Source organism: Flavivirga rizhaonensis (assembly GCF_004791695.1).
Taxonomy (GTDB): Bacteria; Bacteroidota; Bacteroidia; order Flavobacteriales; family Flavobacteriaceae; genus Flavivirga; species Flavivirga rizhaonensis.
In genome coordinates, this window is record NZ_SRSO01000021.1 from 57,672 (window position 1) to 99,719 (window position 42,048).

Genomic DNA, 42,048 nt, shown 5'->3' on the forward strand with positions numbered 1-42,048 from the left:
TACTTTTACGTTAGCACCTGCTTTAATAAATAACCTTACTAGTGAAGCAGTTTTATAAGCGGCAATACCAGCACTAATGCCTAAAAGTATATTTTTGCCGCTTAATATTGACATTTTAAAAATTATTCCTGAGAATCTTCCTCAGTATTTCTAAAATAAACTTTATCTGTTAACCATTCTTGAACAGCTAATGCATGAGGTTTTGGCAATTTTTCGTAAAATTTAGAAACCTCAATTTGCTCTTTATTTTCAAAGATTTCTTCAAGACTATCGTTATAAGTTGCAAATTCTTCCAACTTATCAATAAGTTCTTTTTTAATCTCTGTGTTAATTTGCTCTGCACGCCTTGCTATTATGGAAATTGACTCGTAGATATTCTCTGTTGGTTCGTCAATCTGATTTCTATCGTACGTTACTGTATTAACTGGAGCATTGGTTTTTTTTAAATCCATTGTCATTGTTATTTAACTTTTAGTGCTATAATTTTTTAATTCTTCATCTAAAGCCGTTGCCATAACATTAGCTTCTTCTATATGCTTAGAATCAACATATAGTTTTTTAAATGAAATATAATATTCTTTTGCTTTATTAAGACGATTCTTTTTTAAAGGGACTATTATTCCCTCAATGGTCTTTTTATACTCTCTACTGTTAATCGCCAATTTGAAAGCAGAATCTAGTCTATAAAACAAAGCTTCCTCACGAAACGTAGACCCAGGAAAATCAAAAATAAAATTATCAAAGGATCTTATTGATGCTGGATAATCGGATATGCGATTATATTGTTTTGCTATACTATATGCTTTCTTTTCAAGTTTATAATCTAATTCTTTAACTAATTTATTTGCTTCTGGAAGGAATTCAGACTCAGGGAACAAATTTATAAATTCTTGAAGTTTCTCAATGGCTTCTTTTGTTTCCTTTTGATCTTTACTATAAGCAGGAGACAACATATAATAACTTTTTGCTCCTAAAAAAGAGGCTTCTTCTAACTTCTCACTTTTTGGATAACTAGATGCAAAACGCTCAAACTGATATCCTGCAACATAATAATCTTTCATTTTATAGAATGAATTAGAATACAAATACATTAGTTTTTCAGCTTGTGGTTTCCCTCTATATTTAGGTACAATTTGGGCAAAAAGCCTGTTAGCTTTTGAAAATTTATCCTCGTTATAAAGCGCTTCGCCAATTTTAAACTTATCAGCAATACTCTCAGATTTTAATGCCTTTTGGTATTCACTACAACTGTTAAAAACAGCAAATATTATTAATATGTAAAAAAGCTTTTTCATTTGTTATCTTCTCTGTTTTAAAAGATCAATCTTAATTTTCATCATTAACATCTCAATAATATCGAAATATCAATCATGACTATTTGATAGATTTTTAACAGAACGCAAAATTAAGTTATTAATATGGATTTAAAAAATATTATTTCAAAGCTAAAATAACTGCTAAAAGTCAGCAATCATAAGGTTTAAGTATTATTTAACAGTCCTAAAACTTATTTATAAAAGTTCTTATCTTTTCTTTTAATTGATTAGATGCTGGAACCACTGGTAATCTTACGGTATCCTGACACAGGTTTAAGGCTTCAAAAACAGCTTTAATCCCTGCTGGATTATTCTCCTCAAAAATATACCCGATAACATCCATTAGTTTATAATGAAGTTTATACGCTTCTTTTCCTTCATCTTTTAAGCCTAGACGTATCATCTCTGAAAATTCTTTAGGAAATGCCTGCCCTATTACTGAAATTACACCTGCTCCACCTGCCAAAACAATTCCCAAAGCTAAATCATCATCTCCCGAAATAATTAAGAAATCTTCTGGTTTATTCTTTAATAACTCTAAATATTGAGAAACATTGTTTCCTGCCTCTTTAACACCTATAATGTTTTTAAAATCATTAGCTAAACGTATGGTCGTTTCTGTTTCCATGTTCTTTGATGTCCTACCTGGAACATTATACAGAATAACATCTATTGGTGAAGCCTCAGAGATAGCTTTAAAGTGCTGATAAACACCTTCTTGAGTTGGTTTACTATAGTATGGCGATACAGATAAAATAGCATCTATATTACTTAAATCTGTTGTTTTTATTTCTTCAATAATCGCTGCTGTATTACTTCCTCCGATTCCTAAAACCAAGGGTAAACGACCATTATTAGTCTCAGAAATAGTCTTAATTACCTCTTTTTTTTCTTGCTTACTAAGTGTTACACTTTCTCCTGTTGTACCACAAATCACAAGATAATCGGTGCCATTATCGATATTGAAATTAACAATATTTGCTAAGGCACTATGGTCTACACTCAAATCTGAGTTAAAAGGTGTAACCAAGGCAACTCCAGTTCCTAAAAACTTACTATTCATTCTTAAATTTTATTTAATATGGTTAGGTATTTAATAGTCTCTTCTTTAAATACGTTAAATTCTTTCAGCTTTGTTTTAATAATTAAATCATTTAAACGCTCATCACTTTGTGCAATGCCTATTTTAAATTGTGCTTTAGATTTTGCTGTCATCATCTTTAGTTCTAAAACATCTTTTGTATAGTAACTAACTAAAGCATCATATTTAGTATCTAAAAATGTTTGCAATTCTACATTATTAATGGCGCCCTTCCAGCCAAAATCTTTAGGATTAAAACAAACATCCCATGACGTCAAAGTATCTTTATCATTTTCAGAAAAAGCTATGATCTTTAATTTATTATCACGAATTTTTAAAAAATCGGCAAATACTCTAAATAGTTTAAAGTCATCAATTTCATCAATGTTTAAAATAACACCCAAGCTCTCAATTTTCTTATCAGTAACAGTTACGTGTCGTTCTGATAACAATTTGTTTAAGTGCTTTACATTAGATTTTTCTTTAAAACCCTTTAAAATCATTTATCTTTATGCTTTTGCACAAAGGTAGCAAAAGTACACTCAAAATATTCTTTTATATATGAGGTTAACACATTTAATTTTTTTGTTATATTTTTTTAACCTTTTTAATTGTAAGCAGGTAAAATTTGAATTAGCGAAAATTGAAGGAGAACAAATTCAAATTACAGATACACTAATTGCTAGTTCTGAAATTGAAGCCTTTATAAAACCTTATAGGAATCATATTCAAAAGGATTTAGATAGTGTTTTAGCTTATTCTGCTAACACCTACTCTAAAAACGATGGGGCACTTAATACGGCTCTTGGAAATTTTATGGCTGATGCTATTTATAGCGAAGCTAATCCTATTTTTAAAAAAAGAACCGGTAAAAACATTGATATGGTATTGCTCAATCATGGAGGAATTCGGTCTATTTTATCAAAAGGAAACGTAACCAAAAGAACCGCTTATCAATTAATGCCTTTTGAAAATAGCATAGTCGTAGTTGCTTTAAAAAAGAATCAAATAGACAGCCTGATTAATTACTTGATTAGAAAAAAGAGACCCCATCCCATATCTAAACTCAAATTAACAATAAACGGAAATGATAAAATAATTGACGTTAAAATAAAAGATAAAAACATTAAATCTGATAAAATATATTATGTAGTAACTAATGATTATTTATACAACGGTGGAGACAATATGACATTTTTTAAAACGAACGACAGCCTGTACGTCTTAAATTACAAAATTAGAAATGCTTTAATTGATAATTTTAAAAAGATAGATACCATTAAGCCAGTAATAGACAACAGATTCATTCAAATAAAATAAAAAGTATATGAAGCGTAGAGATTTTATACAACAAGCCTCTGCTGGAACTGCATTAGTAACCCTTGGCGGTTTAGGCTTACAGTCTTTTACAACCGCATCAAAATCTAAAAAAATAACGATTCTACATACTAACGATGTACACAGTCATATTGATCCTTTTGGACCTGAAGATGGTAGAAATGCCAATAAAGGAGGGGTTGCCAGAAGAGCTAGTTTAATTGAATCTATTAGACAAAAAAATCCGAATACATTATTATTGGATGCGGGCGATATTTTTCAAGGCACACCTTATTTTAATTATTATGGTGGTGAATTAGAATTTAAATTAATGAGTAAACTAAAATACGATGCTGCTACTATAGGCAATCATGATTTCGATAATGGTATTGATGGTTTATATGCACAGCTAGAGCATGCAAAATTTCAATTTGTTTCAGCCAATTATGACTTTTCTAATACTATAATGGACACGCATACAAAACCATATAAAGTATTCCAAAAGGATAACATAAAAATAGGCGTTTTTGGACTTGGAATAGAACTAAACGGACTGGTTGATCCATCCATGTTCAAAGAAACAAAATACTTAGACCCTGTTGAGACTGCTCAAGACATGTCTAGAATTTTAAAAACAGAAGAACACTGCGATTTAGTAATCTGTTTATCCCATTTAGGATATAACTACAAAAAAGACCCAAATAAAATAAGTGATTTAAAATTAGCTGCCGCCACTAAAGACATCCATTTAATTATTGGCGGACATACTCATACCTTTTTATCAAAACCAACTATTGTTAAAAATATTGAAGAAAAAAATATGCTTGTAAACCAAGTTGGATGTTACGGTATTAATCTTGGTAAAATTGATTTTCATTTTGATTCGAGCAAGAATATTTCAGCAAACGGAACTTCAATAATAGTTTAAGCTAAAATATTGTCTGAAGAATATCTTTCCCTTAACTTATAAATAGTCGCTTTATACCTATTATCAACAATCATATATTTAAAAATAAAATAGAGTCCTACTGCATAAAGCGCTCTATAAAGCAATTCAAAACTCCAATGGTACAAGTAATAAAGGTTAACATAATTTAAAATAGTAGAAAACCCTATAAAAATTGCAGCCACTAAAAATAAAATAGATTGTTTTGTTTGTGTATTTAAATACACTCCAAAAGAGATAAAGGCTAGTATAATTAAAGCCAAACTTTTTAAACCAAATAAAAGTACTTCTGTTTGATCTGGAATAATAACTTTTAGTACACTATATAAGGTGTATAAGAAGAATACATTTATTACAAAAACACCTAATAGGTAAAGCCCTATCAATTTGTCTATTTTCAACAGCTTAAACTTTGGCATAACTATGGCAATTAAATACAAATAGCTTAAAAAGTAAAGAATACTGGAAACTTTAATATAAATTTCATTTGAAAAAAAAGTTAATGAAAGATCTCCCAAGAATGCAAACAATAAAAAAGAAATAAAAATAACTCCTAGAATTTTATACTTTAAAAGATAAAATATTAAAAATGCTGGTATAAATAGAGCCATTGTTGATTTTAACAATAATGAATCTTGAGTAAAAGCTACAAAAAAATTTATTGCAATTAATCCTAATAAAGCACAAAAAAACGTTTTATCGAAAGTAAGGTTAAGGCTATTTTTCATGGTTTCTGAGGTTAGTAGGTTATTCCAAATATAAAAATATAATTCTTTTTTAACGATAAAATCATGCTTTTTATCGGTATTAATTAAAAAATATACCGTTTATCTATTAAAATTGAATTCAGAAATGATAAGTATCTGTAAATAAAACGTCTAAATTTTAAGATTATAAATTTTACTCAAAATGAAAAAACATTTACCTCTAGTCTTAAGAATAATTGTTGCCGTTATTTTAATACAAACATTGCGTTTTAAATTTACTGCACATCCAGATAGTGTCTATATTTTTAATCGTGTAGGCCTAGAACCTTATGGTAGAATTGGCATTGGAATTTTAGAACTTATTGCAGGTATACTTTTACTTATCCCCAAGACCATATGGGCAGGTGCTGTACTTACTTTAGGTGTGATAAGTGGCGCTATATTAATACATTTAACACAGCTTGGAATTGAAGTGAATAATGATGGAGGTGTTTTATTTATTACTGCTATTGTTACGTTTATACTTTCGGCAGTAATTCTTTATATATATAAAAAAGATATTCCGTTTATAAAAAAGGCTGGATAGTATTTATTCCATTGCCATATACCTCTCTTCTTCATTCAAAACATTTAATAGTTTTGCTTGTTGATAGAAAAAGTAAAAAGCAACTAGCGTAAGCGTAGTAGAGATAAAGTTAAGCAAGCTCCTTTGTGCTATATAAAAATACGCCACTTGCATGACTTCTGAAAAGACAATACACAATGCTCCTATAAATAAATACAAAGACTTCTTATTATCTCTGTAAAAATAATTCAATAATGCTACAGATAACAATAGAAGCATAACAATGTTGTATACCATCTCTAGATAATATTCATTTTCCATATTAAAATTAGGCTCCAATATTACTTGTAAAACATATACTAAATATACATTCAAAATTGCTAAAACAATTAAATGAATTTTAAAATTTTTAAGCACATAAAATAGACTTAGCGATTTACTAATTTTTACAACCAAAAATACATATGCAAGTATGAATAATGAATTCCCTACAAAATAATCTATGTCATTCAAATTACCTGCTTTATCATCCGGCATAAAAGATATTACTATTCCCATTAAATCTGATATGGAATAACATAAAATAAATAATAAAAAGAATATATTTTTTGTTCTTACAAAAATCACATACATTAGTGCTATCAATGGAGTTATTAAACAATCTAGGCTAAAAGAAAGAGCATCATTTCCATTAAATTCATTGATGGTAAATAATACATACATTAACAAAACACATCCTACCAAGACTTTCGACTTGTACATAATAGCGATTTTTGGTTCATCGACAAATATAGAGAAATTTTACAATTAAATAGTAAAAATATGCTTTTTATCGATTAAAAAATGTGTTTTGTCGATTTTTTAGATGAATTACTGTATTTTTTGTAAGAATTCATTTTCACTTATTAATTGTACCCCAAGTTTGTCAGCTTTTTCCTTTTTACTAGGCCCCATATTGCTCCCTGCAACGATATAACTTGTTTTAGAAGAAATGGAACTACTTAACTTACCTCCGTTATCTTCTATGAGTTTTTTAAGATCATTTCGTGAGACATTCTCAAAAACACCAGAAATAACAATTACATCCCCTGCCAATATATTTGTTTGTCCAATTAATTGCTCTTCAGACAATTCTAATTGAACCCCAAATTGCTTTAACCTATCAATTATATGCAAGTTTACTTCCGATTTAAAAAATACACTTACACTTCTTGCAATCTTAACGCCTATTTCATCAACATTAACCAAATCTTCTTCTGTAGCATTAGCTATTGCTTCAATACTTTTATAATGTTTAGCTAATTTTTTAGCAACAGTTTCTCCTACGTATCGAATTCCTAAAGCAAACAGAACACGTTCAAAAGGAATATTTTTAGAAAGTGCTATCCCTTGAATCAAATTATCTGCACTTTTTTCTGCCATACGTTCTAAAGGAATAACTTCTTCTTTGGTTAATTCATACAAATCTGAATAATCAGAAATCAAACCTTCATTTACCAAAAGAGCAACTGTTTCTCCTCCCAGCCCTTCAATGTCCATAGCTTTCCTCGATATAAAGTGCTGAATTCTTCCAATGATCTGTGGTTTACAGCCATTATAATTAGGACAATAGTGCTGAGCCTCGCCTTCCTGTCTCACAAGTTCAGTTTCACATTCCGGACAATGTGTAATGTATACTGTTGGTTGAGAAACATGAATTCTCTTAGTAAAATCTACCCCAAGGATTTTTGGGATAATCTCTCCTCCTTTTTCAACATAAACCTCATCCCCTACTCGTATATCTAATTTTTCAATTTGATCCGCATTATGCAGCGATGCACGTTTTACAGTAGTTCCTGCTAATTCTACAGGCTCTAAATTAGCAACTGGCGTAATTGCTCCTGTACGCCCTACTTGATAGGTAATACTATTTAATTTTGTTGAAACTTGCTCTGCTTTGAATTTATAGGCCATAGCCCATCTTGGAGCTTTTGCTGTATAACCCAATTCTTCTTGCTGCTGCAAACCGTTTACTTTTATAACTACACCGTCTGTCTCATAGGGTAAATGATGGCGATTTACATTCCAATAATCGACAAACTCCAGAACTTCGTCAATAGAATTAACAAGTTTTGCTGCATTTGGTACTTTAAAACCCCAAGCTCTTGCCTTTTCTAAACTTTCAAATTGTGTTTTAATATTCAAATTGGAACCCGTTATATTATAAAGGAAACATTCCAAAGGACGTTTAGCAACCTCTGCACTATCCTGAAGTTTTAAACTACCGGAAGCCGTATTTCTAGGATTTCTATAAGGCTCTTCTCCTATTTCAATACGCTCCTCGTTCATTTTATTGAAACCATCAAAGGGCAATACAATTTCACCTCTTATGTCAAATTTTACAGGATAGTCAGCTCCTTTAAGCTGCAATGGTATTGATTTAATGGTTTTTATATTAGCAGTTACATTATCACCTTGAACGCCGTCTCCTCTTGTTACCGCTTTAATAAGGTTACCATTTTCATAAGTTAAACTAATAGATGCTCCGTCGTATTTTAATTCACATATATATTGAATCTCACCATCCACTAATTTTTTAATACGGGTTTCCCAATCTTGCAAATCTTCTTTAGAATAAGAATTATCTAAAGAATACATACGATGCTCATGTACAACAGTTTCAAAATTCTTAGTTATCTCTCCACCAACCCTTAAGGTAGGAGAATTAGCATCAAAAAACTCAGGGTGTTTAGCCTCTAATTCCTGAAGTTCTTTAAGCTTTTTATCGAATTCATAATCAGAAATCGTTGCGCTATCAAGCACATAGTAATTGTAGTTATGTTCTCTAAGTTCCGTTCTTAAAGTTTCAATTAATTCCTTAGTTCCCATTAAAAAGTAATAGATTATTTTTTAAAGCTCCTAATATACTAAAATGAGTTCCAAGAAATTATTACTAAAGTTACTTTTTATCAGTTTTTTATTCAACACTCTGGATACAAGTAACCCGAATATTACCAATAAAAAATAGCCTTTCTTTAGTTTTTAAAATTTTTACTAATAATGCAGCCAATGTTTTAGGTTTTGTTTAATTATTTTCATGTGGCACCTTTCTAAACACATCGTTTTACTTTAAATTTAAATGATTACAAAAACAGCTCTTGTTTCTACTTTTAACGAATTGTTTTCAATATTTTATTAGCCCACAAATACAGCTTTAATCATTCTATCTTTTTTAAAGATATCTTGTTTTAGCTTTATATTATTAAAGTTGTTGTTTTTAAGTAATCGTATCATATCATTACCTAAATACTCGTTAATTTCAAAAAACAATAACCCTTCATTTTTTAAATTACTCAAAGCAAATTGAGTGATGGCTTCGTAAAATTGTAAAGGATTTTCATCTTTTACGAATAATGCTAAATGCGGTTCATTATTTACGACATTAGGTTTCATAAATGCCTTTTCTCGCTCTCGAACATATGGTGGGTTAGACACAATAACATCAAATTTTAAATTTTTAAATTCAGCATTAAAAGTCTCAGTGTCTAAAATATTTGCTTCTATAAATTCAACTGTAACATGATTCAATTCAGCATTTTGTTTTGCTATTTTAAGCGCCTCATTACTAACATCTAAAGCATAAACCTTCACATTTGGTAAACTTTTAGCCAAAGAAACAGCAATACAGCCACTGCCAGTTCCAATATCTAATATTGTATAGTTAGTTACCGTTTCTTGTGTGTTTTCTGCTTGTTTTAAAACCCAATCTACAAGTTCTTCTGTTTCCGGTCTTGGAATTAATACACTATTGTTAACCTTAAAAGGAAGCCCATAAAACTCTGTATCTCCTACTATATATTGTATAGGCTCTTCTTTTTTTAACAACTGTAAAGCGTTTAGAATAATCTCATTATTATCAACTTTATAATCAGGCTCTAAAGCTAATTGCATTCTGGTAACTGAATAATAGGTTTCTATTAATATAAAAAAGAAACTATCTATCTCTTCTTTACCATAAATAGCACCTAATTCTTTATGAAATATGTCCTGAATTTTTTTTAAGCTCATAAGTCCTTTATCATCCAAACACCACAAGAATAGTGTCCCGTATTACCTAAACCGCTTTTCAAATGTTTAAAACCATAGCTTTCATAAATATGAATAGCCGCTTTAAGTTGTGGTGCGGATTCTATGTAACATTGTTTATATCCTAATTCCTTGGCTGATTGCAAACATTTTTCAAACATTAATTTACCATAACCTTTACCTCTTACTTTTGGAGAAAAATACATCTTTTGAATTTCGCAAACATCAGCTTCAAAATCTTTTAGAGGCTTAATTCCTCCTCCTCCTAAAACCTCGCCATTATTATCAATCACATAATATACATCATTACTATTTTGATAAGACTCAAACATTCTCGGAGTTTCTTCATCTGTATATGCCGTACCTTCTAATGGAATTTTAAACTCGTGAAAACAACCTCTTATAACTTGTTCTATTTGTTGATTGTCTTCAAGCTTAATTTCTCGAATAACTATAGTATCTTTACTCACTTTTAAAAGTATAATTTTATCTAAGTGAAGATACTTAAATCTAAAAAAATAGGATGAGGAATATCATTATTTTATCAACAATATTATTTGCTTTTATAAGTTGTTCGGTTAACAAAAAACCAGAGTTTTTATATGTTGAAAACATTAAAGTCCAAGAATCGACTTCAAAGCATATAACTCTTACAGCAGATGCTTTTTTTATAAACCCAAATGATATTGGTGGTGAATTAAAAACTGACGAAATAGCGGTTTTTATTAATGATAATGAAATGGCTACAGTATCAACTAAAAGCTTTAAAGTACCTGCCAAAAAAGAATTTTCAATTCCCTTGAAAGCAAACATTCCTACCGATAGCATTTTTAGCAACAAAAATCTTGGAGGATTTCTTGGCAGCTTATTCAATCAAAAAATTAAAGTACAATATAAAGGCGATATTATATACAAAGCCTTAGGAGTTTCGTTTACTTACAATATAGACAAAACTGAAAACGTGAAGATTAAACTATAAATGATTGACTAATAACGAAACATATATAAAACGCTGTATAGAAATTGCTAAAAACGGCTTAGGCTATACCAGACCAAACCCTATGGTTGGCTCTGTTATTGTTTATAATAATCAAATTATAGGAGAAGGTTATACAAGCCCCTATGGCGGTAATCATGCCGAAGTTAACGCTATAAATTCTGTTGCAGACAAAGCTTTATTAAAAAATGCTACTATATACGTAACGCTAGAACCCTGTTCCCATTATGGAAGAACACCTCCTTGTAGCGATCTTATTATCAAACATAAAATTCCAAATGTGGTTATTGGATGTATAGATGACAACACAAAAGTTGCTGGTAAAGGAATTAAGAAACTCATAGAAGCTCATTGTAATGTTACTGTTGGAGTTTTAGAAATAGTATGCAAAGAACACCATAAACGTTTTTTTACATATCATAATAAAAAGCGTCCATATATCATTTTAAAATGGGCAGAAACCAAGGATGGTTTTATAGCACCCAAAAACAGAGAAGAACAGAAACCTGTTTGGATCACTAATAAGTATTCAAGACAATTAGTTCATAAATGGCGAGCCGAAGAACAAGCTATCTTAGTTGGCACTAATACTGTTTTGCAAGACAATCCAAGTTTAACTACCAGGGACTGGAAAGGTAACCATCCAATTAGGATTGTTTTAGATAAAGACTTAAAACTCTCCAAAGAATTTTCAGTTTTCAACAATGACGCTAAAACGATTACAATAAACAATTTCGATTTTAGTAAAAATATAGCTCAACAAATTTGTGACGTTTTACATCAAAATGATATCACTTCTGTAATTATTGAAGGTGGACAAAAAACACTACAAACCTTCATAGATGAAAGTATATGGGACGAAACTAGAGTTTTCATAGGAAACACAGAATTCAAAAAAGGGGTAAAAGCACCAACATTTTCAGGCAAGTTAATTTCGGAAGAAAAAATTATGTCTGACATTCTTAAAGTTTACAGAAATGATTAAAACTATTATTTTCGATTTCGGAAATGTATTTATCAACTTAAATCTAGAAGGCCACACGCAACATGCTCTCAAAGCTTATGAAATTGAAACTTTTTCAGAAGAAATGATTGCTTTTAACAGCTTTTACGAACAAGGTCTTATTTCAACTGCTGAGTTTCTTGAATTTTACACGGAAAATTTTCCAAAACTTTCAACCAAAGAGTTCATTGATATTTGGAATTTTATGTTGAAAGATTTCCCTATACACCGTTTAGATTTTTTAAAACAACTTAAATCAGATTCAAAATACAATCTTATTTTATTAAGCAATACTAACGAGCTTCACATAAATTGGATTAAAAAACACATTTCTTTTTATGAAACATTTAAAAGCTATTTTGATGTTTTTTATTTATCACACGAAATTGGTTTAAGGAAACCTAATCAAGACATTTTTGAATTTGCGCTAAATGAAAATAAATTAAGTGCAGAAGAATGCCTTTTTATTGATGATAATATTGATAATATTAACACTGCAAAAGAATTAGATCTCAATGTTTGGAATATCAACCCTAAAACCGATGACATCACAAATCTATTCACTATAAAGAAAAACTTGTTTTGAGGCTGTCTAAAAAGCAATTAATTATTGTCAAACTGAGCGCAGTCGAAGTTATAATGTTTTGAAAACTAAAGCATTTCGACTGCGCTCAATGTGACATTTAAACTAAAAACTTACTTTTTAGACAGCCTCTTTTTTCATATGGCTTATTAATCAACAATAACTTTCTTAATAATCTTATTGTTATCTGTTTTAAATATCACAAAATAGATTCCTTTAGACCAATCATCAACATCAATAGCCGTTTTTCCTCCAACCATTTCTAGTTCTTTTTTTGCATATACTATATTCCCTAAAACATCTACTATAGACAAAGCCCCACCTATATTATCTTTTATTTTGATATTTAAAATAGAATTTGCAGGATTAGGGTATATAGAAAAAACATTTTTAAAATTATTATCACCTACACTCAAAGCCCCTACATAAGTTAAAATTATTCTGGTAGCTGTCCAATAAGCATCACTCCCACCTCGATCTGAAAACTCTAATGAAAGTTTCCCATCAGTTACATCTACTTCAAATATTTCATTAAAATATGCACCAGCTGTACTATTTATATTTTCCAACCTATCAACACCTTCTGCTTTAACAAATATATTATCGTGTGAATAAGAACGATCACCAAATGTAATAAGTACCCTCCACTTGCCATTACGCAATTTTGTTTCAAAAGTTCCTGGTTGTGAAGATAGACATAAGTCTCTATTTAGATTGTTAGTCCCAGAGTCACTACCGCGATCCCTATCACCAATATTAGTCGTGTCTGTCCATCCATACAAACTATTAGATGTGTCTCCATGTACTCTATCATAATCAGACCATACTATAGAGGTTCGAGTTCCCAAATCAAATCTAAACTGATCACTATTTTCATCAAAAAGAGAAGCTTCACTCCCCACATAAACAGCCCCAAAATCTGTACCTCCAGATGTATCGAAAACAGTGTAATGGAAAAAATCTTTTCCAATAAGCCCTGATGCTGGTGGAGTATAAATAATTTCGTTTCTACCCCCAGGACCTGTACCTGCTGAAAGACTAATAGTTCCGCCAAGGTTACTTACTTGATCCAAAATTCTAACATCCAACACATCATTATTAACATCATAATCATTTGCAATTACATCTATAGTAATTGGATTGTTAGATGGTAGATCATATTCATCATAAACTCCAAAAGGACGTATTTGACTCGGGTTTGACACTAGATCTCCTGCTGAGCGCTTGTTATTAAGCACTTGTCTTACAACTTGCGCCTCGGTTGTAGAAAACCGCCCTATATTTCTATTTCCAGAACCATGCATAACACTAATCCAATAATCTCTTCCTCCAGCAGTAGTAGCTCCCGAATTAACCCTAGGTCTGTTCTCATAAAATAAACCCGAACTATTTGTATGTCTGAGATTAAAAATATGACCAACTTCATGTACTGCTGTTCCATTTGCCCAACTAGTTGCTCCATTACCTCCCATAGTACCATATTTAAATGGGGTTGCTACTTTATTAACATATGCCAAGCCTGAAGGCGCTGATTTTACATGATAAACAGCTACATCATGTGTTGTACCAACTTCTCCTGGATTATTATTCCAATAATCTTTAAATGCCGCTAAACTTGAACTTGCTGTAGAAGAGGTTCCTGTACCAGTTACTAAGTCTCTTAAAGGATCTGTACTAATATTAGTTCTAATAATAACAGTACCAAGTGTAAATTTAACTCCAGAACCATGAAGATAACGCCTATTTAGATTACCTATTATAGATTGCGCTGAAGCTTGTGCTACCGACAAATCCTCATTATATGCTTCAGCAAAAAAAGATCTCGACCCAATTTCTACGCCAATTTCATATTCAAGCACATCCATTATAGTAGTTGGCGGCAAAGTTGCTGTAAGCGCCCTTCCTTCTTTTAACAATTGCTTATTTGAACTCTTTGAAGTATTAGTTAAAGGTGTAGCTTTTGCAACTGAACTTTGAATTTTAGGCATAGAATAATCATGCGCTTCATGATTATCGCCTAACATACAACCCTTTCCTAAATGTGAATTTTCAGTCTTAACCCTAAAAATTTCATGAGTCTTATGTTTTTTTGATAATGGTCTTATTTCTATAGTTTCACTTTCGGAAGTAACAATAGTTCCTATTAAACCTTTTTCACAAATAATGGCATTAACAAAATACTCTGGATGTTCTTTAACATTACCTATATAACTACATTCTTTAGGTTTTTCTACCTCAATCAACTTACCAGTTCCGTCATCAATTAAAAATCTGGTGTTTTTTCCATAAGAAAGACTTTTCTCAAGTTCTAAAGTCATCTCTTCACCCAAATAAGAAATTGGTATTGAAAAACTAGATGGCAAATTTTCAGGAAGAGATTGAATAGTTGAAATCTCCTTTTGATGATTTTTTTCTTCGGATTTTATATCATTTTGTGCACTTGGACTTAAATAACTTAGAATAAGAAATAAAAAAAGTCCTTTTCGATATGGTAGTTTTAACATCATGATTTATATTTTTGTTAGAGTTTAGATTAAATGTCTTATAAATTTAGTACTAAAATTACTATCTTATGTGGTACAAATATTCCTTTTTTAATACATATTTTGTTCATTTTCAATCTAAAACAACAAACCTCTCTTCCTTTTTGTTAAAATAAAACTCATACAAACACAAACACTATTCAATGATTTTGAATTTTATGTATAAAGTTTCACATGAACATAAAAATTATACCTTATTATTGTAAAAATGAATTCGATAAAAGACACTTATAGAACAATTCTCAAAGCTTCGGAAGAAAACCTTTATAAAGACAAAAACAGTAAGTTTTACGGTTATGCTTTTCCAGTTTTAACAGAAAGTGATGTAAAAATCCACATTGAAACATTAAAAAACACACATCATGCCGCAAGACATTGGTGCTATGCTTATCAATTAGGAACAGAGACTTTCTCTTATCGCGCCAATGATGATGGAGAACCTAGCAATTCTGCTGGTATGCCAATTTATGGGCAAATTCAATCTTTTAATGTCACTAATATTTTGGTGGTTGTGGTAAGATATTTTGGTGGTGTTAAATTAGGCGTCGGTGGTTTAATTAATGCCTACAAAACAACAGCTCAGATAACATTAGAGCATTCCAATATATCAGAAAAGACTATAAATATAAATTACCTTATTTCATTCGATTATAAAAACATGAATAAAGTGATGCGCATTATTAAAGAAAAAAACTTAAATATCAACAATCAAGTATTAGAAATGGATTGTAAAATTACTATTTCGGTCAGAAAAAAGGACGCACAATCTATTTTTGAAACTTTTAATCACTTATTCGAAATAGATATTAAAAAAATTTAGCCAGCTAAAAGATCTAAAAGATATTGTGGTGCTTTAGTAGGTTTGTTAGTTTTCATATCGATAAATACCAAAATCGTGCTAGCAGTTGTTAAAATTTCACCCTTTTTATTAGTGATTTCGTACTCAAATTCGATCTTAATCGTAGGATTTTTCTTTAGTTGAGTTTTTACATTAATTACATCATCATAACCCGCTGATTTCTTATAGTTTATGTTCAAAGAAACAACTGGTAACATGATCCCACTTTCTTCCATCATTTTATAAGAAACCCCTAATTTCCGTAACCACTCAACTCTACCCATTTCAAGGTATAACGCGTAATTACCATGATAAACAACTCCCATTTGGTCAGTTTCACCATATCTCACTCTTATTTGTATTTCGTCGATTTTCATAGGGATTATTAATTTTTTTTTCGTAGTTTCGGCATGAGCTTAAACATGAGGAAAAAATTCTAAAAATTCAATAGTAAATCATTTTTTTTTTAAGAATTTTGTTCACATCTTTGCCACAAGTAAATTGGGTCAGAGGGGAAAATTCAATCTCTCTATTATTAACTAACTAACAAATAACTACTAGTAAACTAATGGGTGTAACTGCGCAATCGGTATGGGATAATTGTCTAGATTTTATAAAGGATAACATTCAGCCGCAAGCATACAAAACTTGGTTTGAACCTATTATAGCAGTTAAACTTACAGACAACGCATTAAGCATTCAAGTTCCTAGTAAATTTTTTTACGAATGGCTTGAGGAACATTATGTAAAAATCCTAAAAGTGTCACTTACAAAAGAATTAGGAGAGACCGCTAAACTTGTTTACATTATAAAAATGGAAAACACGTATGGCAATAAACAACCTTTTACAGAAAAAATCCCTAGTTCGAATAGAAGTTCGGTAAAATCACAAGACGTTGATATTCCTTTAAACAATAAAAGTCCAGAATTAAGAAACCCTTTTGTTATACCTGGTATTAGAAATGTTAAGATTGAATCTCAACTAAATCCAAATTATAGTTTCGAAAACTTTTTAGAAGGCGACTCTAATCGTTTAGCACGTAGTGCTGGTTTAGCTGTTTCTGCCAAACCTGGTGGCACCTCTTTCAATCCACTTTTAATTTTTGGAGGTGTTGGCCTTGGTAAAACACATTTAGCTCACGCTATTGGAGTTGATATAAAAGATAAATATCCAGAAAAAACTGTTTTGTATATTTCTGCAGAGAAGTTTACACAACAATATATAGATGCAGTTAAGAAAAATAACAGAAATGATTTTATTCATTTTTATCAGATCATTGATGTCTTAATTATTGATGACGTTCAATTCTTTTCTGGAAAAACAGGAACACAGGACGTCTTCTTCCATATATTTAATCACTTACACCAAAATGGCAAACAGGTTATCTTAACTAGTGATAAAGCACCTGTTGATATGCAAGATATAGAGCAACGCTTATTATCTAGATTTAAATGGGGACTTTCTGCCGAATTACAAACACCAGATTTTGAAACTAGAGTGTCTATTCTTAAGAATAAATTATATCGTGATGGTGTAGAAATGCCAGAAGATATTATTGACTATGTAGCTAAGAACATTAAAACGAATGTTAGAGAATTAGAAGGAGCTATAATCTCATTAATAGCACAATCTTCATTCAATAAAAAAGAAATTACCATAGACCTGGCCAGAATTATCGTTGAAAAATTTGTTAAGAATACCAAACGTGAAGTTTCAATAGATTACATACAAAAAGTAGTATCGGATTATTTCCAAATGGATATTGACACCCTACAATCTAAAACAAGAAAACGTCACATTGTTCAAGCACGCCAATTAGCTATGTTTTTTGCAAAAAAATTCACTAAAGCATCATTGGCAAGTATTGGTTCTCAAATAGGAAAACGCGATCACGCTACTGTTTTGCACGCTTGTAAAACGGTGGACAATTTATCTTCAACAGATAAACAATTTAGAAAATATGTTGAGGATATCACTAAAAAGCTTTCTGTTTAAAATCTACATAAAATGACTAAAATTCTGATGGTATGTCTGGGAAACATTTGTCGTTCTCCCCTAGCCGAAGGTATTTTGAGATCTAAACTTTCAAGCGATTTATTTCAAGTAGATTCTGCCGGCACCGCTAATTATCACACAGGAAGCTCTCCAGATAAACGTTCTATTGCTGTTGCTAGAAAATACGGATTGGATATTTCTCATTTAAGAGGTCGACAATTTAAAACTTCAGATTTTGATTCGTTCGATTTAATTTACGTAATGGATGAATCTAATTATAGAAATGTTATTTCTCTAGCTAGAAACGATGAAAACAAAACAAAAGTAAAATTTATCTTAAACGAAGTATATCCAAATCAAAATTATGATGTTCCTGATCCTTATTATGGAGGTGATGATGGGTTTGAAAATGTTTACAAAATGTTAGATGAAGCCTGTGAAGTGATAGCAAAAAATCTAACTTAAATAAAAACTTTTATGAATGCAGTAAAAGGTAAGTTATATTTAATCCCAACAACTTTAGGAGATAATGATCCTTTAGAAGTTTTACCTGCATCAGTAAAACAAATAATAGAACAAATCGACACCTACATAGTCGAGAATGAAAAAACAGCCAGACGTTTTATTAAAAAAATAACGCCTGATAAATCGCAACCTTCATTAAATATGTTTCATTTAAACAAATTTACTGATCCAAGCGAGTTACCAAGTTTTTTATCTCCTTGCTTAAACGGCACCAATGTTGGACTTCTATCTGAAGCTGGATGTCCAGGTGTTGCAGACCCCGGTGCTGATATTGTGAAATTAGCACATCAAAAAAATATTAAAATAGTGCCTTTGGTTGGCCCATCATCTATTTTAATGGCTATAATGAGTTCTGGTATGAACGGGCAAAGCTTTGCTTTTAATGGCTATTTACCAATTGATAAAGGTGAACGAAGAAGTGAAATTAAACGATTAGAACGGTTATCTTTTGACCACAATCAATCACAGTTATTCATAGAGACACCATACAGGAACAATAAAATGCTAGAAGACCTATGCCATATGTTAGAAAAAAACACGGACATATGTGTTGCATGCGATATCACTTTAAACACAGAATTTATAAAAACACAAACAGCTAATGAATGGAAAAAAAATATTGTAGACCTACATAAGAGGCCTACAATATTTATTATTCATAAAAGCTAGATTCACACTTTTACCGAAACAAGTTCAGCACAGGCACAAGAATGACAATTTTCAGTTGAAACCTCGATGCAAAAAACATCTCGGAGTTATTTTACAACTAAATAGCCTTTGCTTTCTTGTTTGGTTTTACAAAAGAAGTATCGTATCCAGAAAAACGCTTCATGTATTCACGTACAGTAGTACCATAACCATCAGCGAAATTATCTAAACCATAACTTCTTAAATATTTTTTCACATTACCAGGGCCTGCTAAATGTGCCGCAGCTAAAATACCCGACTCTGTTACTATAATGCCATTAATTCGTTTACCAACAAAGTTCTTAATGTCACGTCTCAAAATCCATTTGTTACGCTCTGCATTTGCAATAAAAGCACGCTCCTGGAGCTTCGGGTTCTTTAAAAATTTAACAGAATTCTTAATTCCAATCATTCTTAAAGTTTCCTTTCCGAATTGATACTTTCCTAAATAACCAAATGTATTCACAGAAAAGTAGTCACCTCCAGATTCTTTAAAAGCTAATGCTTCTTTAAACCCAACAAACGACTTACCTAAGTAAGGAGAGAACGATTCATTAGATGCTAACAAATTAAAGTCTTCATTTGTATTATCACGCACTGTATAATTTAAGTCTAATCCTTTTGTAGAATACTTACTTAAATCAACCGTTTCATCAGATGAAAACGACACACTTAATATAAAACATATTGTAAGCGCGAGGGTAATAAAACTTGCAATATTCTTTACCATAATTTTAAATTTTTTCAGTGTATTTTAATGTAAAATACCCCTTGAAATTTCAGCGTGCAAAATTAGGCTTTTTTTTAATTATTTCAAAATTAATCGATTATGTGCATTTTTTAGTTGTAGAATAGATGAAATACACACTTATTTTTATTGATTTCCAATGTAGGGAATGGTATTTTTACCATATTAAAAACGTCTAAAACAGCTCTCAAAAATTTTGAATTTGTCCTAATCGCATTCAAATTTACATCAAAACTCAAATAGTATTGACGCCACCTACGATTAGTTGTTAACACTTGATTGTCAACATCTTTTGATCCATAAAGCATTCCATCTGCTCCATAGCCCAATGCAAGGTTTAACCATTTAGGAATTTTACTTTCTTTAAAGAAAGCATGTAGATTAGCACTTAACCAATAGGTCTGTCCGTTATAGTCTTTTAATATTTGTTCTAAAAAGTTTTCTCCAAGCTTATCCGGGTTTAAATTGGCATATCTGGTTTGATGAAAAGAGTATTTTAAGGCAATTCTCTGCTCATTCCATAATAATTCTTGTCCAATATACAGACCTGTACCCGCTGCATTCGCTCCTATATCTCCCCAAGAAAAACCCCATTCTTTTGAATACCCATCCAATACTTCGACGGCGGTTAGAAATCCAAACCCCAAAGTAGCACCATATATTAATTGATCTTTTTTCCTCACGCCACTCCAATGTAATAGCTGTGCTCCATGCTTCCCCATCTGGTAAGATGTAAATGCATGCCCTATTTTATCCATTTGAAGCCATTCGTTATTATCATTAACAGTATGAAATTTCGAACGATCAAAATCGGCATACCAAAGTTGATTTAAACCTAATAAACTTAAACTTGCCACTGAAGCCTCAGAAATAACAACAATATTTCTTCTAGGGATATTAAGAGTATCACTAGGTGTTAAAAATTCGTCTAGTCTAGATTGTGAGTAAGACAGCGAAGAGAATAATGTGAATAACAGAATATGCTTTATAATAAAATGCTTCACTATTTATTAATACCTTGAGATGTTAAGTAACGGTGATATTCTCTGGCATTGACATTATGTTGTGCCAAAGTTCTAGCAAACTTATGGAAACCTAAACGTTTCGCATCCGCAGCAAAATAAATGTATTTATGTTTTTCATGATTTAAAACCGCATCAATTGCCGAAATATCAGGCATAGCAATCAAACCAGGAGGTAGTCCAGCATACATATATGTATTATAAGGAGAATCAATCTCCATATGTACATTTAAAACACGTTTAATAACGGTATTCTTATATTTCGGCAATTTATAAGCCGCAAATTTAAGTGTTGGATCAGCCTGTAAAGGTATGCCACTCTTTAGTCTATTAATATAAACACCTGCTATTCTGGGCTGTTCTGAAGCCTGTTTAGACTCTTCATACACAATAGAAGCTAACGCTATAACTTCATCTTGCGACATGTTTATGGCTTTTGCTTTATTTTTTCGCGAATCATTCCAAAAACGATTATACTCCTTAAGCATACGGTTTCTAAACGATTCTGCAGATGTATTCCAGAAAAGCTCATAGCTATTAGGTAAATACATTCCTAAAGCAGTTGCTTCATTAAAATTGTTATCTTCTAAAAACTTTTGATCTTTCATAACCTCTAGCAGTGCAGTACTATCTGCTTCAATTTGTACTGCAATACGTCCCGCTAATTTTTCGAGACTCTCTTGATTGTTAAAAGACACTTTAATGGGCATATTCTTACTACGAATAGAGTTAATAATATCATTATTACTCATGTCTTTTTTAATAGCAAACTTCCCAGCTTTAATATTAGTTGTATATTTCTTTTGCTCTGCTAAATCGTCAAAAGTACCTATATCATCTAATAATGGGATTAGCTGGTTTCTAACATCTTCGTAAGTCGCTTTAGAAGGAATAAAAATGTAAGCTGTTTCATTATTAAATTTCGTATTTGGCTTTAGCACGGTTTTATATACAAAATTTGCAAAAAATGCAGCAACTACCAATCCGATAATTACAATAGTAATAAGTATCTTTTTTATGTACATTTTAATTATTTATAAGCTGAAATAAATATTCATTTTTATAGGTTCCATTATTATGAATCCAATCTTTTTTAAGTCCAATTTTTTTAAATCCCTGATTAGTAAAAAGCGTTATGCTTGCTTTATTTTCTTCAGAAATATTACAATACAACTGGTGCAATCCTAAATGCGAAAAACTATAATCTATCAATAGTTTAAGAGCCTCTTTGCCATAGCCTTTTCCTCTATTACCCGCCTCTTTAACTAAAATACCAACACCTGCTCTACCATTTTTAAAATCAAAATCAAACAAATCAATCATGCCTAATGATTCATCTTTATAACTCGAAATGACCAGTCGTAATTGTTTAACTTCGAAAATATCTTTATAAGCCTGTTCTAAATACTGCTTAATTAAATATCTTGAATACGGTGTAATTGTATTACTAATCTCCCAAATAGCCTCATCATTTTCGATAGTATGGATAAACTCTAAATCTTCGGGCTCCAAAGCACGTAAGTATATATTTTCGCCCTTTAAAGTAATCATATAACGCCTTTAAAAACAAGTTTAGCAGCACCGATTAACCATACATTTTTGTACAGTCCATTTTCGACTTCAAAAGATACTTGCAATTCACCTCCTGGCACCTGAAGCGTAATAAGGTTATCTGTTGTTTCATTTATAGCATGCATGGCTAAAGCCACAGCGGTAGCACCTGTACCACATGACAATGTTTCATTTTCTACACCTCGCTCATAAGTCCTAACTGTAAATATTTGATCGCTAACTTTCTTAACAAAATTCACATTACTACCTGCTTCATTATATGGTTCGCCATATCTAATTCTAGACCCTTCCTTTTTTATATCGAAAACATCTATCCTATTCTCAAATTGCACATGATGTGGCGACCCTGTATCTAAAAAGACATGATTTTCGTGTTTTTCAATCGTATCAACATCTACCATTTGCAGTTTCACAATATCACCATCAATAATAGCATGATGCAATCCGTCAATAGCTTCAAAAACGGCTTTGTCATCTATAACTCCAAGTTGTTTAGCAAATGCCACCAAACAACGTCCGCCATTACCACACATAGAGCTTTCATTCCCATCTGCATTATAATAGACCATCTTAAAGTCTAAATTATCATGATGCTCCAATAGAATAAGTCCATCTGCACCTATGCCAAAACGTCTGTCACATAATGCTGACACAAGTTTGGTATTATTTTTGTCGAAAGTTTGTTGACGATTATCAATCATCACAAAATCGTTTCCTGTTCCTTGATATTTATAAAAAGTCTGTTGCATAATAAAGCGCAAAGATATAAATATTAAACCGTATTTTCGATTGTTAAACAGGCGTTAAAATTGGCGTTAAAAATCGTTAAAATAAGATTGGTCATTCAATAAATATTTAATTTTAGTCGTTAATAAATTGTAATTAAACATGAAATTTATGAAAAAGATTTTATCATTAGTACTGGTTTCGGCATTAGGAGGTGTTTTAACCCTTGGTGCTTATAAACTCTTTTTAGAAAAAGAAGAAAAAAATATAGTAGTAACAGCAACAGATTCTATTCCTACTTTTTTACCAACTAATAATATTAATAGGCCATTAAAAGCCTACGAAAATTCAGATTTTACAACCGCTGCCGAAAATACTGTTAATGCTGTGGTACACGTAAAAAATGTATCTCTTAGCCCTAGACAAATGACTTTTGAGGATTTATTTTTTGGAAGAAGTTCTCAACGTCCACAATTAGGTACAGGTTCTGGGGTTATAATCACACCAGATGGCTATATTATCACCAATAACCATGTTATAAACAACTCCCAAGAATTATCGGTGACTTTAAATAACAATAAAACTTATGAAGCAAAAATTATTGGATCCGATCCTAAAACCGACATTGCTTTATTAAAAATTGAAGCAGATGAAGAGCTTCCTGTAGTAACTTTCGGGAATTCTGATGAAGCAAAAATTGGAGAATGGGTATTGGCCGTTGGAAATCCGTTTAATTTAACATCTACAGTTACGGCTGGTATAATAAGTGCAAAAGCAAGAGATTTATCAGCAGGAGTAAACTCACAATCTTTTATTCAAACAGATGCAGCCGTTAATCCTGGGAATTCTGGTGGTGCATTAGTTAATACTAATGGTGAACTCATTGGAATAAACACTGCCATTTCTTCTCAAACAGGTTCCTATATCGGTTACTCTTTTGCTGTACCTAGCAATATTGCACGTAAAGTTGTTGAAGACATTATGGAATATGGCAACGTACAAAATGGTGTTTTAGGTATTAAAGCTGGTACTTTTAACAGTACAGTAGCCCAAGAGGAAGGTCTTAATTATACAGAAGGTGTCTATGTATCTGAAGTTATTAAAAACTCCGGAGCTGAAAAGGCTGGTATTAAAAAAGGAGATATTATTAAAAAATTGGACAACATAGAAGTATCTAAATTTGAAGACTTAAGTGGTTATATAAAAACAAAACGTCCAAATGATGTCATAAATGTTGAAATATACAGAAATGACAAAATTAAAACTGTAGAAGTAAAACTCTCAAAAACAGATGCTTTTTCTATAAACTTCATAGACATGGAACTACAGGATTTATCCGATTCATTTAAAGAAGAACATGGTATCGATTATGGAGTTATGGTAAAAAATACTAAAAACAAATGGTTATATTCAAATTTAGGTATTTCAGAAGGTTACATTATAACTGGTATCAATAATGTGAAAATTGAAACCATAGAAGATATTTCGAAGTTAAAAGAAAAATATGGAGAGGATATTAAAGAAAATATTAAACGATTGGAATATATCGATATAAGAAAGGAGAAAAAGGAAGTTATTTTCAGATAAAAAGCACTTCTTAAAAATCAATTTTCAATCCCATTGAAAAATTAATTTTTCGATGGGATTATTTTTTTATCAAAACACGCTACGAAAACGTTTGAAATATGATATTTTTGCCAAAAATTTAACTAAACAAAACTATTTTACAATGTCTTTTAACAAAGCTTATGAAAATGAATTGGCCTTTCAAGCAGATCGTCGAAGAGCTACCGTAGAATTTATTAAAATTATAAGTGACCTTTGGTACGACAAGTCCATTGAACTAGTAATTTTCAGAAATCAACTTATTGATAGAAATGTAAGTCAAATTTTAAATCTACATGAATATGCTGGTAAATTTGTGCAAAAGCCCATCTCCATTTTTGATTCAGTAGAAATTGCTCAAGCTATTAAAACGCTAGATACTCCTCCTGCTAAGTTGGACATAGGAAAACTTACCTACGAATTCCATCTAGAAGAAAACAAGCATAACAATGCGACTGCTTTTGTTGCTAGAAAATTAAAAGATGCTAGCAAAAATGGTGACATACTTCCTAAAGATGTTATTTTATATGGTTTTGGTAGAATTGGTCGCTTAGTAGCTCGTGAGCTTATGACACGCACTGGTAAAGGAAGCCAACTACGGTTAAGAGCTATAGTAACTCGTGGAGAAATTAATGAGAAAATACTTGAAAAACGAGCGTCTTTACTACGTAACGATTCCGTTCATGGCGACTTCTCAGGAACCGTTTCTATAGATCTAAAAAACAGTGCTTTAATTATTAATGGAACCACTGTTAATATTATTTCTGCGAATGCTCCAGAAGATATCGACTATACCAAGCATAAAATAAATAATGCTTTAGTCATTGATAACACGGGTGCTTTTAGAGATAAAAAAGCGTTAAGCAGACATTTAAAATCTAAGGGCGTTAATAAAGTATTATTAACAGCTCCAGGAAAAGAAGTACCTAATATTGTTTATGGCGTAAACCATACAGAGAACAACCCAGATAAAGTTCACATTTTCTCGGCTGCATCATGTACCACAAATGCCATCACACCAGTTTTAAAAGCTATTGAAGATTCATTTGGTGTAAAATCTGGTCATTTAGAAACAATCCATGCTTATACGAATGATCAGAATTTAGTAGATAATTTCCACAGTAAATACCGCCGTGGTCGTGCTGCTGGTTTAAATATGGTTATTACAGAAACTGGAGCAGGCAGTGCTGTTGCTAAAGCGCTTCCCAGTTTAGAAGGAAAACTTACATCAAATGCCATTCGAGTTCCTGTTCCTAACGGATCTTTAGCTATTCTAAATTTAGAATTGAAAACCAAAACAACTTTAAATAGTGTTAATACCATTCTAAAGAAATACGCCTTAGAAGGCGATTTAGTTGAACAGATTAAATTTGAACTAAGTGATGAATTAGTATCTAGCGATATTGTTGGAAGTTCAGCACCTTCTATTTATGATAGTAAAGCAACCATAGTACGCAAAGATGGCAAAAATGTTATTATGTATATCTGGTACGATAACGAATATGGATATAGCCACCAAGTCATTAGACTTGCAAAATATATTGCTAAGGTAAGACGTTACACATATTATTAATATGAGTGACATCTAAATTAATATTTTAATCGTATATAAATTAGCCTCATTTTATGAGGCTTTTCACTTATTAATAGCGGTATATGAACAATATTTTATAAATTCGTAAATTATTTAAACCAATCATAAATGAATTCCATTAAGCAAGCCTCTCTTATAGTTCTATTTTTTACCCTCTCTTTACCTTCATTTTCGCAAATAAAAAAAGACGCAGACAATCTTTCTTTAAGTAGCGGCACAATAGACAATCAGTTTGACTTTGTGATAAAACGGTCTAATAAATACCAAGACTACAAGGTTGTAAAGAAAAATTGGTTATACACTCTTAAAGCTCACACGCTTGATTCATTAAAAGCGGTTCATAAAGACCTCGCTGATACGCGACTTATTGTAAAAAAACAAGACAAAGAAATTTCAGATTTAAAATCAAATCTTAATAATACACAGAGCGATTTAGATAAAACCAACACAGAAAAAGATAATATGGCCTTGTTTGGTATGCAAATGAGTAAAACAGGTTATAATGTACTTATGTGGAGCATTATTGCTGGCTTATTAGCATTACTTCTTTTCTTCATTTATAAATTTAAAAACAGTAATGCTATTACTAAAGGAGCTAAACATGCACTTGCCGAGATTGAAGAAGAGTTTGAGGAGCACCGCAAAACGGCATTGGAACGGGAACAAAAAGTAAGACGTCAATTACAGGACGAAATAAATAAACAAAAGGGATTATAAATAATTCTTTCCAAGATAAATTTAAAAATCTGTAATTTCACATTACAGATTTTTTTTTGACTATGATTATAATACGAGCAACTATAGAACACCTGAATGATTTAGTCCCTCTTTTTGATGGGTATCGTATTTTTGACAGACAAGCGTCTGATCTAAATTCTGTTAAAGAATTTTTAAAAGAACGTCTAACCAAACAAGACTCAGTTATTTATATGGCTTATATTAATGATACGCCTGTTGGTTTTACGCAATTATATTTTTTATTCTCTTCAGTATCGATGAAACCGATGTATTTATTAAATGATTTATACATAGATTCTAATTATAGAAGCCAAAATATAGGCACTACCCTAATTAATAAAGCTAAAAAACTATGCGAAAAAAAAGAATATAAAGGCCTACTAATACAAACAGAAAATACCAACCCAGCACAACATTTATATCAACGTTTGGGTTTCGTAGAGGATACTGATTTAACTTTTTTTGGTTAAACGAAAAACTCACAAAAGAACTTGATTAGCAAAAGAACGCTTGCATATTTTGATTTGCCAAAATACCTCGAAAAAATACCATCTAAAATAACAAACAATTAAATTATCTTTGCAATTCTTAAAATGACCCAATGCGCATAGATATTATTACTGTTTTACCAGAATTACTTAGAAGCCCTTTTGAAGCCTCCATTTTAAAACGTGCTATAGAAGCTGGTTTAGTAGAAGTGCACTTCCACAATTTACGGGATTATACTACTGATAATTATAAATCTATTGACGATACACAATTTGGAGGTGGCGCAGGTATGGTTATGATGGTAGAGCCTATTGATAAATGCATTTCAGCCTTAAAAGCTGAAAGAAATTATGATGAGATTATTTATATGACACCCGATGGCGAAACCTTAAAACAAGGCATAGCTAATCAAATATCCCTAAAAGAAAATATTATAATTTTGTGTGGCCATTATAAAGGAGTAGACCAACGTGTACGCGACCATATTATAACCAGAGAAATTTCTATTGGTGATTACGTATTATCAGGCGGTGAATTAGGAGCCGCCGTACTTTGTGATGCTGTAATACGATTAATTCCAGGAGTCCTAGGAAATGAGACTTCTGCCCTAACCGATTCGTTTCAAGATAATTTATTAGCACCTCCCATCTATACGAAACCTCGTGAATACAAAGGTTGGAAAGTCCCAGAATTATTATTTAGTGGAAACCTTCCTGAAATTGAAAAGTGGCGCGAAGAACAGGCTTATCAGCGTACAAAAGAAAAACGACCAGATTTATTGGAGGATTAATCCTCTAATTTCAACTAAAATATAGCCTAATTTATTTATATTGGCATATTAGTAGTTTCTACTACAGAAATATTTTTCAATTTAACTTACAGCGCACCTTAGAGAGCCAAGTTATTAATCACTTAATAATATGGCTTTTAATGATTCTTTCAACAACTCAAAAAAAACTAAATTGCAAAGTAGGTAATCAATATTCTTTAGAAAAAAGAAAGCCCAAACCTATTAAAAATAAACCTAATAGAATTAGTCAATATAAACTAATCCTAATAGTTATATATGTTTTACGGTTTTTAATTCATTTGAGTAGATCTTATAACTTATAATTTTAAATTTAAAGATTATATTATATCTTCTCTACTCTTAATAGTAAAAGTTTTGTAGTGGGTATAAGTTCAAAAATGAGTATATTCAAAAAACTTATAACTTATTACTTTTAACTTATTACTTTTTGTTTATATTTGCACCCAATTTCGGGTTAACCTCTGGCGAGAATCGTGAATGTTGTTCTGAATTAATTATAATTAAATTTAAAGATATGGAATCTTTAGTAAAATTTGTACAAGACGAATTTGTAACAAGAAAAGATTTACCAGAATTTTCAGCTGGAGATACAATTACTGTTTATTACGAAATTAAAGAGGGTAGCAAAACAAGAACTCAGTTTTTTAGAGGTGTAGTAATACAAAGAAGAGGTTCTGGATCGTCAGAGACTTTCACTATTAGAAAAATGTCTGGTTCTATTGGAGTTGAACGTATTTTCCCAATTAACTTACCTGCATTACAAAAAATAGAAGTTAACAAACGTGGCCAAGTACGTAGAGCAAGAATCTACTACTTTAGAGGTCTTACTGGTAAAAAAGCCAGAATTAAAGAAAGTAGACATTAACAACATATTATTGCAACAAGCAATTATTAAAAGCCTTGATATAAATCAAGGCTTTTTTTATTAACAAAAGTTAATAAGTCTGGTTTATAAATAGTTGATATCTAATGCTTTGAAAAGTTTGTTTATTTGGTTTCTAGTTTTATATTAGCAACATAGAAATGGTAACAACCTTGTGTTGGTTTTATGGTAACATAAATTTGTATTATTTTTTAAATAAAGTAACGTTCTTTATTATAATTAATTGTTTTTTGAGGTTTTGTTGCGCCACGTGTATGCGTGTGAGAGCTAAAAACCATGACGTTACAAGAAGTCCTAAATGCAAAAGTAGTTAGCAACTAGTGTAATTGAAAGTTTAAAAAGCTACAGAAGCGAAAGTTATGTAGTAATAAAACAATGCTTTTAAACAAGCTTGACGTTAACGCGAAAAGCGAGCTTATGGCATCAAGGAAAACAATTAATAGAAACATTGTTAGTGATTAGATCAATGCATATTGAAAATTACTAATTTTGTTTCGTTGAAATAATAGCACTTGAATTGAAAAGGTTTAAATGCAAGTTTAAATTGATTTAGTAGCAATACTAATTAGGTCGCGTTATGTTATTTCAAAGAAAGCCATGTCAGAGAAGATTATTCTTCCTTGATATGGCTTTTGTTATTTTACAAATACGACACTAGTTTTTTATTAAATCCCTACTCGCTTTAAGCTTTTTTACTATATACATCAAAACTATTCCATTTTTATTGTTTTTCACACAATGTTTGAACATTTTTAATGATGCATTTTTGTATATTCGCAAGGCTAAAAACGAATCTACAAATGCACAAGTTTTTAGCTTTATAATAATTCAAAAATAAGGACACTCATGTCAAAAATTATTTATACCAAAACAGATGAAGCACCAGCTTTAGCTACACACTCATTTTTACCCATTATTAAAGCTTTTGTTAAATCTTCAGGGATTAATATTGAAACCAAAGATATTTCCTTAGCTGCTAGAATTTTAGCCATTTTTCCTGATTTTTTAAATGAGAATCAACGCGTTTCAGACGACTTAGCATTTCTTGGTGAATTAGCTAAAAAACCAGAAGCCAATATTATAAAATTGCCTAATATTAGTGCATCTATCCCACAATTGAAAGGAGCTATAAAAGAATTGCAATCTCAAGGTTTTGGTATTCCTAATTATCCCGATAATCCAAAAAACGATTCTGAAAAAGATATAAAATCTCGTTATGATAAAATTAAAGGTAGTGCTGTAAACCCTGTATTACGAGAGGGTAATTCCGATAGACGTGCTCCTAAAGCTGTAAAAAATTATGCTAAAAAGAACCCTCACTCTATGGGTAAATGGACCAGCGATTCTAAAACACATGTAGCAACTATGCAATCTGGAGATTTTGCTCATAATGAAAAATCGGTAACCTTATCTGCAGCCACCAGTGTAAAAATAGAACATACAGATAAAAATGGTACAACTACTGTTTTAAAAGATAGTTTTCCTTTATTAGAAGGAGAAATAATTGACGCTACAGTTATGAACAAAAAAGCACTTGTATCATTTTTAGATAAGCAAGTCACTGATGCAAGAAAGAATGATCTGCTTTTTTCTTTACATATGAAAGGTACTATGATGAAAGTAAGCGATCCTATTATATTTGGTCATGCTGTAAAATCATACTATAAAGATGTGTTTGAAAAACATGGTGATATCATAGAAGAATTAGGTGTTAATGTAAACTCTGGAGTTAGTAATCTTTTAGGCAGAATTGAAGAACTTCCAGATGCCAAACGTCAAGAGATAGAATCTGATATTGCTGCTGTTTATAAAAACGGTCCAGCTATAGCCATGGTAAATAGTGATAAAGGTATAACAAACCTACATGTACCAAGTGATGTTATTATTGATGCTTCTATGCCAGCAATGATTCGTACATCTGGTCAAATGTGGAATGCCGATGGTAAACTTCAAGATACCAAAGCCGTTATTCCAGATAGCAGTTATGCTGGAATTTATGCTGCAACAATCGATTTTTGTAAAAAACACGGTGCTTTTGATCCAACCACTATGGGAACTGTTCCTAATGTTGGACTAATGGCACAAAAAGCTGAAGAATACGGATCTCACGACAAAACTTTTGAAATAAAGTCAGAAGGAACTGTTCGCGTTGTTGATGCTTCAGGAAATGTATTATTAGAGCATACTGTAGAAAAAGGTGATATTTGGAGAATGTGCCAAACAAAAGATGCTCCAATTCAAGACTGGGTAAAATTAGCAGTAACTCGAGCAAGAGCTTCAAAAACACCTGCTGTTTTCTGGTTGAACGAAAACAGAGCCCACGATGCTCAATTAATTAAAAAAGTAAATCATTATTTAAAAGATCACGATACTAACGGATTAGATTTAAGAATCTTATCACCTGTTGATGCGACGATCTTTACTTGTGAAAGAATTATAGAAGGAAGAGATACTATTTCTGTATCTGGTAATGTATTACGCGATTATTTAACAGATTTATTTCCAATATTAGAAGTCGGTACAAGCGCAAAAATGTTATCCATAGTTCCTTTAATGAACGGCGGCGGTTTATTTGAAACCGGAGCTGGTGGTTCTGCTCCAAAACACGTACAGCAATTGTTGGAAGAAAACCATTTACGTTGGGATTCTTTAGGTGAATTTTTAGCTTTGGCTGTGTCTTTAGAGCATTTTAGCGAAGTCAATAATAACTCAAAAGCAAAAATTTTAGGAGAAACCTTAGATGATGCTACCGAAAAATTATTAGAAAACAAAAAGGGGCCTTCAAGAAAAGCAGGCGAGTTAGATAATAGAGGAAGTCACTTTTATTTAGCAATGTATTGGGCACAAGAATTAGCAAATCAAACTAAAGATGACGTTTTAAAAGCAGAATTTACACCTATAGCTAAACAATTAGCTGACAATGAAACTGCTATTGTAAAAGAACTCAATGATATTCAAGGGAATCCAACAGATATTGGCGGATATTATGAACCTAATGAGATGCTTATTAATCAAGTTATGAGACCAAGTAAAACATTAAATTCCATTTTACAATAATGGTATTATCATAAAGAATATTTAAAAGCTCCTTTTTAGGGGCTTTTTTTTATATTTTTATAAAAAAAAGCTATGGCATGAAGCACCAATTATTATGGTTAATTTTCACGTTGTTTTTTAATACTCTATTTATAGAAGCTCAACAAAAATTTACATTGAGTGGTACTATTTTAGAAGAAAAAAGTAACGAAACCCTTATTGGTGTTAATATCATTTTCCCAGAGATTCAGGCAGGAACGACTACGAATGAATACGGGTTTTATTCCATTACATTACCTCAAGGCAAGTATAAGGTTATAATTAGTTATTTAGGCTTTACTACAAAGTCTGAAACTATTATACTTTCAGAAAATATTATTAAAAATTTCAGTTTAACCGAATCTTTAGAAAACTTAGATGAAATAGTTATTACCGAGGATGTTGAAAAACTTAATATAAAAGCACCTCAGATGAGCGTTAACAAACTAACATCTGGTACAATAAAAGAAATCCCCGTAGTTCTTGGAGAAGCTGACATTATTAAGGCTATTACGCTACTTCCTGGTGTTACTAATGCAGGTGAAGGCTCATCAGGTTTTAATGTTAGAGGAGGATCAGCAGATCAAAACCTAATACTTTTAGATGAAGCTACAATTTATAATTCATCACATTTATTTGGCTTCTTTTCTGTTTTTAATCCAGACGCAATCAAAGATCTTAGGTTATACAAAGGAGGTATTCCAGCTCGTTATGGCGGTAGAGTTTCATCAGTATTAGATATTTACCAAAAAGAAGGAAACAGTAAAGAATTCCATATGAATGGTGGCATCGGAATTGTTTCGAGCAGGTTACTTGTTGAAGGACCAATAAAAAAAGAAAAGGGATCTTTTCTTTTTGGTGGAAGATCAAGTTATGCTCATTTATTTTTACCTCTTTTTGATATTGATAATATTGCCTATTTCTATGACTTAAACACCAAATTAAGCTACAAATTAAATAATAGAAATAACATCTACTTATCAGGATATTTTGGTCGGGACGTTTTTAGAATTGAAGATACATTTGAAAATGTTTATGGAAACTCTGTTTTAAATTTTAGATGGAATCATTTATTTTCAGATAAACTCTTCTCAAACCTATCATTAATTTATTCCGACTATTACTATGATTTAAAATTAAACTTTGTAGAGTTTGATTGGATTTCAGGTATTCAGAATTTTAATTTAAAATATGATTTCAAACATTATATCAGTGACAAAATCAAGCTACAATATGGCTTAAATAGTATCTATTATAAGTTTAATCCAGGAGATATAAAACCAACTGTAGAATCTTCAGGTATTAATCCTTTTAAATTAATTGATAAATATGCTTTCGAAAATGCTATTTATTTGGATGCAGAACATAAACTATCAGATAAATTAGCGCTATCATATGGCTTACGATTAAGCGCTTTTCATCGCTTAGGACAAGATGAACTTAATATTTATGAAAATGATTATGCCGTCGTATTTAATGAAGATTTTCAAATTTATGAAAAAGCGACTCCTATAAGAACAGAAACCTTTAAACGAAGTGACGTTATTACTCGTTTTTTTAATTTAGAACCAAGGGCTTCGTTGGCATATCAATTAAATTCTGAAAGCTCTATAAAATTGAGTTATAATAGAATGAGTCAATATTTGCACTTATTATCAAATACCAACTCCCCTACACCCTTGGACATTTGGACACCCAGTGGAAAATATGTAAAACCACAGTTACTCAATCAATATGCTATTGGTTTTTTTAAAAATTTTAACAATAATAACTATTCTCTAGAACTGGAAAGTTTCTACAAATCTGTAAAGAATAGAATAGATTATATAGATGGCGCAGATTTAATTGCGAATAATGCCATTGAACAAGTCATATTAAACGGAAGATCAAGAGCATATGGATTAGAAGTGTTACTCCGTAAAAATGAAGGGAGATTCAAAGGTTGGCTAGCATATACGCTCTCAAAATCTGAACAGCAAACCCCTGGTAGAACAGCATCCGAATTAGGAATTAATAACGGGAATTGGTATAACACACCTTTTGATAAAACCCATGATATTTCAATTACCGGAAGCTATAATTGGAATAGCAAATGGAAAATCAATGTTAACTTTTTGTTCCAAACTGGGCAACCCGTAACGTTTCCTAATGGACAATATATATTTAATGGTATCACAATTCCTAATTATAATAGCAGAAATTCAGATAGATTATCATCTTACAATAGATTAGATGTTTCGTTTAACTACACACCAAAATCCAAGAGAGCTAAACGCTTACAAAGCTATTGGGTATTTGGGATATACAACATATACAATCGTAGAAATGCGGCTTCTATATCCTTCGGTCCAAATACAGAAACTGGGGTAAATGAGGCAACACAATTGGCTATTTTTGGGATCGTACCATCAGTATCTTATAATTTTAAACTTTAAGATTATGAAAAAAATTAAATACCTATTCATTTTTTGTCTACTATCATTAGTATCCTGTGAAGATGTTATAGATGTAAATTTAAATAATGCGGAACCTAGATTAGTCATTGATGCATCTTTAAATTGGGTAAAAGGAACAGACGGAAGAACTCAATCAATTCAGCTAAGTTTGACTGCTCCATTTTTTGATAAAGTAATTCCTCCTGCAACTGGTGCTAGTGTAACTGTTACAGATTCAAACAATAATACTTTTAGTTTTAATGAAATAGAAAACTCAGGTCTTTATATAAATAATAATTTCCTACCAGTGCTTAATACTGATTACGATCTTACAATTCTTTACAATAATGAAACCTACACTGCCACTGAAACTTTAACACCCGTCGTGCCTATAGAATTTGTAGAACAAAAAAACGATGGTGGTTTTACTGGTGATGAAACTGAACTAAAAGCATACTACAATGACCCTTCAAATATTAAAAACTTTTATTTATTTGAATTTTTAATTGTTAAAAAAAACTCAATAAACCTAGAAGTTTATGATGATGAGTTTACCGATGGCAACCAAATTTTTGCTTTCTTTTCAGACGAAGACCTAGAAGCTGGTGACGAATTGATAATTATAAACTCTGGGGTCTCTGAGCGTAATTTCGAATTTCTGAATATTTTATTACAACAAACTGATGATGAGTCTGGTGATCCGTTTGAAACCCAACCAGCAACTATAAGAGGAAATTGTATCAACCAAACAAACCCAAACAACTACCCTTTAGGTTATTTTAGAGTTTCAGAAACTTCTATTTTCACTTATATAATAGAGTAAATTTCTTATTTACCTACTTTTCCCATATACTTTATATATAAAACATGTGTAGTATGGCATAATTTATGATGATATTAACAAAAATAAAATCTTACTTATATATTTTTAGATCATCATCAATCAAAATAGGAAGCCTCGATGAATAAAAAGAAGTCTGTATACATAATTAGTATAATCGTTTTATCAATTATTGCTTATTCATATTTTAACTCAAATAGCGATAAAGATGTATCACTTACAACTAAAGTTTTAAAAGGTACATTTTTAAATGAAATATTAATTTCTGGAGAAGCACAGTCTACAAGTTCAAAAAAAATTAATGGTCCAAGTAATGCAAGAAGGTTTAATATTTATGAAATAAAAATTGAGGATTTAGTAACTGAAGGTACTATTGTAAAAAAAGGAGATTATATTGGTAAACTTGATAAATCTGAAGTTAACGGAAAGCTTAATGAAGCCCAATTAAACTTAGAAAAAGCGCAATCTAGATATACACAACAACAGCTGGATACAACGCTTACTTTAAAACAGGAGCGTAATACCATAAAAGATTTGTTATTCAATATTGAAGAAGACAAACTGGAATTGGAACGTTCCGCATATGAATCACCAGCTACCATTAGATCATTAGAAATTAAAATACAAAAAACTGAACGCGACTTAAAAGAAAAAAAGGCCAATTATTCAATAAAAAAAAGACAGGCTAATGCTAAAATGATTGAGGTAGGTACTGAAGTTTCAAAAATTAAAAAAAAGATTGAAAATTTATTAGAACTACAAAAAGAATTCACCATTTATTCTGATGACGATGGCATGGTAACTTATGTAAAAGAACGGAATGGCTCTAAAAAGAAAGTAGGATCTACTGTAACACCCTGGCAACCAGCCATTGCTAGTTTGCCAGATTTAACAAAAATGGAGTCTAAAACCTATAGTAACGAAGTTGATATTAGAAAAATAAAAAAAGACTTGACAGTAAAAATAGGCTTTGATGCTTTTCCTGATATAGAACTCAATGGTGTTGTCACAGATGTGGCTAATGTAGGTGAGACTAAAGCAGGTTCAGATATTAAACTTTTTCAGGTATTAATAAAATTAAACGAAACGAATAAAAATATCAGGCCAGGTATGACCACATCAAATAAAATATTAATAAGTAAACAAGATGATGTTTTATTGATTCCTTTAGAAGCTGTTTTTGCCAAAGATTCTATTAGCTATACCTATGTAAAGTCAGGATTATCAATTGATAAAAGACAAGTAGAACTAGGAGAATCGAACGATGAAGTCGTTATTATTAATAAAGGCTTAGAAGAAAATGAAATTGTTTATTTAAATAAACCTGAGGGGGTAGAAGAGAAAAGTATAACGCTATTAAAATAAACATGATAGACAAAATACTTTTAGAAAAACTAAAATCTAATTTTAATGAAGCATTTTGGTTTATCAAAACCAACAAGGTTAGAACATTTTTAACTGCTCTAGGAATTATTTTCGGTGTAGCTTCAGTAATTACGATGCTCGCCATAGGAAATGGTGCTGAAAAAGAAATATTAGCACAGTTAGAATTAGTTGGTGTGAATAACATTGTTGTTACACCTATACTAGATGAAGAAAATGAAAACGCTAACGAAAGTGACGAAAATGCCAATAAAACAGAATCAAAACGTTTTTCCAAAGGTCTTGATATGCTGGACGTTGTAAGCGTTCAAAAAAATATTTCTAGTGTAAATTTAGTTAGTCCGGAAATAATTTTAAATACTTATGTTATAAATAATGGTAAGCAAAATACCGTTAAACTCATTGGTATCTCTCCTGTATTTTTTGAATCCTCAAATATAAATTTAGAAAACGGTAAAAATTTTTCAGACTACCAAATTAAGAATGCCTTACCTGTATGTATTGTGGGCAAAAAAGTTGAAAAAAAACTATTTACTGGTGAGAGTGCCTTAGGCAAACAAATTAAAGTAAAAGATGTTTGGTTACGAGTGATTGGTGTTATTGAAGAAAAATTTATATCCGATAAAGCACAAGAAAACCTAGGTATTAGAGACTTAAATGAAGATGTTTATATTCCTATTAAAACATTTTTAGTTCGCTATAAAGACCGAAAAATAATAAGTGGCAAAAGTAGGGCACGGAATAGAAATCGAAATGGTCCAAAAGAAAGAATTCCTAGAGGTAATTATCACCAAATAGATAAATTAACGGTTCAAGTTTCAAATTCAAACGAATTAAAAGCAACTGCAGAAGTTTTAAGCAAAATGCTTAAACGTAGGCATAATGGTGTATTAGATTTCGAAATAACTATTCCTATTCAACTTTTAAAACAGCAGCAAAAAACAAAACAAATTTTCAATATAGTCTTAATTATTATTGCTGGTATATCTTTACTAATAGGAGGTATTGGTATCATGAATATTATGTTAGCTTCCGTGTTAGAAAGAACGAAAGAAATAGGAATAATACGCGCTATTGGTGCAACTGAAGAAGATGTTATTTTACAATTTTTATCAGAATCAGTCCTTATTAGTGTTGGTGGTGGCATTATTGGAATTATCCTTGGAGTCGTCGGGGCTTATATAATTGAAATCGTTTCTGGTATTGAAACAGTTCTGTCAATAACCTCAGTTATGATCTCTTTCTTTATAGCTGTAATTGTGGGGCTCATTTTTGGAATATTTCCAGCCAAAGCAGCTGCAAATAAAAAACCTATTGAAGCTTTAAGATCTGAATAAGTAAATTATGAAAAAAATATTCACCCTAATCATTATTGCCTTCCCCCTATTCAATTTTTCGCAATCAAAAAAAATTACTCTTAATGAAGCAATAGAAATTGCTCAAAAAAAATCACCCGATTATAAAATTAATTTAAACAGAAATCAATCAAATTATTGGCGCTTTAGAAACTATAAAGCAAGTTTTCTTCCAGAGCTCAAACTTAATGCGACTTTACCAGAGTATAGAAATTCTGTACGTAGAATAACCAATGATTCTGGACAAGATGTGTTTGTAAACCAAAATCAATTACTTATTGAAGGAGGATTATCGGTTTCTCAAAGTGTCCCTTATACTGGAGGTACTTTATCTATAAATACAAATCTAGAACGGGTAGAGCTTTTTGGTCTTGACGATAATATCGGATATTCAGTTATTCCATTTTCTGTTAATTACTTTCAAAATTCAATTTTATACAACCCTTTTAAATGGGACAAAAAAATTGAACCATTAATTTACGAAGAGTCAAAAAGAGACTTTGTAGAAAATATGGAGCAAATATCTGTTAATACCTCCAGACGCTATTTCGGATTACTTAAAGCCCAAATGCAATTAAAAATTGCGAAACTAAACCTATCAAATCAAGATACCTTATACCAAATAGCAAAAGGTAGATTTAAAATGGGGAAAATTGCAGAAAATGAATTATTACAAATGGAATTAACCCTTTTAAATTCTAAAAATAGCGTAACTACTAATACTATTGATTTAAAAAGATCTTCTCAAAACTTAGCACGATATTTAGAGTTAGATACTGAAGATTTAGAATTAGATATTCCTAAAAAATTACCACTCTTTAATGTTGATATAGACAAAGCTTTAAAGGAAGCCCAAACAAATAGAAAGGCTGTTATAGAATTTAGAAGAAAACGTTTAGAAGCAGAAAAAGAAGTGGCTTTTCAAAAAGGGAATAATAGATTACAACTAGGATTAAGGGCCAATTTTGGAGTTTCACAAAATGGTGACGATTTTAATAATCTTTTTAGCAACTACAATAAACAACAAAATATCTCAGTTTCTATAAGTGTACCTATATTTGACTGGGGTGTCTCCAAATCAAAACGTAAAATGGCTGAAGCAAACTTGGATTTAACTAACAACAATATTAATCAAGACAAACAAGAATTTGAACAAGAAATATACTTACATGTATTAAACTGGTCTAATCAAAGAAACTTTTTATTTACTTCTGAGAAAGCCAAAGAAGTTGCAACTAAGAGGTATGATATTTCACAAAAAAGGTATATTCTTGGAAAAATAACTATTACAGATTTAAATATCGCTTTGCAAGAAAGAGATAACGCCATACTTCAATACTTAAACTCTCTTGAGAAATTTTGGAGAGATTATTACGTATTAAGACAACTCACGCTTTATGATTTTATAAATGATAAAAAAATTGAAGTTGAGGATATCCTTTATGATTAAAAACTGAGGATTAATTCATATTTTTGGGTCATGAGTTTTACAAAAACAACAGAGCAGGATTCCAATTACGATCATCTGGAAAAGATGAGTATTAATGAGTTATTAAACAGTATAAATAACGAAGATAAAACAGTACCTCTAGCTGTTGAAAAAGTATTGCCTCAAATAGAAAAACTAATAGAACGGATAGTAGAAAAACTTAAACTGGGCGGACGTTTATTTTATATAGGAGCAGGTACTAGTGGTCGTTTAGGTATTCTTGATGCGTCTGAGTGTCCTCCTACGTTTGGAGTTTCTCACGATTTAGTAATTGGTCTTATTGCTGGGGGTGATACAGCCATTAGAAAAGCAGTAGAATTTGCTGAGGACTCACCCACTCAAGGTTGGGAAGATCTTCAAAAATATAACGTAAACTCAAACGATGTTGTTGTAGGTATTGCCGCTTCTGGTACAACACCTTATGTTATAGCCGCTCTCGAAACATGTAATAAAAATGATATCATTACGGGATGTATAACATGTAATTATAATAGCCCATTATCTCAAACGGCACAATTTCCTATAGAAGTCATAGTAGGTCCAGAATTTGTTACTGGTAGTTCTAGAATGAAAGCAGGCACAGCACAAAAATTAGTTCTAAATATGATAACAACTTCTACCATGATCCAACTTGGTCATATAAAAGGAAATAAAATGGTTGATATGCAATTAAGTAATAACAAGCTAGTTGATAGAGGAGCAAAAATGATTATGAATGAGTTAAAAGTCTCTGAACAAGAAGCTCAACAATTATTGACAAAATATGGTAGTGTACGCTTAGCTATTAAAAACTATGATAATGGAAACTAAAAAAACCAATAAAGAGATTCTTGTAAAAGGATTAAAAATAATGGGAACTTCTTTGGGAGCGATGTTTTTAGGTCCACTACTCCTTCATATAGCTTTTAGTAATCAAGAGAAGCCTTTATACATTCCTATACTAATTGTAGCCATTATTATTTGTGCATTAGCCATATATTTAGCTTTTAAAGGGCTAAATACCATCTTAGATAGTATGTTTAAAAAATAATATTAATGTGCAGCCTCTTTTGGTGTTGTTGGATTATAACCAAAATCATTATCATTAATTATAATACCCAGCCTATCTAATATATAATTTATTATGGCATAATGGTGTATGGTATGGCTATTAGCTTGAGCAAGTAAAGCCGATAAAGTATATAATATTTCTGTTTTTCCAAGACCTAAATCATCAGTTACCCGAATTGTTTTATCAAGATTTCCATCTAAACGACTAAGCTTATCCATTAAACTTAGTAAATAATCTTTAGCCGAATCGCAACAAGTTTCAATCTTATTATCTCTTTTTCTAGCTGTTAAATCAACACAATCCCTTTTTATGTTTATAATACAATCATAAAAATCTAAAATATGCCTTAAATGGGAACCGATACTTGAATTATAAGGCGGTACAGATGCATTGCTTAGTATAGCATCGTCCAATTTATCTAATAAATACTGAGATTTTTGTAATGTATTAAGGGTTGATTTAATAATTATGTCCATGGATACTAAAATAGTTAAATAAACTGTAACAAAGAATAATTTTTGATTAGTCTTTGAAGTATCACTTCCTTACACATAAAGTAAAAAAATCCTAAATATTAATGTATTGGGAATTTTTATTTATGTCTCCCTTAATTTCCCCTTGTTCAATAGATATCATGACCTTAATTCGGTTCAATTTTTAAAAAGAATCTCTATATTAAGTAAAAAGAGATTGCCACCTCACTAAAAAGCGCCTCACAATGACCGTATAAAACAGAAGCAGATAGGTTATAGAAACGTCTATAAAAACAAAAAACCTCCATATTGCCATGAAGGGCTTCCAAAAAAGGCAACGACCTATTCAATGGGTCCCCAAGAGCACAAAGTGCGATCGGCCAGAACGAATTGATCACGCCCTGAGCGTGACCACATAGATCTTAAGCAAAAAAAAGAGTCTAACTACAACTGTAATTAGACTCTTCAAAAAAGGCGACGACCTACTCTCCCACGGATGCAGTACCATCGGCGCTAACGGGCTTAACTTCTCTGTTCGGAATGGTAAGAGGTGAGCCCCATCGCTATAACCACCTTAAGCTTTAGTCCC

The 42,048-nt window shown here is 31.2% G+C and carries 42 protein-coding genes and 1 rRNA gene (1 of these 43 cut by a window edge); 24 read left to right on the plus strand and 19 right to left on the minus strand.

Features of this window, described 5'->3' with window-relative positions; translation table 11 throughout:
- The 5 genes from coaBC to EM932_RS14500 form a co-directional block, all read right to left on the minus strand.
- A protein-coding gene (gene coaBC / locus EM932_RS14480; RefSeq protein ID WP_135877909.1) for a bifunctional phosphopantothenoylcysteine decarboxylase/phosphopantothenate--cysteine ligase CoaBC crosses the window boundary here: on the minus strand, positions 1 to 114 show its beginning. 1,098 nt of this gene lie to the left of the window's left edge; the window shows 114 of its 1,212 coding nt (coding positions 1–114); it begins with the start codon at positions 112 to 114; its stop codon lies beyond the left edge, outside the window.
- Positions 115 to 122: 8 nt separating this feature from the next.
- Complete coding sequence (locus EM932_RS14485) at positions 123 to 452, minus strand: DNA-directed RNA polymerase subunit omega (RefSeq protein ID WP_135877910.1); 330 nt, start codon at positions 450 to 452, stop codon at positions 123 to 125.
- 12 nt (positions 453 to 464) lie between these two features.
- Positions 465 to 1,295: an outer membrane protein assembly factor BamD gene (locus tag EM932_RS14490; RefSeq protein ID WP_135877911.1), complete on the minus strand. Its 831-nt coding sequence runs from the start codon at positions 1,293 to 1,295 to the stop codon at positions 465 to 467.
- Between the two features lie 205 nt (positions 1,296 to 1,500).
- The gene (gene dapA / locus EM932_RS14495; RefSeq protein WP_135877912.1) at positions 1,501 to 2,379 is read right to left on the minus strand and encodes a 4-hydroxy-tetrahydrodipicolinate synthase; all 879 of its coding nucleotides are present in this window, start codon (positions 2,377 to 2,379) and stop codon (positions 1,501 to 1,503) included.
- Positions 2,380 to 2,381: 2 nt separating this feature from the next.
- The gene (locus EM932_RS14500) at positions 2,382 to 2,900 is read right to left on the minus strand and encodes a DUF6913 domain-containing protein (RefSeq protein ID WP_135877913.1); all 519 of its coding nucleotides are present in this window, start codon (positions 2,898 to 2,900) and stop codon (positions 2,382 to 2,384) included.
- A gap of 82 nt (positions 2,901 to 2,982) precedes the next feature.
- On the opposite strand from EM932_RS14500, the gene EM932_RS14505 reads away from it, so the two are divergent.
- Both EM932_RS14505 and EM932_RS14510 read left to right on the plus strand, forming a co-directional pair.
- Positions 2,983 to 3,717 carry a 5'-nucleotidase C-terminal domain-containing protein gene (locus EM932_RS14505; RefSeq protein WP_246041079.1) on the plus strand — a complete coding sequence of 245 codons (735 nt, stop codon included), beginning with the start codon at positions 2,983 to 2,985 and terminating at the stop codon, positions 3,715 to 3,717.
- Between the two features lie 7 nt (positions 3,718 to 3,724).
- Complete coding sequence (locus EM932_RS14510) at positions 3,725 to 4,642, plus strand: bifunctional metallophosphatase/5'-nucleotidase (RefSeq protein WP_135877915.1); 918 nt, start codon at positions 3,725 to 3,727, stop codon at positions 4,640 to 4,642.
- On the opposite strand, the gene EM932_RS14515 is transcribed toward EM932_RS14510, so the two are convergent.
- On the minus strand, positions 4,639 to 5,388 hold the full coding sequence (locus EM932_RS14515) for a hypothetical protein (RefSeq protein ID WP_135877916.1): 750 nt from the start codon (positions 5,386 to 5,388) through the stop codon (positions 4,639 to 4,641). The two genes, EM932_RS14510 and EM932_RS14515, sit on opposite strands and share 4 nt — an antisense overlap.
- Positions 5,389 to 5,569: 181 nt before the next feature.
- On the opposite strand from EM932_RS14515, the gene EM932_RS14520 reads away from it, so the two are divergent.
- Positions 5,570 to 5,953 (plus strand): DoxX family protein, encoded by a 384-nt coding sequence (locus EM932_RS14520; protein WP_135877917.1) that lies wholly within the window; start codon positions 5,570 to 5,572, stop codon positions 5,951 to 5,953.
- A 3-nt stretch (positions 5,954 to 5,956) separates the two neighbouring features.
- Here the strand turns inward: EM932_RS14520 and EM932_RS14525 are convergent, their stop codons facing one another.
- The 4 genes from EM932_RS14525 to EM932_RS14540 form a co-directional block, all read right to left on the minus strand.
- On the minus strand, positions 5,957 to 6,694 hold the full coding sequence (locus tag EM932_RS14525; protein WP_135877918.1) for a hypothetical protein: 738 nt from the start codon (positions 6,692 to 6,694) through the stop codon (positions 5,957 to 5,959).
- A gap of 108 nt (positions 6,695 to 6,802) precedes the next feature.
- Entirely contained in the window at positions 6,803 to 8,800 is a 1,998-nt protein-coding gene (gene ligA, locus EM932_RS14530) for an NAD-dependent DNA ligase LigA (protein WP_135877919.1), read from the minus strand.
- 306 nt (positions 8,801 to 9,106) lie between these two features.
- Entirely contained in the window at positions 9,107 to 9,979 is an 873-nt protein-coding gene (gene prmC, locus EM932_RS14535; RefSeq protein ID WP_135877920.1) for a peptide chain release factor N(5)-glutamine methyltransferase, read from the minus strand.
- The gene (locus tag EM932_RS14540; RefSeq protein WP_135877921.1) at positions 9,976 to 10,467 is read right to left on the minus strand and encodes a GNAT family N-acetyltransferase; all 492 of its coding nucleotides are present in this window, start codon (positions 10,465 to 10,467) and stop codon (positions 9,976 to 9,978) included. The genes prmC and EM932_RS14540 overlap by 4 nt, the downstream gene beginning before the upstream one ends.
- 53 nt (positions 10,468 to 10,520) lie before the next feature.
- Here EM932_RS14540 and EM932_RS14545 point away from each other — a divergent pair, with 53 nt between their 5' ends.
- From EM932_RS14545 to EM932_RS14555, 3 genes are read left to right on the plus strand one after another with little or no spacing between them, the layout of a single operon-like run.
- Entirely contained in the window at positions 10,521 to 10,976 is a 456-nt protein-coding gene (locus tag EM932_RS14545; RefSeq protein WP_135877922.1) for an LEA type 2 family protein, read from the plus strand.
- Positions 10,977 to 10,980: 4 nt separating this feature from the next.
- Positions 10,981 to 11,979 carry a bifunctional diaminohydroxyphosphoribosylaminopyrimidine deaminase/5-amino-6-(5-phosphoribosylamino)uracil reductase RibD gene (gene ribD / locus EM932_RS14550; protein ID WP_135877923.1) on the plus strand — a complete coding sequence of 333 codons (999 nt, stop codon included), beginning with the start codon at positions 10,981 to 10,983 and terminating at the stop codon, positions 11,977 to 11,979.
- Positions 11,972 to 12,583: an HAD family hydrolase gene (locus EM932_RS14555; RefSeq protein WP_135877924.1), complete on the plus strand. Its 612-nt coding sequence runs from the start codon at positions 11,972 to 11,974 to the stop codon at positions 12,581 to 12,583. The genes ribD and EM932_RS14555 overlap by 8 nt, the downstream gene beginning before the upstream one ends.
- Before the next feature lie 146 nt (positions 12,584 to 12,729).
- Here the strand turns inward: EM932_RS14555 and EM932_RS14560 are convergent, their stop codons facing one another.
- A complete protein-coding gene (locus EM932_RS14560; RefSeq protein WP_135877925.1) occupies positions 12,730 to 15,087 on the minus strand; it encodes a T9SS type A sorting domain-containing protein in 2,358 nt (785 codons plus the stop codon).
- 244 nt (positions 15,088 to 15,331) lie between these two features.
- On the opposite strand from EM932_RS14560, the gene EM932_RS14565 reads away from it, so the two are divergent.
- Positions 15,332 to 15,943, plus strand: coding sequence for an IMPACT family protein (locus tag EM932_RS14565; protein ID WP_135877926.1), 612 nt, complete (start codon positions 15,332 to 15,334; stop codon positions 15,941 to 15,943).
- Here the strand turns inward: EM932_RS14565 and EM932_RS14570 are convergent.
- Positions 15,940 to 16,338, minus strand: a complete 399-nt coding sequence (locus EM932_RS14570; RefSeq protein ID WP_135877927.1) for an acyl-CoA thioesterase — start codon at positions 16,336 to 16,338, stop codon at positions 15,940 to 15,942. The genes EM932_RS14565 and EM932_RS14570 overlap by 4 nt on opposite strands.
- A 191-nt stretch (positions 16,339 to 16,529) precedes the next feature.
- Here EM932_RS14570 and dnaA point away from each other — a divergent pair, with 191 nt between their 5' ends.
- Genes dnaA through EM932_RS14585 form a run of 3 tightly spaced genes read left to right on the plus strand, consistent with a single transcriptional unit; the run spans position 16,530 to position 19,151 of the window.
- Positions 16,530 to 17,957 (plus strand): chromosomal replication initiator protein DnaA, encoded by a 1,428-nt coding sequence (gene dnaA, locus EM932_RS14575; protein WP_135877928.1) that lies wholly within the window; start codon positions 16,530 to 16,532, stop codon positions 17,955 to 17,957.
- Positions 17,958 to 17,969: 12 nt separating this feature from the next.
- On the plus strand, positions 17,970 to 18,422 hold the full coding sequence (locus tag EM932_RS14580; protein ID WP_135877929.1) for a low molecular weight protein-tyrosine-phosphatase: 453 nt from the start codon (positions 17,970 to 17,972) through the stop codon (positions 18,420 to 18,422).
- Between the two features lie 12 nt (positions 18,423 to 18,434).
- Entirely contained in the window at positions 18,435 to 19,151 is a 717-nt protein-coding gene (locus EM932_RS14585; protein WP_135877930.1) for an SAM-dependent methyltransferase, read from the plus strand.
- 97 nt (positions 19,152 to 19,248) lie between these two features.
- Here the strand turns inward: EM932_RS14585 and EM932_RS14590 are convergent, their stop codons facing one another.
- From EM932_RS14590 to dapF, 5 genes are all read right to left on the minus strand, one after another.
- A complete protein-coding gene (locus EM932_RS14590; protein WP_135877931.1) occupies positions 19,249 to 19,899 on the minus strand; it encodes a peptidoglycan-binding protein LysM in 651 nt (216 codons plus the stop codon).
- 110 nt (positions 19,900 to 20,009) lie between these two features.
- Positions 20,010 to 20,921 carry a DUF2279 domain-containing protein gene (locus tag EM932_RS14595; RefSeq protein WP_135877932.1) on the minus strand — a complete coding sequence of 304 codons (912 nt, stop codon included), beginning with the start codon at positions 20,919 to 20,921 and terminating at the stop codon, positions 20,010 to 20,012.
- Complete coding sequence (mltG, locus tag EM932_RS14600; RefSeq protein WP_135877933.1) at positions 20,921 to 21,964, minus strand: endolytic transglycosylase MltG; 1,044 nt, start codon at positions 21,962 to 21,964, stop codon at positions 20,921 to 20,923. The genes EM932_RS14595 and mltG overlap by 1 nt, the downstream gene beginning before the upstream one ends.
- 1 nt (position 21,965) lies before the next feature.
- Entirely contained in the window at positions 21,966 to 22,490 is a 525-nt protein-coding gene (locus EM932_RS14605; protein WP_135877934.1) for a GNAT family N-acetyltransferase, read from the minus strand.
- Positions 22,487 to 23,260: a diaminopimelate epimerase gene (dapF, locus tag EM932_RS14610; RefSeq protein WP_135877935.1), complete on the minus strand. Its 774-nt coding sequence runs from the start codon at positions 23,258 to 23,260 to the stop codon at positions 22,487 to 22,489. The genes EM932_RS14605 and dapF overlap by 4 nt, the downstream gene beginning before the upstream one ends.
- Before the next feature lie 148 nt (positions 23,261 to 23,408).
- Between dapF and EM932_RS14615 the strand changes: the two genes are divergently transcribed.
- The 14 genes from EM932_RS14615 to EM932_RS14680 all read left to right on the plus strand — a co-directional run bounded on the left by EM932_RS14615 (position 23,409) and on the right by EM932_RS14680 (position 40,965).
- A complete protein-coding gene (locus tag EM932_RS14615; RefSeq protein ID WP_135877936.1) occupies positions 23,409 to 24,824 on the plus strand; it encodes a trypsin-like peptidase domain-containing protein in 1,416 nt (471 codons plus the stop codon).
- A 142-nt stretch (positions 24,825 to 24,966) separates the two neighbouring features.
- Positions 24,967 to 26,415 (plus strand): glyceraldehyde-3-phosphate dehydrogenase, encoded by a 1,449-nt coding sequence (locus tag EM932_RS14620; RefSeq protein ID WP_135877937.1) that lies wholly within the window; start codon positions 24,967 to 24,969, stop codon positions 26,413 to 26,415.
- Positions 26,416 to 26,544: 129 nt separating this feature from the next.
- Positions 26,545 to 27,153 (plus strand): tRNA (guanine-N1)-methyltransferase, encoded by a 609-nt coding sequence (locus tag EM932_RS14625; protein ID WP_135877938.1) that lies wholly within the window; start codon positions 26,545 to 26,547, stop codon positions 27,151 to 27,153.
- 62 nt (positions 27,154 to 27,215) lie between these two features.
- Complete coding sequence (locus tag EM932_RS14630; RefSeq protein ID WP_135877939.1) at positions 27,216 to 27,644, plus strand: GNAT family N-acetyltransferase; 429 nt, start codon at positions 27,216 to 27,218, stop codon at positions 27,642 to 27,644.
- Positions 27,645 to 27,775: 131 nt separating this feature from the next.
- Complete coding sequence (trmD, locus tag EM932_RS14635; RefSeq protein WP_135877940.1) at positions 27,776 to 28,453, plus strand: tRNA (guanosine(37)-N1)-methyltransferase TrmD; 678 nt, start codon at positions 27,776 to 27,778, stop codon at positions 28,451 to 28,453.
- A 535-nt stretch (positions 28,454 to 28,988) separates the two neighbouring features.
- Positions 28,989 to 29,339: a 50S ribosomal protein L19 gene (rplS, locus tag EM932_RS14640; protein ID WP_135877941.1), complete on the plus strand. Its 351-nt coding sequence runs from the start codon at positions 28,989 to 28,991 to the stop codon at positions 29,337 to 29,339.
- An 864-nt stretch (positions 29,340 to 30,203) separates the two neighbouring features.
- On the plus strand, positions 30,204 to 32,414 hold the full coding sequence (locus EM932_RS14645) for an NADP-dependent isocitrate dehydrogenase (protein ID WP_135877942.1): 2,211 nt from the start codon (positions 30,204 to 30,206) through the stop codon (positions 32,412 to 32,414).
- A gap of 77 nt (positions 32,415 to 32,491) precedes the next feature.
- Positions 32,492 to 34,867: a TonB-dependent receptor gene (locus EM932_RS14650; protein ID WP_135877943.1), complete on the plus strand. Its 2,376-nt coding sequence runs from the start codon at positions 32,492 to 32,494 to the stop codon at positions 34,865 to 34,867.
- Positions 34,868 to 34,871: 4 nt separating this feature from the next.
- On the plus strand, positions 34,872 to 35,690 hold the full coding sequence (locus EM932_RS14655; RefSeq protein ID WP_170179807.1) for a DUF4249 domain-containing protein: 819 nt from the start codon (positions 34,872 to 34,874) through the stop codon (positions 35,688 to 35,690).
- Positions 35,691 to 35,828: 138 nt separating this feature from the next.
- Complete coding sequence (locus EM932_RS14660) at positions 35,829 to 37,073, plus strand: efflux RND transporter periplasmic adaptor subunit (protein WP_135877945.1); 1,245 nt, start codon at positions 35,829 to 35,831, stop codon at positions 37,071 to 37,073.
- Between the two features lie 2 nt (positions 37,074 to 37,075).
- The gene (locus tag EM932_RS14665; protein WP_135877946.1) at positions 37,076 to 38,428 is read left to right on the plus strand and encodes an ABC transporter permease; all 1,353 of its coding nucleotides are present in this window, start codon (positions 37,076 to 37,078) and stop codon (positions 38,426 to 38,428) included.
- A gap of 7 nt (positions 38,429 to 38,435) precedes the next feature.
- Positions 38,436 to 39,896, plus strand: coding sequence for a TolC family protein (locus EM932_RS14670; protein WP_135877947.1), 1,461 nt, complete (start codon positions 38,436 to 38,438; stop codon positions 39,894 to 39,896).
- 30 nt (positions 39,897 to 39,926) lie between these two features.
- The gene (murQ, locus tag EM932_RS14675) at positions 39,927 to 40,745 is read left to right on the plus strand and encodes an N-acetylmuramic acid 6-phosphate etherase (RefSeq protein WP_135877948.1); all 819 of its coding nucleotides are present in this window, start codon (positions 39,927 to 39,929) and stop codon (positions 40,743 to 40,745) included.
- Complete coding sequence (locus tag EM932_RS14680) at positions 40,735 to 40,965, plus strand: DUF6095 family protein (protein WP_135877949.1); 231 nt, start codon at positions 40,735 to 40,737, stop codon at positions 40,963 to 40,965. The genes murQ and EM932_RS14680 overlap by 11 nt, the downstream gene beginning before the upstream one ends.
- Positions 40,966 to 40,967: 2 nt before the next feature.
- Here EM932_RS14680 and EM932_RS14685 read toward each other — a convergent pair whose 3' ends face one another.
- Complete coding sequence (locus EM932_RS14685) at positions 40,968 to 41,462, minus strand: DinB family protein (protein WP_135877950.1); 495 nt, start codon at positions 41,460 to 41,462, stop codon at positions 40,968 to 40,970.
- Between the two features lie 466 nt (positions 41,463 to 41,928).
- A 5S ribosomal RNA gene (gene rrf, locus EM932_RS14690) occupies positions 41,929 to 42,036 on the minus strand.
- Between the last annotated feature and the right edge of the window lie 12 nt (positions 42,037 to 42,048).

Excerpts from the sequence above, each read along its gene's own strand:
- EM932_RS14485 (WP_135877910.1), bottom strand. The coding sequence starts at position 452 with ATGGATTTAAAAAAAACCAATGCTCCAGTTAATACAGTAACGTACGAT.
- EM932_RS14490 (WP_135877911.1), bottom strand. The coding sequence starts at position 1,295 with ATGAAAAAGCTTTTTTACATATTAATAATATTTGCTGTTTTTAACAGT.
- dapA (WP_135877912.1), bottom strand. The coding sequence starts at position 2,379 with ATGAATAGTAAGTTTTTAGGAACTGGAGTTGCCTTGGTTACACCTTTT.
- EM932_RS14500 (WP_135877913.1), bottom strand. The coding sequence starts at position 2,900 with ATGATTTTAAAGGGTTTTAAAGAAAAATCTAATGTAAAGCACTTAAAC.
- EM932_RS14510 (WP_135877915.1), top strand. The coding sequence starts at position 3,725 with ATGAAGCGTAGAGATTTTATACAACAAGCCTCTGCTGGAACTGCATTA.
- EM932_RS14515 (WP_135877916.1), bottom strand. The coding sequence starts at position 5,388 with ATGAAAAATAGCCTTAACCTTACTTTCGATAAAACGTTTTTTTGTGCT.
- EM932_RS14520 (WP_135877917.1), top strand. The coding sequence starts at position 5,570 with ATGAAAAAACATTTACCTCTAGTCTTAAGAATAATTGTTGCCGTTATT.
- EM932_RS14525 (WP_135877918.1), bottom strand. The coding sequence starts at position 6,694 with ATGTACAAGTCGAAAGTCTTGGTAGGATGTGTTTTGTTAATGTATGTA.
- ligA (WP_135877919.1), bottom strand. The coding sequence starts at position 8,800 with ATGGGAACTAAGGAATTAATTGAAACTTTAAGAACGGAACTTAGAGAA.
- prmC (WP_135877920.1), bottom strand. The coding sequence starts at position 9,979 with ATGAGCTTAAAAAAAATTCAGGACATATTTCATAAAGAATTAGGTGCT.
- EM932_RS14545 (WP_135877922.1), top strand. The coding sequence starts at position 10,521 with ATGAGGAATATCATTATTTTATCAACAATATTATTTGCTTTTATAAGT.
- EM932_RS14555 (WP_135877924.1), top strand. The coding sequence starts at position 11,972 with ATGATTAAAACTATTATTTTCGATTTCGGAAATGTATTTATCAACTTA.
- EM932_RS14560 (WP_135877925.1), bottom strand. The coding sequence starts at position 15,087 with ATGATGTTAAAACTACCATATCGAAAAGGACTTTTTTTATTTCTTATT.
- EM932_RS14565 (WP_135877926.1), top strand. The coding sequence starts at position 15,332 with ATGAATTCGATAAAAGACACTTATAGAACAATTCTCAAAGCTTCGGAA.
- EM932_RS14570 (WP_135877927.1), bottom strand. The coding sequence starts at position 16,338 with ATGAAAATCGACGAAATACAAATAAGAGTGAGATATGGTGAAACTGAC.
- dnaA (WP_135877928.1), top strand. The coding sequence starts at position 16,530 with ATGGGTGTAACTGCGCAATCGGTATGGGATAATTGTCTAGATTTTATA.
- EM932_RS14580 (WP_135877929.1), top strand. The coding sequence starts at position 17,970 with ATGACTAAAATTCTGATGGTATGTCTGGGAAACATTTGTCGTTCTCCC.
- EM932_RS14585 (WP_135877930.1), top strand. The coding sequence starts at position 18,435 with ATGAATGCAGTAAAAGGTAAGTTATATTTAATCCCAACAACTTTAGGA.
- EM932_RS14590 (WP_135877931.1), bottom strand. The coding sequence starts at position 19,899 with ATGGTAAAGAATATTGCAAGTTTTATTACCCTCGCGCTTACAATATGT.
- mltG (WP_135877933.1), bottom strand. The coding sequence starts at position 21,964 with ATGTACATAAAAAAGATACTTATTACTATTGTAATTATCGGATTGGTA.
- EM932_RS14605 (WP_135877934.1), bottom strand. The coding sequence starts at position 22,490 with ATGATTACTTTAAAGGGCGAAAATATATACTTACGTGCTTTGGAGCCC.
- dapF (WP_135877935.1), bottom strand. The coding sequence starts at position 23,260 with ATGCAACAGACTTTTTATAAATATCAAGGAACAGGAAACGATTTTGTG.
- EM932_RS14615 (WP_135877936.1), top strand. The coding sequence starts at position 23,409 with ATGAAAAAGATTTTATCATTAGTACTGGTTTCGGCATTAGGAGGTGTT.
- EM932_RS14620 (WP_135877937.1), top strand. The coding sequence starts at position 24,967 with ATGTCTTTTAACAAAGCTTATGAAAATGAATTGGCCTTTCAAGCAGAT.
- EM932_RS14625 (WP_135877938.1), top strand. The coding sequence starts at position 26,545 with ATGAATTCCATTAAGCAAGCCTCTCTTATAGTTCTATTTTTTACCCTC.
- EM932_RS14630 (WP_135877939.1), top strand. The coding sequence starts at position 27,216 with ATGATTATAATACGAGCAACTATAGAACACCTGAATGATTTAGTCCCT.
- trmD (WP_135877940.1), top strand. The coding sequence starts at position 27,776 with ATGCGCATAGATATTATTACTGTTTTACCAGAATTACTTAGAAGCCCT.
- rplS (WP_135877941.1), top strand. The coding sequence starts at position 28,989 with ATGGAATCTTTAGTAAAATTTGTACAAGACGAATTTGTAACAAGAAAA.
- EM932_RS14645 (WP_135877942.1), top strand. The coding sequence starts at position 30,204 with ATGTCAAAAATTATTTATACCAAAACAGATGAAGCACCAGCTTTAGCT.
- EM932_RS14650 (WP_135877943.1), top strand. The coding sequence starts at position 32,492 with ATGAAGCACCAATTATTATGGTTAATTTTCACGTTGTTTTTTAATACT.
- EM932_RS14655 (WP_170179807.1), top strand. The coding sequence starts at position 34,872 with ATGAAAAAAATTAAATACCTATTCATTTTTTGTCTACTATCATTAGTA.
- EM932_RS14660 (WP_135877945.1), top strand. The coding sequence starts at position 35,829 with ATGAATAAAAAGAAGTCTGTATACATAATTAGTATAATCGTTTTATCA.
- EM932_RS14665 (WP_135877946.1), top strand. The coding sequence starts at position 37,076 with ATGATAGACAAAATACTTTTAGAAAAACTAAAATCTAATTTTAATGAA.
- EM932_RS14670 (WP_135877947.1), top strand. The coding sequence starts at position 38,436 with ATGAAAAAAATATTCACCCTAATCATTATTGCCTTCCCCCTATTCAAT.
- murQ (WP_135877948.1), top strand. The coding sequence starts at position 39,927 with ATGAGTTTTACAAAAACAACAGAGCAGGATTCCAATTACGATCATCTG.
- EM932_RS14680 (WP_135877949.1), top strand. The coding sequence starts at position 40,735 with ATGGAAACTAAAAAAACCAATAAAGAGATTCTTGTAAAAGGATTAAAA.
- EM932_RS14685 (WP_135877950.1), bottom strand. The coding sequence starts at position 41,462 with ATGGACATAATTATTAAATCAACCCTTAATACATTACAAAAATCTCAG.